This window comes from Nocardia sp. NBC_01327 (assembly GCF_035958815.1).
Classification (GTDB): Bacteria; Actinomycetota; Actinomycetes; order Mycobacteriales; family Mycobacteriaceae; genus Nocardia.
On sequence record NZ_CP108383.1, the window covers coordinates 6,888,741 to 6,944,744 of the forward strand.

General features: G+C 66.2%; 59 protein-coding genes, 2 tRNA genes and 1 pseudogene (2 of these 62 running past the window's edge). 21 read left to right on the plus strand and 41 right to left on the minus strand.

All coding sequences use genetic code 11. The annotated features are described in order from the left end of the window. Window positions 1-262, plus strand: the final stretch of a protein-coding gene (locus OG326_RS31795) for a DUF402 domain-containing protein (RefSeq protein WP_327140818.1). Its footprint begins 263 nt before the window's first position; only the last 262 of its 525 coding nucleotides appear in the window; its start codon lies off the left edge, out of view; its stop codon occupies window positions 260-262. 47 nt (window positions 263-309) lie between these two features. On the opposite strand, the pseudogene coaE reads toward OG326_RS31795, so the two are convergent. Then, window positions 310-1,257, minus strand: a pseudogene (gene coaE, locus OG326_RS31800) (dephospho-CoA kinase); the annotation flags it as partial. Between the two features lie 290 nt (window positions 1,258-1,547). Between coaE and OG326_RS31805 the strand changes: the two are divergent. After that, window positions 1,548-1,766 carry a hypothetical protein gene (locus OG326_RS31805; protein ID WP_327146773.1) on the plus strand — a complete coding sequence of 73 codons (219 nt, stop codon included), beginning with the start codon at window positions 1,548-1,550 and terminating at the stop codon, window positions 1,764-1,766. 81 nt (window positions 1,767-1,847) lie between these two features. Here the strand turns inward: OG326_RS31805 and OG326_RS31810 are convergent, their stop codons facing one another. Next, entirely contained in the window at window positions 1,848-3,377 is a 1,530-nt protein-coding gene (locus OG326_RS31810) for a phospholipase C (RefSeq protein ID WP_327140819.1), read from the minus strand. A 261-nt stretch (window positions 3,378-3,638) separates the two neighbouring features. Between OG326_RS31810 and OG326_RS31815 the strand changes: the two genes are divergently transcribed. Then, window positions 3,639-5,897 (plus strand): MMPL family transporter, encoded by a 2,259-nt coding sequence (locus OG326_RS31815; RefSeq protein ID WP_327140820.1) that lies wholly within the window; start codon window positions 3,639-3,641, stop codon window positions 5,895-5,897. On the opposite strand, the gene OG326_RS31820 is transcribed toward OG326_RS31815, so the two are convergent. Together OG326_RS31820 and rpsA are read right to left on the minus strand one after the other, a co-directional pair. Further along, window positions 5,843-6,472, minus strand: coding sequence for a TetR/AcrR family transcriptional regulator (locus tag OG326_RS31820; protein ID WP_327140821.1), 630 nt, complete (start codon window positions 6,470-6,472; stop codon window positions 5,843-5,845). The two genes, OG326_RS31815 and OG326_RS31820, sit on opposite strands and share 55 nt — an antisense overlap. 82 nt (window positions 6,473-6,554) lie before the next feature. Further along, window positions 6,555-8,039, minus strand: a complete 1,485-nt coding sequence (rpsA, locus tag OG326_RS31825) for a 30S ribosomal protein S1 (RefSeq protein ID WP_327140822.1) — start codon at window positions 8,037-8,039, stop codon at window positions 6,555-6,557. 297 nt (window positions 8,040-8,336) lie between these two features. Here rpsA and OG326_RS31830 point away from each other — a divergent pair, with 297 nt between their 5' ends. Further along, window positions 8,337-9,227 (plus strand): class I SAM-dependent methyltransferase, encoded by an 891-nt coding sequence (locus OG326_RS31830; protein ID WP_327140824.1) that lies wholly within the window; start codon window positions 8,337-8,339, stop codon window positions 9,225-9,227. 37 nt (window positions 9,228-9,264) lie between these two features. Then, window positions 9,265-10,713 carry a serine/threonine-protein kinase gene (locus OG326_RS31835; RefSeq protein WP_327140825.1) on the plus strand — a complete coding sequence of 483 codons (1,449 nt, stop codon included), beginning with the start codon at window positions 9,265-9,267 and terminating at the stop codon, window positions 10,711-10,713. A 54-nt stretch (window positions 10,714-10,767) separates the two neighbouring features. On the opposite strand, the gene OG326_RS31840 is transcribed toward OG326_RS31835, so the two are convergent. From OG326_RS31840 to OG326_RS31850, 3 genes are all read right to left on the minus strand, one after another. After that, complete coding sequence (locus OG326_RS31840; RefSeq protein ID WP_327140826.1) at window positions 10,768-10,938, minus strand: hypothetical protein; 171 nt, start codon at window positions 10,936-10,938, stop codon at window positions 10,768-10,770. Further along, window positions 10,938-11,816, minus strand: a complete 879-nt coding sequence (locus tag OG326_RS31845) for an SPFH domain-containing protein (RefSeq protein ID WP_327140827.1) — start codon at window positions 11,814-11,816, stop codon at window positions 10,938-10,940. The genes OG326_RS31840 and OG326_RS31845 overlap by 1 nt, the downstream gene beginning before the upstream one ends. 130 nt (window positions 11,817-11,946) lie before the next feature. Next, the gene (locus tag OG326_RS31850) at window positions 11,947-13,308 is read right to left on the minus strand and encodes an FAD-binding oxidoreductase (protein WP_327140828.1); all 1,362 of its coding nucleotides are present in this window, start codon (window positions 13,306-13,308) and stop codon (window positions 11,947-11,949) included. A 71-nt stretch (window positions 13,309-13,379) separates the two neighbouring features. Here OG326_RS31850 and OG326_RS31855 point away from each other — a divergent pair, with 71 nt between their 5' ends. The 3 genes from OG326_RS31855 to OG326_RS31865 all read left to right on the plus strand — a co-directional run bounded on the left by OG326_RS31855 (window position 13,380) and on the right by OG326_RS31865 (window position 15,709). Next, window positions 13,380-14,300: a LysR family transcriptional regulator gene (locus OG326_RS31855; RefSeq protein WP_327140829.1), complete on the plus strand. Its 921-nt coding sequence runs from the start codon at window positions 13,380-13,382 to the stop codon at window positions 14,298-14,300. A gap of 102 nt (window positions 14,301-14,402) precedes the next feature. After that, entirely contained in the window at window positions 14,403-14,834 is a 432-nt protein-coding gene (locus OG326_RS31860) for a helix-turn-helix domain-containing protein (protein ID WP_327140830.1), read from the plus strand. Next, entirely contained in the window at window positions 14,831-15,709 is an 879-nt protein-coding gene (locus OG326_RS31865) for an alpha/beta fold hydrolase (protein WP_327140831.1), read from the plus strand. Before OG326_RS31860 ends, OG326_RS31865 begins: the two co-directional genes overlap by 4 nt. Before the next feature lie 57 nt (window positions 15,710-15,766). On the opposite strand, the gene OG326_RS31870 is transcribed toward OG326_RS31865, so the two are convergent. From OG326_RS31870 to OG326_RS31885, 4 genes are all read right to left on the minus strand, one after another. Continuing rightward, on the minus strand, window positions 15,767-16,546 hold the full coding sequence (locus tag OG326_RS31870) for an amino acid ABC transporter ATP-binding protein (RefSeq protein WP_327140832.1): 780 nt from the start codon (window positions 16,544-16,546) through the stop codon (window positions 15,767-15,769). Beyond that, the gene (locus OG326_RS31875; RefSeq protein WP_327140833.1) at window positions 16,543-17,499 is read right to left on the minus strand and encodes an amino acid ABC transporter permease; all 957 of its coding nucleotides are present in this window, start codon (window positions 17,497-17,499) and stop codon (window positions 16,543-16,545) included. The genes OG326_RS31870 and OG326_RS31875 overlap by 4 nt, the downstream gene beginning before the upstream one ends. 9 nt (window positions 17,500-17,508) lie before the next feature. Next, window positions 17,509-18,417, minus strand: a complete 909-nt coding sequence (locus tag OG326_RS31880) for an ABC transporter substrate-binding protein (protein ID WP_327140834.1) — start codon at window positions 18,415-18,417, stop codon at window positions 17,509-17,511. A 152-nt stretch (window positions 18,418-18,569) separates the two neighbouring features. After that, window positions 18,570-19,679: an isocitrate/isopropylmalate dehydrogenase family protein gene (locus OG326_RS31885; RefSeq protein ID WP_327140835.1), complete on the minus strand. Its 1,110-nt coding sequence runs from the start codon at window positions 19,677-19,679 to the stop codon at window positions 18,570-18,572. 130 nt (window positions 19,680-19,809) lie between these two features. On the opposite strand from OG326_RS31885, the gene trxA reads away from it, so the two are divergent. Further along, window positions 19,810-20,193 carry a thioredoxin gene (gene trxA / locus OG326_RS31890; protein WP_327140836.1) on the plus strand — a complete coding sequence of 128 codons (384 nt, stop codon included), beginning with the start codon at window positions 19,810-19,812 and terminating at the stop codon, window positions 20,191-20,193. 83 nt (window positions 20,194-20,276) lie between these two features. On the opposite strand, the gene OG326_RS31895 is transcribed toward trxA, so the two are convergent. Both OG326_RS31895 and OG326_RS31900 read right to left on the minus strand, forming a co-directional pair. Continuing rightward, window positions 20,277-20,699: a 2-keto-3-deoxygluconate kinase gene (locus tag OG326_RS31895; RefSeq protein WP_327140837.1), complete on the minus strand. Its 423-nt coding sequence runs from the start codon at window positions 20,697-20,699 to the stop codon at window positions 20,277-20,279. 97 nt (window positions 20,700-20,796) lie between these two features. Next, the gene (locus OG326_RS31900; protein ID WP_327140838.1) at window positions 20,797-20,928 is read right to left on the minus strand and encodes a hypothetical protein; all 132 of its coding nucleotides are present in this window, start codon (window positions 20,926-20,928) and stop codon (window positions 20,797-20,799) included. Between the two features lie 202 nt (window positions 20,929-21,130). Here OG326_RS31900 and OG326_RS31905 point away from each other — a divergent pair, with 202 nt between their 5' ends. After that, window positions 21,131-21,469 carry a four-helix bundle copper-binding protein gene (locus OG326_RS31905; RefSeq protein ID WP_327140839.1) on the plus strand — a complete coding sequence of 113 codons (339 nt, stop codon included), beginning with the start codon at window positions 21,131-21,133 and terminating at the stop codon, window positions 21,467-21,469. Between the two features lie 602 nt (window positions 21,470-22,071). Here the strand turns inward: OG326_RS31905 and polA are convergent. Beyond that, window positions 22,072-24,825: a DNA polymerase I gene (polA, locus tag OG326_RS31910; RefSeq protein WP_327140840.1), complete on the minus strand. Its 2,754-nt coding sequence runs from the start codon at window positions 24,823-24,825 to the stop codon at window positions 22,072-22,074. Window positions 24,826-25,005: 180 nt separating this feature from the next. Here polA and OG326_RS31915 point away from each other — a divergent pair. After that, a tRNA-Trp gene (locus OG326_RS31915) sits at window positions 25,006-25,078 on the plus strand. A 63-nt stretch (window positions 25,079-25,141) separates the two neighbouring features. Here OG326_RS31915 and OG326_RS31920 read toward each other — a convergent pair. The 6 genes from OG326_RS31920 to OG326_RS31945 all read right to left on the minus strand — a co-directional run bounded on the left by OG326_RS31920 (window position 25,142) and on the right by OG326_RS31945 (window position 31,319). Further along, on the minus strand, window positions 25,142-25,837 hold the full coding sequence (locus tag OG326_RS31920) for an ABC transporter ATP-binding protein (RefSeq protein ID WP_327146638.1): 696 nt from the start codon (window positions 25,835-25,837) through the stop codon (window positions 25,142-25,144). An 83-nt stretch (window positions 25,838-25,920) separates the two neighbouring features. Continuing rightward, window positions 25,921-26,892 (minus strand): ABC transporter ATP-binding protein, encoded by a 972-nt coding sequence (locus tag OG326_RS31925; protein ID WP_327140841.1) that lies wholly within the window; start codon window positions 26,890-26,892, stop codon window positions 25,921-25,923. Then, complete coding sequence (locus OG326_RS31930) at window positions 26,889-28,115, minus strand: branched-chain amino acid ABC transporter permease (protein ID WP_327140842.1); 1,227 nt, start codon at window positions 28,113-28,115, stop codon at window positions 26,889-26,891. The genes OG326_RS31925 and OG326_RS31930 overlap by 4 nt, the downstream gene beginning before the upstream one ends. Then, complete coding sequence (locus OG326_RS31935; protein WP_327140843.1) at window positions 28,112-29,152, minus strand: branched-chain amino acid ABC transporter permease; 1,041 nt, start codon at window positions 29,150-29,152, stop codon at window positions 28,112-28,114. The genes OG326_RS31930 and OG326_RS31935 overlap by 4 nt, the downstream gene beginning before the upstream one ends. Before the next feature lie 74 nt (window positions 29,153-29,226). Continuing rightward, entirely contained in the window at window positions 29,227-30,468 is a 1,242-nt protein-coding gene (locus tag OG326_RS31940; protein WP_327140844.1) for a branched-chain amino acid ABC transporter substrate-binding protein, read from the minus strand. Window positions 30,469-30,695: 227 nt separating this feature from the next. Then, the gene (locus OG326_RS31945) at window positions 30,696-31,319 is read right to left on the minus strand and encodes an ANTAR domain-containing response regulator (RefSeq protein ID WP_297618871.1); all 624 of its coding nucleotides are present in this window, start codon (window positions 31,317-31,319) and stop codon (window positions 30,696-30,698) included. Window positions 31,320-31,551: 232 nt separating this feature from the next. Here OG326_RS31945 and OG326_RS31950 point away from each other — a divergent pair. Next, window positions 31,552-31,638, plus strand: a tRNA-Leu gene (locus OG326_RS31950). Between the two features lie 114 nt (window positions 31,639-31,752). Beyond that, window positions 31,753-32,691, plus strand: a complete 939-nt coding sequence (locus tag OG326_RS31955) for a TRADD-N-associated membrane domain-containing protein (protein ID WP_327140845.1) — start codon at window positions 31,753-31,755, stop codon at window positions 32,689-32,691. Between the two features lie 170 nt (window positions 32,692-32,861). On the opposite strand, the gene OG326_RS31960 is transcribed toward OG326_RS31955, so the two are convergent. Both OG326_RS31960 and OG326_RS31965 read right to left on the minus strand, forming a co-directional pair. Next, window positions 32,862-33,395, minus strand: coding sequence for a hypothetical protein (locus OG326_RS31960; RefSeq protein ID WP_327140846.1), 534 nt, complete (start codon window positions 33,393-33,395; stop codon window positions 32,862-32,864). Window positions 33,396-33,475: 80 nt separating this feature from the next. Then, entirely contained in the window at window positions 33,476-34,063 is a 588-nt protein-coding gene (locus OG326_RS31965) for a hypothetical protein (protein WP_327140847.1), read from the minus strand. 153 nt (window positions 34,064-34,216) lie between these two features. Between OG326_RS31965 and OG326_RS31970 the strand changes: the two genes are divergently transcribed. The 3 genes from OG326_RS31970 (at window position 34,217) to OG326_RS31980 (ending at window position 36,066) form a co-directional block, all read left to right on the plus strand. Then, the gene (locus OG326_RS31970; protein ID WP_327140848.1) at window positions 34,217-34,768 is read left to right on the plus strand and encodes a monooxygenase family protein; all 552 of its coding nucleotides are present in this window, start codon (window positions 34,217-34,219) and stop codon (window positions 34,766-34,768) included. A 51-nt stretch (window positions 34,769-34,819) separates the two neighbouring features. Next, window positions 34,820-35,494 (plus strand): arsenate reductase/protein-tyrosine-phosphatase family protein, encoded by a 675-nt coding sequence (locus OG326_RS31975; protein ID WP_327140849.1) that lies wholly within the window; start codon window positions 34,820-34,822, stop codon window positions 35,492-35,494. Window positions 35,495-35,664: 170 nt separating this feature from the next. Beyond that, window positions 35,665-36,066, plus strand: a complete 402-nt coding sequence (locus OG326_RS31980; RefSeq protein ID WP_297618885.1) for a hypothetical protein — start codon at window positions 35,665-35,667, stop codon at window positions 36,064-36,066. Between the two features lie 73 nt (window positions 36,067-36,139). On the opposite strand, the gene OG326_RS31985 is transcribed toward OG326_RS31980, so the two are convergent. The 11 genes from OG326_RS31985 to OG326_RS32035 form a co-directional block, all read right to left on the minus strand. Next, complete coding sequence (locus OG326_RS31985) at window positions 36,140-37,057, minus strand: acyl-CoA thioesterase (protein WP_442790850.1); 918 nt, start codon at window positions 37,055-37,057, stop codon at window positions 36,140-36,142. Continuing rightward, complete coding sequence (gene pyk, locus OG326_RS31990; protein ID WP_327140850.1) at window positions 37,058-38,479, minus strand: pyruvate kinase; 1,422 nt, start codon at window positions 38,477-38,479, stop codon at window positions 37,058-37,060. A gap of 79 nt (window positions 38,480-38,558) precedes the next feature. After that, a complete protein-coding gene (locus OG326_RS31995; RefSeq protein WP_297618891.1) occupies window positions 38,559-39,227 on the minus strand; it encodes an amino acid ABC transporter permease in 669 nt (222 codons plus the stop codon). 32 nt (window positions 39,228-39,259) lie between these two features. Beyond that, entirely contained in the window at window positions 39,260-40,018 is a 759-nt protein-coding gene (locus tag OG326_RS32000) for an amino acid ABC transporter substrate-binding protein (protein ID WP_327140851.1), read from the minus strand. 111 nt (window positions 40,019-40,129) lie between these two features. Next, on the minus strand, window positions 40,130-40,657 hold the full coding sequence (locus OG326_RS32005; protein ID WP_327140852.1) for a TM2 domain-containing protein: 528 nt from the start codon (window positions 40,655-40,657) through the stop codon (window positions 40,130-40,132). Between the two features lie 74 nt (window positions 40,658-40,731). Next, complete coding sequence (gene lgt / locus OG326_RS32010; protein WP_327140853.1) at window positions 40,732-41,922, minus strand: prolipoprotein diacylglyceryl transferase; 1,191 nt, start codon at window positions 41,920-41,922, stop codon at window positions 40,732-40,734. Between the two features lie 60 nt (window positions 41,923-41,982). Next, window positions 41,983-42,783, minus strand: coding sequence for a tryptophan synthase subunit alpha (gene trpA / locus OG326_RS32015; protein WP_327140854.1), 801 nt, complete (start codon window positions 42,781-42,783; stop codon window positions 41,983-41,985). Further along, a complete protein-coding gene (trpB, locus tag OG326_RS32020; RefSeq protein ID WP_327140855.1) occupies window positions 42,780-44,063 on the minus strand; it encodes a tryptophan synthase subunit beta in 1,284 nt (427 codons plus the stop codon). The genes trpA and trpB overlap by 4 nt, the downstream gene beginning before the upstream one ends. An 8-nt stretch (window positions 44,064-44,071) precedes the next feature. Then, window positions 44,072-44,890, minus strand: a complete 819-nt coding sequence (gene trpC, locus OG326_RS32025) for an indole-3-glycerol phosphate synthase TrpC (protein ID WP_327140856.1) — start codon at window positions 44,888-44,890, stop codon at window positions 44,072-44,074. A 149-nt stretch (window positions 44,891-45,039) separates the two neighbouring features. After that, window positions 45,040-45,819, minus strand: a complete 780-nt coding sequence (locus tag OG326_RS32030; RefSeq protein WP_327140857.1) for a TIGR02234 family membrane protein — start codon at window positions 45,817-45,819, stop codon at window positions 45,040-45,042. Next, a complete protein-coding gene (locus tag OG326_RS32035; RefSeq protein WP_327140858.1) occupies window positions 45,816-47,360 on the minus strand; it encodes an anthranilate synthase component I in 1,545 nt (514 codons plus the stop codon). Before OG326_RS32035 ends, OG326_RS32030 begins: the two co-directional genes overlap by 4 nt. 298 nt (window positions 47,361-47,658) lie before the next feature. Between OG326_RS32035 and OG326_RS32040 the strand changes: the two genes are divergently transcribed. The 4 genes from OG326_RS32040 to OG326_RS32055 all read left to right on the plus strand — a co-directional run bounded on the left by OG326_RS32040 (window position 47,659) and on the right by OG326_RS32055 (window position 49,812). Then, window positions 47,659-47,910: a hypothetical protein gene (locus OG326_RS32040; RefSeq protein ID WP_327140859.1), complete on the plus strand. Its 252-nt coding sequence runs from the start codon at window positions 47,659-47,661 to the stop codon at window positions 47,908-47,910. Between the two features lie 107 nt (window positions 47,911-48,017). Next, a complete protein-coding gene (locus OG326_RS32045) occupies window positions 48,018-48,476 on the plus strand; it encodes a peroxiredoxin (RefSeq protein WP_327140860.1) in 459 nt (152 codons plus the stop codon). A 72-nt stretch (window positions 48,477-48,548) separates the two neighbouring features. Next, complete coding sequence (locus tag OG326_RS32050; protein WP_327140861.1) at window positions 48,549-49,160, plus strand: permease; 612 nt, start codon at window positions 48,549-48,551, stop codon at window positions 49,158-49,160. Window positions 49,161-49,344: 184 nt separating this feature from the next. Continuing rightward, window positions 49,345-49,812 carry a MarR family winged helix-turn-helix transcriptional regulator gene (locus OG326_RS32055; protein ID WP_327146640.1) on the plus strand — a complete coding sequence of 156 codons (468 nt, stop codon included), beginning with the start codon at window positions 49,345-49,347 and terminating at the stop codon, window positions 49,810-49,812. 27 nt (window positions 49,813-49,839) lie between these two features. Here OG326_RS32055 and hisI read toward each other — a convergent pair whose 3' ends face one another. The 4 genes from hisI to priA are packed head-to-tail and all read right to left on the minus strand — an operon-like array spanning window position 49,840 to window position 52,518. Then, the gene (gene hisI / locus OG326_RS32060) at window positions 49,840-50,196 is read right to left on the minus strand and encodes a phosphoribosyl-AMP cyclohydrolase (protein WP_327140862.1); all 357 of its coding nucleotides are present in this window, start codon (window positions 50,194-50,196) and stop codon (window positions 49,840-49,842) included. Then, window positions 50,193-50,966: an imidazole glycerol phosphate synthase subunit HisF gene (gene hisF, locus OG326_RS32065; protein WP_327140863.1), complete on the minus strand. Its 774-nt coding sequence runs from the start codon at window positions 50,964-50,966 to the stop codon at window positions 50,193-50,195. Before hisF ends, hisI begins: the two co-directional genes overlap by 4 nt. Then, window positions 50,963-51,781 carry an inositol monophosphatase family protein gene (locus tag OG326_RS32070; RefSeq protein WP_327140864.1) on the minus strand — a complete coding sequence of 273 codons (819 nt, stop codon included), beginning with the start codon at window positions 51,779-51,781 and terminating at the stop codon, window positions 50,963-50,965. Before OG326_RS32070 ends, hisF begins: the two co-directional genes overlap by 4 nt. A gap of 5 nt (window positions 51,782-51,786) precedes the next feature. Next, window positions 51,787-52,518, minus strand: a complete 732-nt coding sequence (gene priA, locus OG326_RS32075; RefSeq protein WP_327140865.1) for a bifunctional 1-(5-phosphoribosyl)-5-((5-phosphoribosylamino)methylideneamino)imidazole-4-carboxamide isomerase/phosphoribosylanthranilate isomerase PriA — start codon at window positions 52,516-52,518, stop codon at window positions 51,787-51,789. 139 nt (window positions 52,519-52,657) lie between these two features. Between priA and OG326_RS32080 the strand changes: the two genes are divergently transcribed. Continuing rightward, window positions 52,658-53,317: an LppP/LprE family lipoprotein gene (locus OG326_RS32080; RefSeq protein ID WP_327140866.1), complete on the plus strand. Its 660-nt coding sequence runs from the start codon at window positions 52,658-52,660 to the stop codon at window positions 53,315-53,317. A 76-nt stretch (window positions 53,318-53,393) separates the two neighbouring features. Here OG326_RS32080 and OG326_RS32085 read toward each other — a convergent pair whose 3' ends face one another. The 4 genes from OG326_RS32085 to OG326_RS32100 all read right to left on the minus strand — a co-directional run. Further along, the gene (locus OG326_RS32085) at window positions 53,394-53,840 is read right to left on the minus strand and encodes a MarR family winged helix-turn-helix transcriptional regulator (protein ID WP_327140867.1); all 447 of its coding nucleotides are present in this window, start codon (window positions 53,838-53,840) and stop codon (window positions 53,394-53,396) included. A gap of 81 nt (window positions 53,841-53,921) precedes the next feature. Beyond that, on the minus strand, window positions 53,922-54,554 hold the full coding sequence (gene hisH, locus OG326_RS32090) for an imidazole glycerol phosphate synthase subunit HisH (RefSeq protein WP_327140868.1): 633 nt from the start codon (window positions 54,552-54,554) through the stop codon (window positions 53,922-53,924). Beyond that, the gene (gene hisB, locus OG326_RS32095) at window positions 54,551-55,165 is read right to left on the minus strand and encodes an imidazoleglycerol-phosphate dehydratase HisB (protein WP_327140869.1); all 615 of its coding nucleotides are present in this window, start codon (window positions 55,163-55,165) and stop codon (window positions 54,551-54,553) included. Before hisB ends, hisH begins: the two co-directional genes overlap by 4 nt. 14 nt (window positions 55,166-55,179) lie before the next feature. Beyond that, window positions 55,180-56,004: the 3' portion of a histidinol-phosphate transaminase gene (locus OG326_RS32100; RefSeq protein ID WP_327140870.1), read on the minus strand. The gene runs 306 nt beyond the window's last position; the window shows 825 of its 1,131 coding nt (coding positions 307-1,131); its start codon lies beyond the right edge, outside the window; its stop codon occupies window positions 55,180-55,182.

The following is a 56,004-nucleotide window of genomic DNA, read 5'->3' on the forward strand; positions in this document are numbered from 1 at the left end:
TATCGGCGAATACGCGCAGGTCGGTCCGAAGCGCTGGAAGTCGGTGGACCACTACCTGGATCTGGTGGTGCGCAGCAATCGCGAGGTCGAACTGCTCGATGTGGACGAACTGCTCGCCGCACACGCGGCCGGCTATCTGGACCTGTCCGAGTCCCAGCAGGCCATCGAGACCGCCACCACCGTCATCGACGGAATCGCCGCGCACGGCCATAATTTCGAGTCCTGGCTGCAGGCCCGGGACATCACCCTGACCTGGATGTAATCACCGCGGGCCCCGGCGCAGGCCGGGGCCGACGGCCGAATTCACGCCTCGGCGGCGACGATCACATTCGCGGGACGGCCCGGATCCGCCGTAGCGTGCCGGAGCTCCGCACCGGTTGCCGCAGCGCCGTCGGCACGCGGAAAACCGATCTCCGCCAAGCGATCCCGCAGCCCCTCGGCCACGCCCGCATCGGCGACCGCGATGCGAATATCGAGCACATCCTCCGCGGGCTTGCCCGCCACCGCGGTCGGCCCGACATGGTCGATGCTCCGCGCATCGGCCCCGCAGGCGACCGCGAGCCGGGCGATAATCCGCCGCGCCGCCGCCGGCCACTCCGGATTCGCCTCCACCACGGGCGATTCGGCGGGCCGTGGCGCGGGGGTGCGGGTGCGCAGATTGTGTTCGAAGGGAATCAGCCGCTCCTCCCACAGCCGGTGCACCGCGGCGTCGATCGCGCCGCCGGCGCCATTGTTGTCGAGCAGCACATCGGCGACGGCACGACGCTGAGCATCGGTGGCCTGGGCCGCGATTCGCGCGCGGGCATCGGCCTCGTCGATACCGCGGAACTCCACCAGGCGGTGCAGGCGGGTTTCCTCGGCGGCGTCGACGACCACCACCAGATTCATGAACGGCGCCAGACCGTTCTCGACCAGGAGCGGAATGTCCTGTACGACAATGCCGTCGGCGGGTGCGGAGCCGATGAGCTCGGCGGTGCGCTTGCCCACCAGTGGATGCACGATGCCATTGAGGATTGCGCGAGCCCCGTCGCTGGCGAATGCCTTGGCCGCCAGCGCCGGTCGATCCAGGCTGCCGTCGGCCGCGAGAATTCCGTCCCCGAAGGCATCGACCAGGGCCGTCAGCCCGTCGGTACCGGGGGCGACCACTTCGCGCGCGATGACATCACTGTCCACCAGCACCGCACCACGTTCGACGAGAATGCGGGCGACGGTGGATTTACCCGCTCCCATGCCTCCGGTGAGACCGATTCGCAACATTTCCCCAGTCTCGCATTTCCCTCCCCCGCCGCGCGCACTACCCCTCACCAGCCGAAAGGTTGGATTACCCACTCGCCTGGGCAATTCCACCGGCACGCCGACAGTTTTCCCATTCCGTGATATTTACGAGACCGATTCGCAACTTTTTCGCCCAATCCCGACCATTAGTCGGCAACATTCCGACACGCCGGGGAGAAAGTCGTGCAAAATCCGGTGTCGCACACTTTCGTTCGGCTAAGGTTTCGCCGCAGGCGATCCATGGCCGGAAACACGTAGGAGAAGGAACACCATTGGGCACCAAAAACAACCAGACGGGTCGGCACCGTCTGGGACTGCCGGGCACGATGCACTGCATCGAGATTCCCGCGGTCGCGGCAGCGCTGGCCGAGCATCGTCGCGCGTGGTTCAGCGCACTGCTCAGTCCCGCACGGCACAGTTTGGCCGCCATGCGAAAACGCTCTCGCTCCACCTCGGCCACCGTCCGCTGGGTTCCGGCCACCGCCATGTGACTGCGAATACGACTGTGGCCCAGCCCCGATCGGGACTGGGCCACTCTCGTGTGCACTCCGGACGGCAGTAGTCCAGCGACCTCAGACGGTGCCGCTGGGCTTACGACGGCTACCCGGCTCCTGGGTCGGCATGGAGTTCGGCGGCACCGGATACGGGATACCGGCATTCGCATAACCGAGCGCGACATTCGGACCGCACTGCGCCAGTGCGGCATTCACCTTCCGGTCCGCGGGCCCGAAGGCGGGCTTCACCGCGTCACGACCCGAGGCGAAATCGAAGGCCGAGGTCATATCGCCGGTGACGCTGCGCCGCCACGGGGTCAGGTTCGGCACGTCCACACCGAAGCGACGCTCCAGCAAACGCAATTGCGAGGTGTGGTCGAAGGTCTCCGAGGCGACCAATCCGCCTCGGCTGTAGGGGGAGATCACGAAGCACGGCACGCGGTAGCCCAGCCCGATCGGGCCCGCGATGCCTTCCGACTTCTCGGCCTTCTCCAGCGGCACGGTGACGTACTCCCCCGGCGTGCCGGGCGGCGCGGTCGGCGGTGTGACGTGATCGAAGAAGCCACCGTTCTCGTCATAGCTGACAATGAGCGCGGTCTTCTCCCACACCGCCGGATTCGAGGTGAGGATATCGAGCACCTGCATAATGCCGACCGCACCCAAAGCCGGTGGCAGCGCCGGATGTTCGCAGTTGAGCAGCGACGGGATCACCCAGGAGACGGCGGGCAGCTGGTTGGCGGCCACATCGGCGGCGAAATCGCTGGGGTAGGCCGGGACCTTGCCGCGGCGCGCCAACTCTGAAGCCGGATCGGCGGCCTGCTTGAAGCAGCCCAGCATGCCGTCGAGAATCACCGAGGACAGCGGGCCGACATCCCGATTGTTGTAGATCTTCCAGCTCACACCGGCATCGGAGAGGTTCTCCGGCATGGTCCGCCAGCTGTAGGCGTTCTGCGGGATGAGCGTGGGGGTCTGCAGCAGCGGACCGCCGTTGAGCCCGTCCGGATCGATGGTTCCCGACATCCAGTACAGCCGATTCGGATCGGTGGGACCCAGCACCGAGCAGTGGTAGCCGTCGGCAATGGTGAAGGCGTCCGCGAGATCGTGGTGCACCGGAATATCGGCGCGGGTGTAGTAACCCATGGCGGCAGGGCCGTTTCCGGCGCCGACCGAGGCGATGGACATCGGCATCCAGCCGTCGTTCTTCCCGTTGTTCCACGCCTTGTGCATGCCCGCCCAGGTGTGGTCCGGGTCGTTGATGCATTCGCCGTCGAGGCTCGCGCCGCTCTCGGTGTCCAGGCGGAACGGGTTGATGAAGCCGTCCGGGGTCGGGCCGACGCCTGGCGAATAGCCGTACTGGTTCCAGGCCGGTGAGGGGTCGTCGAATCCTCGCACGCCCGAAAGGGTTCCGAAGTAGTGGTCGAACGAGCGGTTCTCCTGCATGAGCAGGACGAAGTGCTCGATATCGCCGAGCCCGCCCATTCCCGCCGGATCCGCGGCGTAGGCCCGCTCGATAATCGGACCGGCCAGCGATGCCATCGAGGCCGCACCGCCCGCAGCCATGGCCTTCGCCAGAAAATCCCGTCGATTGATACCGGCGAACAAGCCCATACTCCGACAACGCCTTCCGTTAGAGGTGAATCTGAACGCGCCGAATCATTCCAGTTGGGCGCTTGACCTACATCCAACCTTCGGATGATGTCCGGACAGCAAACCACCGGTATCCGGCCGGTTTCCGGCGCCGCGCCGCGCCGAGGCGGAGATCACACTACAACGAATTTCCGGCAGCGCCTTGCCGGTATGTCGAGTGTCCGCCTAGGCTGACGCACTACCTGAAAGTGACTTTCAGGTATCTGGCGTTCAGGGGGAACGATGACTCGATCCGCGACATCCGCCCGGCGGGATCCCGTCCACTCCGGCGATCGGATCGGCGTCGCCGGGCGGATCGGCATCCTCATGGCCGGGCATCGCCGTGCGGTGCTGGGCGCCTGGCTGCTGCTGATCGTGGTGTGCGCCGCCGCGTATCCGGCCCTGCACCACCGCCTCGGCGCACCCGACTACGGCGTCCCGGGATCGGAATCGGCCACCGCGGAACGCCTTGCGGCCGATCATTTCTCCCAGCTGGGCGCCGAACAGGATCTGATCGTCTTCCACTCCGGCCGCTACACCGCCGACAGCCCCGAATTCCGTGCCGCCGTCGATCACGCGCTGACCGCCGCCCGCGCGACCGCGGGTGTGGCCGGCGCCGTCGGGCCGTTCGAAGGCAATGCCGCCCTGCAGATCTCGGCCGATCGGCATACCGCCTTCGGCATTGCCGGCATCGACGGTGATATGTCGGCGCGGGTCGATGTGGTCTCCCGGCTGCAATCGGCGCTGACCCCCGTCGCGGACTCCGGCGTGCAGGCCATGGTCACCGGCTACGCCGCGGTCGAAGGCGAACAGATGCGGACCGAAACCGGCGATATGGAACGCGCGGAGAGCATCGGATTGCCGGTCGCCGCACTGGTACTGGTGCTCGCACTGGGCGCGCTGGCCGCCGCCGCGCTTCCCATCACCGTCACCGCCGCCGGGATCGCCCTGGCCGTGGGCCTGCTGTTCGGATTGACCAGCTTCCTCGTCTTCGATTCGCTGGTGCTGTCGGTCGCCACCATGATCGGCACCGGCACCGCCATCGACTACACCATGTTCATCGTGAGCCGGTTCAACGAGGAACTCACCCGGCGCCGGGTGCGAGACCGGAAGGCGCGCACCGAGATTCTCGCCGCCGTCGGCGCCGCGCTGGATACCACCGGCCGCACCGTGCTGGCCTCCGGGCTGATCGTGATGATCTCGCTGTGCGCCCTGACGGTGGTCGGACTGCCGATGCTCAACGGTATCGCGATCGGGGTGGTCACGGCGGTGCTCGCCACCCTCGGCGCGGCATTCACCCTGCTGCCCGCGGCGCTGGCCACCCTCGGCCCGGCGATCAATCGCGGTGCGCTGCCGCCGCGACTGCGCCCCGCCGAAACCCGGGCGCACACCACCTCCAGCGCCTGGGCCTGCTGGGCGCGCACCGTCATGGCCCGGCCGGTGCTCTTCGGCGCGGCCGGGGTCGCGGTGCTGCTGCTCGCGGCCGCACCCCTCACCGGCATGAAGTACGGCATCGATATGGGTTTGAACTCGCTGGGCGACAGCCCCACCGGACAGGCGACCCGGTTGGTGCAGAACACTTTCGGGCCCGGTCTGCTCTCCCCGATCCAGGTGGTGGTGACCGGCCCGTCCGATACCGCCCTGTCCGGTAGCGGGGTCGTGGACGCCAACCGCTTCGTGGCCGAGCTGAATCGCGATCCGCGCATCGCCTCGGTGGTGCCGCAGCAGGCCGACGGGCGCATGCTCGCCCTGGTCGTACCGAAGGATTCCTTCGACTCCACCGCCGTGGCCGATCTGACCTCGGAGATCCGCACTCGCGCACGCACTGTCGAGTCCGCGCAGATCGTGGTCGGTGGCGTCCCCGCGACCTTCGCCGATGTCTCCAGCCTCATCACCAGCCGCTTTCCCTGGGTCATCGCGCTGGTGCTGACCGTCTCGATGGCATTCCTGGTCTTCGCGTTCCGCAGTATCGTGCTGGCGCTCAAGGCCATTGCGCTCAATCTGCTGGCCACCGGTGCGGCACTGGGCATTACGGTCGCGGTGTTCCAGCACGGCCTCGGCGAATCCCTGCTCGGCTTCCACAGCACCGGATTCCTGCAGGTGTATCTGCCGCTGCTGGTATTCGCCGTATTGTTCGGGTTGTCCATGGACTACGAGGTTTTCCTGGTGCGGCGCATGAAGGAAGCCTGGGATCGTGATCCGGACAATGCGGCCGCGGTCGCGGAGGGGCTGCAGCACACCGCCCGTCCGATCACCGCCGCGGCGGCCATCATGGTGGCGGTCTTCGCGAGCTTCGTGACCGCGAATGTGCTGGAGCTCAAGCAGATCGGCTTCGCGCTGGCGGTCGCGGTCACCATCGACGCGGTGCTCGTGCGCCTGATTCTGGTGCCGGCCTTCATGCAGCTGTTCGGCCGCTGGAACTGGTGGCTGCCGGCGCTGCGCCGGACTCAGCCGAGTACCGCCTCCACCGCCGACAGGATCGACTCCAGCGCCGCGGTGTAAACGGCCTGCATGGGCTCGGCGAAATCCGTTCCGGCCCAATGGTCCAGCGCTCCCGCACACCCCCAGACAATGGCGGCGACGGCGATCCGCAGGGGCAGATCATTGGGGTCGCGGCCGCTGCGCTCCGCGATCAGCACCCGGAACTGGTCCTCCAGTTCGCGCATCTGCCGGATCTGCCGGTCGCGCACCTCGGGAATGGTGAGCACATGCTGCATGCGCAGACGGGTGCGGCGCTCGACCTCGGGCGTGATGATCGTGGCGATGAGGATCGGCGCCAGGGCCCGGGCCATAACAAGCAATTCGGCGGGCGTGGCCGTTTCCCCGCCGCCCGCGGTCCGCAGCACCTCGAGAATCTGCGGATCGGCCTCGTCGTAGAGGACCAGCATCTCCTTGGTCCCGAAGTACCGGTAGATCGAGCTCGGCGACACCCCGGCGGCGGCCGCGACCCGCTCGACCGTCACATCGCGATATCCGTGCTCGTCGAACAGATCCAGCGCGACCCGCTGGATACGGCTCATCGCCTCGACTTTGCGGCGCTCCCACAGCGACACCGACTGCATGGCGGACTGGAACATATGTGTCGAGAATAGCGAAAAGCCCCGGGTCCATTGCGGACCCGGGGCTCTTCTAGCTATCGCTTATCGCGAGAGCAGCGAATCAGGCGTTGCCCGACAGCTTCTCACGCAGTGCGGCCAGCTGCGCATCGCTCGCCAGCGAGCCACCGGCGGGCTCGGCAGAGGACGAGGACGACGACGTAGCGGCGGCCGGAGCGGCAGCGCCGGTCTCGGAGGAGTAGTTCGAGGAACCGCCGTTGGCGGCCTCGGCGGCCGCGTCAGCGGCCATCTTCTCCATCTGAGCGGTGTGCATCTTGTGGCGACGCTCGGCCTCGGCGTACCGGCCTTCCCACTCTTCCCGGACCTTGTCCGAACCCTCGAGCCATTCGTTGGTCTCGGGATCGAAGCCCTCGGGGAAGATGTAGTTGCCCTGGTCGTCGTAGCTGTCGGCCATGCCGTACTTCGACGGGTCGAACTCGGCGTTGTAGTCCTCGTTCGCCTGCTTCAGCGAGAGCGAGATACGACGACGCTCCAGGTCGATGTCGATGACCTTGACCATGGCGTCGTCGCCGACTGCCACAACCTGGTCCGGGACCTCGACGTGGCGCTCGGCCAGCTCGGAGATGTGCACCAGGCCCTCGATGCCCTCTTCGACGCGCACGAAGGCGCCGAACGGGACCAGCTTGGTGACCTTGCCCGGGACGATCTGTCCGATCGCGTGGGTCCGGGCGAACTGACGCCACGGGTCTTCCTGAGTTGCCTTGAGCGACAGGGAGACACGCTCGCGGTCCAGGTCGACGTCGAGAACCTCGACGGTGACCTCGTTGCCGACCTCGACAACCTCGGACGGGTGGTCGATGTGCTTCCAGGACAGCTCGGAGACGTGCACCAGGCCGTCGACGCCACCCAGGTCCACGAAGGCACCGAAGTTGACGATAGAGGACACGACGCCCTTGCGGACCTGGCCCTTCTGCAGCTGGTGCAGGAACTCGGAGCGGACCTCGGACTGGGTCTGCTCGAGCCACGCACGGCGGGAAAGAACCACGTTGTTGCGGTTCTTGTCCAGCTCGATGATCTTGGCCTCGATCTCCTTGCCGACGTACGGCTGCAGATCGCGGACACGGCGCATCTCGACCAGCGAAGCCGGAAGGAAGCCACGAAGACCGATGTCGAGGATCAGGCCGCCCTTGACGACCTCGATGACGGTGCCCTTGACGGCCTCGTCCTTCTCCTTGAGCTCCTCGATCGTGCCCCAAGCCCGCTCGTACTGCGCGCGCTTCTTCGACAGGATCAGGCGGCCTTCCTTGTCCTCCTTGGTGAGAACGAGGGCCTCGACCTCATCGCCCACGGAAACGACCTCATTCGGGTCGACATCGTGCTTGATGGACAGTTCGCGGGAGGGGATGACGCCTTCGGTCTTGTAACCGATGTCGAGAAGGACCTCGTCACGGTCGACCTTGACGATGGTGCCTTCGACGATATCGCCGTCGTTGAAGTACTTGATCGTCTTGTCGATGGCGGCGAGGAAGTCCTCGGCGGAGCCAATATCGTTAATGGCTACCTGCGGCGAGGTCACAGTAGTGGGCATGTGTTGGGAGGCTCCGGACGGATTGTGGTCGGTAGTGGACATGTGGGCTTTCGGTATTGCTGCGAACACACAGCGATGGAACTACGTTGGGTCATGCAACAGCACCTCGCTGTGGCGGAGCACAACGCTGCACTCATAGCACGGGTGACTCACAGCACGATCATCTGCTCTGCCCGGACCAACTCGAACCATCCGAGCCGATCCGAGTACAGAAGACACTCGCGGAAAACAGCGTACGCGACGTCTGTTGTACCAAGCAAACACGGGTACTCGGTCGCGAGTCGATAGGGTTGGGCAATGCCGGAAGATCAGCCCGCCCTCCCCGACGACGACCGCCACGCCGAGGCGAACTCCCTGCTCGGGACGGTGGGAGTGGCTCGCGCCAAGATTGACTCGGACGCCAGCCAGCGTGCCAGTCGCCGGTGGTGGGATGCGGACGCGGCGGCCTATCACGAGACCCATGCCGATTTCCTGGGCGTGGATTCGGCCGCGGGCGAGTTCGTCTGGTGCCCGGAGGGGCTGCACGAGGGCGACTGGCGGTTCCTCGGAGACATCGTCGGCAAGCGCGTTCTGGAGATCGGCTGCGGCAGCGCGCCCTGCTCGCGCTGGCTCGCGGCGCACGGCGCGCATCCGGTCGGGCTCGATATCTCGCGCCGGATGCTGGACCGCGGTCTGGCCGCCATGGCGGCGGGCGGGCCGCGCGTGCCGCTGGTGCAGGCGGGTGCGGAGGAACTGCCCTTCGCCGACGCCAGTTTCGATCTCGCCTGCTCGGCGTTCGGTGGCGTGCCGTTCGTCGCGGACTCCGCCAAGGTGATGGCGGAGGTCGCCCGGGTGCTGCGCCCCGGGGGTCGCTGGGTCTTCTCCGTGAACCACCCGATGCGCTGGATCTTCCCGGACGATCCGGGGCCCGAGGGCCTGCGCGCGGCCATCCCGTATTTCGACCGCACGCCCTACGTGGAACTCGACGCCGACGGCGAACCCACCTACGTGGAGCACCACCGCACCGTCGGTGACCGCGTCCGCGAAATCGTCGCGGCCGGGCTGAACCTGGTCGACCTGGTCGAACCCGAATGGCCCGAATGGCTGGAACGCGAATGGGGCCAGTGGAGTCCCCTGCGTGGTGAAATCTTCCCTGGCACAGCCATCTTCATTACCGAGAAGCCCAGCATTACCGAGAAGCCCAGCTGATCCTGCCGGTCGGGCCCGGATGTGGTAGGCGTACCGGGTGGAGGAAAGTCCGTTCGGCCGCTATCGACTTCTCGGGCTGCTCGGCGAAGGGGGAATGGGGCGGGTCTACCGCGCCTTCGATACCGATACCGAGCGGATCGTGGCGCTCAAGGTCCTGCCGCCGCAGTTCGCGCATGATCCGGTGTACCGCACCCGGTTCCGGCGGGAGGCGCAGGCGGCGGCGCGGCTGACCGAACCGCACATCATTCCGATTCACGGGTACGGGGAGATCGACGGCCGCCTGTTCCTGGATATGCGGTTGGTGGAGGGAACCGATCTGGGTTCGGTGCTGGCCGACGCGGGACGGCTGCCCGCCGTGCGTGCGGTGGACTTCCTCGCGCAGATCGCCGCGGCCCTCGACGCCGCGCACCGTGCGGGTTTGGTGCATCGGGACGTCAAGCCGTCGAATATCCTCACCACGGCAGACGGATTCGCCTATCTCATCGATTTCGGCATCGCCCGCGGTGACGGCGACAGCGACCTGACCACCGTCGGCGCGGCGATCGGCACCTTCGCGTACATGGCGCCCGAGCGGCTCGCTCACGACGACTACGACGGCCGCGCCGATGTATACGCGCTCGCCTGCGTCCTCTACGAATGCCTCACCGGGACAAGGCCGTTCCCCGGCAACAGCGTCGAACGGCAGATCGCCGCACACCTGTCGCTGCCGCCGCCCCGGCCGTCGGCCGCGGGCGGTGTCCCGGTGGCATTCGACGAGGTGATCGCGCTCGGTATGGCCAAGAATCCGGCGGGCCGCTATCCCACCGCCGGAGCGTTGACCGATGCGGCACGTACCGCGCTGCACAGCGGGCTCCGTGGTCCGGGGCAGCTGTTCCCGAGTAACGCTGTCACCCAGATCAATCCGCTGCCGGCACCGAATGCGGCCCCACCCCTGGGGTTCGGTGCGACAGCCGATACGCAGCTCGTCCGGCCACCCGCACCGAATCCGGCGAAACGATCCCTGAGCGCGTTGGCTTGGGCGGCCGCCACCGCGATGGCGCTGCTCATCGTGGCGGGTGTGGTGCTGGTACCGCTGACCCGGGGCGGCGACAGCGGGTCTCGCCCCGGCCCGGCGTCCTCGTCCGTGGACGCAACACCCCCGTCGAGCCCGGCGGCCACCGCGACCCCCACCTCGGTCGGGAGCAGGGCGGCCGATTTCCTGCGGACGTACTACCAACTGCTGCCGGGCGATACGGCGACGGCGTGGACTCGATTGACCCCGCGATACCAGAACTCTCTCGGCGGCTACAGCGCATACCAATCCTCCTGGGGCACAGTCGCTTCCGTCGTTCCGTGGGACATCACCGTGGATACCGGTCGACTCACGGTCACCTACGGGCTGCACCTGACCTACACCGACGGGAGGACCGGCGCCGAGCAGCGGCAGGCGCAGTTGGTGCGCAACGGCGACACCTTCGCGATCGACAGCGCGAACCTCTTCCCGTGACACCCGGCCCAACGGCGGTACGCCCCCTCCCGTGCGCGGGAGGGGGCGTACCGATCAGGAGGATTTATGTTCTCGCCCTGCCTGTTTGAGGGCCAGCCGGAGGGCGTACTCGATCTGAGCGTTGATGCTCCGGAGATCGTCTGCGGCCCATTTGGCGATCGCGTCGTGGATGGCCGGGTCCAGCCGGAGCAGGACTCGCTTCGGTTCGCGTTTGGCCGCCGACATCAGGAGTAGAGGGTTCCGGCATTGACGATGGGCTGTGCGGCGCGGTCACCACACAGGACAACCAGCAGGTTGGAAACCATTGCCGCCTTACGCTCCTCATCGAGTTCGACCATGCCCTGTTCCGCGAGGCTGTCCAGGGCCATACCGACCATACCGACCGCGCCGGCCACAATGCGGCTGCGGGCGGCGACCACCTGATCGGCCTGCTGGCGAACGAGCATGGCCTGGGCGATCTCCGGCGCATAGGCGAGGTGGGTGATGCGGGCCTCGATAATGTCGATACCGGCCAGTTCGGTGCGGGCACGCAGTTCGGCGGTGAGCTCACCGGCGATCTCGGTGCCATTGCGCAGACTGGTGCCGTCCACGTCATCGGTCTGATAGGGGTGGGTGGTGGCCAGGTGCCGGACCGCGGTCTCGGACTGGGTGCGGACGAAGTCCACATAGTCGTCGACGGCGAAGGCCGATTTGAAGCTGTCGACCACGCGGTAGACGACCACCGCGGCGATCTCCACCGGATTACCGGCCGAATCGTTGACCTTCAGCTTCTGGGTCTCGAAATTCCGCACCCGCAGCGAGATATTGCGGCGGCTGCTGAGCGGGGTGACCCAGTGGAATCCCGACTCCTCGACGGAGCCGATATAGCGGCCGAAGAACTGAATCACCTTGGCCTGGTTGGGATTCACGACCACGAACCCGCTCAGCACCAGCACCGCCGCGAGGATCGTGACCGCGAGCAGTATGCCCAGCGCGGTCGAGGAACTCCCCGAATCGCCATCGCCCTTGAGCCCGTTGATCTCCACGGCGATCGCGATGATCAGCAGTATCAGGACCCCCAGCATCAGGAACCCGTTCACCCGGAACGTCCGACGCATCTCCATGACACTCTCCTAGTATCGAAGTGATATCACGACGATAGCGCTTCGCGAGGTCGCTGCCAAGGGTCGATATCCCCCGGAGAACGCGTCGCGCCCGCCATCGGAGCAAGGGCGGGCGCGCTGCGGCAGCGGATCAGCGCGGCAGGATATTGCGGTTGAAGCGGAAGAGGTTCCGCGCGTCGTACTTCGACTTGAGCGCCGCCAGGCGGTCGTAGCCGGAATCGGAGTAGCCCGCGCGGGTCTGCGCCTCGTCCGCGTCGGCCCCGCCGCCGTAGAGGAAGTTCAGATTGTGGCCGATGGTCCAGGGCTGCAACGTCTTCCGGATCCGCGCCAGTCCGTCGGCGATCGCGGCATCGTCCGGCCCCGGCATGGCGATGGCGCGGGCCACGTACTCGGCCTCGCGGTGCTCCATCGCGGACGGTCCGGGACGGCCCAGAGCACCGCCCAGGTGCCGGAAACCCGCGACGACCGGGAGCGGAGACTGCGGGCCCGTCGCCTCCAGGAAGGCATCGGTGGCATCGGCAGGCAGTTCCGACAGCAGCGCGTTGGTGGCCGTGTACGGGTGCGGGTTCGGCGGATCGTTGTAGATGGTGTGGCTGTCGGCGTAGGGCATGACCCGCAGATTGTCGGAGAACAGCTCGCCCACCGCCCGCAGCGGAGCGACCAGGCGCTCCCCCTCGGCCTCCGCACCGGTGTAGACGATGTTCACCGTCGCCAGATACCGGCCGCGCAGGCGCTCCGGGAACTGCGGGATATTCGGCATGGTCATCATGGTGATGGCGGAGGAGAGCTGTTCGGGGACATCGGCGGTCCACAGTCGCCAGGCCTCCAGGGCCTGCGGCACGAGCGCGGCGTCGAATTGCAGCTGACCGCCGTACACCGTTGTGACCGGCACCAATTCGAGCTCCAGCGCGGTGACGACACCGAAATTGCCTCCGGTGCCCAGCACCGCCCCGAAGAGTTCGTCACCGGGCGCCAGGCGGCGCAGCCGCCCATCCGCGGTGACGATCTCGACGGCGCGCACATGGTCTGCGGCATAACCGAATTCGCGGGCCATCAGGCCGATGCCGCCACCCAGGGTGTAGCCGACCACGCCGACGGAATCGGAGGAGCCGTTCAGCGGCGCGAGCCCGTGCGCGGCTGCCGCCTCGATGAGATGTCCGGCCTGAACACCGGCCCCGACCCGGGCGGTGCGGGCGGCGGCATCGATGCGGATATCGGTCAGACGACGGGTATTGATGAGCACACCGCCATCCGCAGGAACCGACAGGCCGTGCCCGGTGGCCTGCACGGCGACCGGAAGTCCGTGCCGCGCCGCGTATTCCACGGCGGCGCGCACATCTTCCGCATGTGCGGCGGCGACAACAATGGCGGGGCGGTGCGTGTAAGCGGTTTGGAATCCCGAGATCTCGGCGTCGTAACCGGTGTCGCCCGGCCGCAGGACCGGACCGGTGGTGGCGGGCAATTCGGTGCTCGAAGGCGTTGTCTTGGTCATGTCAACAACTCTGCCCGGGTCTGATTGATAACTCCAACAGCTAGTTTTTCTAGTAGTTATAATCAGAAGTTATGGAACTGCGTCAGCTGCGCTACTTCGTCACTGTCGCGGAGGAGGCCAACTTCACCCGGGCAGCCGCGCGCCTGCACCTGACCCAGCCCGGGCTGAGTTCGCAGATCCGCCAGCTGGAACGTGAACTGGGACAACCACTCCTGGATCGTTCGACCCGCACGGTCGGCCTCACTCCGATCGGCGCGGCGGTGCTACCGCACGCCCGGGCGGCACTGGCGGCCACCGAGCAGATCACGCATACGGTCGACGAATTCACCGGACTGCTGCGCGGGCGGGTACGGGTGGGGTTGATCTCCGGCGCTGCCAATGACGAGATCGATATCGCGCGGGTGCTGGCCGACTACCACCGCGACCATCCGCAGATCGCCATCTCGCTCACCGAGGACACCTCCGAGCGGATGATCGCGGCGCTGCGGCACGGCGAGCTCGATATCGCGCTCCTCAGCATTGCGAGCACGGACCTCGGGCCCGCTGTCGCGACCGAGATCGTCTTCGATTCCACCATTGTCGCGGCGGTCGCCCTCGATGCCGATTTCGGCGACCGCATCGGACTGGCCGAGCTGTGCGAACATCCGCTCATCTGCCTGCCACCCGGCTCCGGCATTCGGGCCGTCCTCGAAACAGCGTGTGCGGCAGCCGGTCTGACACCCGATGTGGCATTCGAGGCGGCCGCGCCACCGCTGCTCATCCGATTGGCCCGGCACGGTCTGGGCGTCGCCATCGTGCCCCCGCTCGCCGGCGCCGATGCCACCGAACTCGGGGTGCGCATGCTCGATATCGATCCGCCGATGACGGGCCGGCTGGTCCTCGGCTGGAACAACGAGCGGCCATTGAGCCCGGCCGCCAAGGTTCTGCTCGGCCAGCTCCGCATCGCCGTCGGCGGGTGGAAGGATCCGGCCACAATGTTCCGCCACCCCTGAACCGCGACCAGGACCGGAAGCGACAGACCTCCGCCATACGTATCTAAACTTCCCTAAACATCCCTATTGCGCTATTTGATAGGGATGTTTAGAGTAGTTCAAGTGAATGAACGCCTGCACTCGGTGGACGAAGTGGCCGAACGCCTCGGACTGCACGTCCGGACGGTTCGCAGCTATGTGCGGGACGGGAAACTGCCTGCTGTGCGCATCGGCAAGCAGTACCGGATCGCGCACGCGGATCTGGAGGCTTTCACCGGCCGGCCTGTGCCCGAGGCGCTGCGCGAGTCCGCGGCCCGGGAGCGGCACAGCGAGGTGTCCAGCATCGTCGAGGTGGACGCCGTGGATCAGGCCACCGCACACCGGGTGTCGACGCTGCTGACCGGCGCGACGGGCAATCGGCAGTCGGGGGACGAACCGCTGCGGTTCCAGACCTTCTACGACGCCGAGCGCGCGCGATTGAAGATCATCATCGTGGGCGGCCTGGGCGAGACGGCCCGGCTGCTCGAATACATGGAAGGGGTGCTCACCTCATGAGCACGACTGTGCCGAAGACTCTCGCACCGATCTACAAGTCCGAGGCCGGCGCGGAGGCCATCTCGCGCCGCTACCGAGAAGTGCTGGGCGACTGGCCCATTCCCGCCGAGCAGCTGCGCATACCGACTCGCGAGGGCGAGACCTTCGTCCTCGCCTCCGGACCGCAGGATGCGCCGCCGCTGGTGCTGCTGCACGGCTCCGGGGCCAATTCCTCGACCTGGCGCGGGGATATCGCCGCGTGGTCGAAGGATTTCCGCACCTATGCCGTCGACCTCGTCGGCGAACCCGGCGGCAGCGCACCGTCCCGCCCGAAGCTGGACTCCGATGCGGTTGCCCTGTGGCTCGATGATGTTCTTGCGGGCCTGGGCATATCGAGCACGGCCGTGGTGGGCATGTCGCTCGGCGGCTGGACCGCGCTGGATTACGCCGTCCGCCGCCCGGAGCGCATTACGCGCCTGGCCCTGCTGTGCCCCGGCGGCGTCGGCAAGCAGCGTTACGGCTGGATTCTCAAGGAGATGCTCCCCCGGCTGGTCGGCCGCCACGACATCCGCCGCTCGGCCGAGACCGTAACCGGTTTGGACGCAGCACATCTGGGACCCGTCCTGGACGATATCGCCCTGACCTTCACCCACTTCAATCCCCGCACCGAACGCCTCCCCCGCGTCACCGATGCTCAGCTCGCCGCCCTCCCCATGCCGGTCCTGACCATCGTCGGCGATCGCGACGTAATGCTCGACTCCGCCGAAACCGCCCGGCGCATAAGCACATTCGTCCCGCACGCCACGGTCGACATCCTCCCCGGCGTCGGCCACGCCATCCTCGGCCAATCCGACACGGTGCTCAATTTCCTCCGCACCCCCGCCACCGGCCACTGAACCAGCCCGGCCCCGCTCCGAGTCGTGGAGCGGGGCCGGGCGAGAGCTCTTGTCTCGCTACAGGATGCGAGACAGGAAGGCCTTGGTGCGGTCGTGCTGGGGGTTGGCCAGGATCTCGCGTGGATCACCGGCCTCCACTACCACTCCGGCGTCCATGAACACCAGCTGATCGGCAACCTCACGGGCGAAACCCATTTCGTGGGTCACGACCACCATGGTCATACCGTCGGCCGCCAATTCGCGCATGACGCCGAGGACTTCGCCGACGAGTTCCGGGTCCAGCGCCGAGGTGGGCTCGTCGAAGAGCATCAGCTTGGGATCCATGGCCAGCGCCCGCGCGATGGCGACCCGCTGCTGCTGACCGCCGGACAGCTGTGCCGGATAGGAGTAGGCCTTGTCCGCCAAGCCGACTCGGTCCAGCAGCTCGCGGGCGCGGGCGACGGCGACGGTCTTCTTCAGCTTCTTCACCTGGGTGGGCGCCTCGATGACGTTCTCGAGGACCGTCCGGTGCGGGAAGAGGTTGAAATGCTGGAACACCATGCCGATATCGCGGCGCTGCTTGGACGCGTCGCGCGGATGGAGTTCGTACAGCTTGCCGCCCTTCTCGCGATAGCCGACGAGCACGCCGTCCACGTAGAGCCGTCCGGCGTTCACATCCTCGAGATGGTTGATGCAGCGCAGGAAGGTGGACTTGCCGGACCCCGACGGGCCGATGAGGCACATCACCTCACCGCGCTTGACCTCCAGCGAAATCCCTTTGAGCACATTGAGTGCGCCGAAATTCTTGTACACCTGTTCGGCGCGCACCATCGGCGCCGAGGCATCTTCGAGACTCATTTGCGCCCATCCCCTCCGACGGCCTGCGCGGCGACCAGGGCGCGCTCCTGCCGTCCGGTCAGCTTCCGCGAGGTACCCCGCGAGTAGTAGCGCTCCAGGTAGAACTGGCCCACCATCAGCACACTCGTAATGAGCAGGTACCAGGTCGCCGCGACCAGCAGCAGCGGAATCGGCTGGAAGTTCACACCGTAGATATCCCGCGCCCGGCCGTACAGGTCGGTGGTGAGCGGGATGGCCGTCACCAGCGAGGTGGTCTTGAGCATGGAGATGAGCTCATTGCCGGTCGGCGGGATGATCACCCGCATGGCCTGCGGCAGCACCGTGCGGGTCATGGTCTGCGACCACGACATGCCCAGCGCCACCGACGCCTCGCGCTGCCCGTCATCGACGGAATTGATTCCGGCGCGGACGATTTCGGCCATATAGGCGGCTTCGTTCAGCCCCAGGCCGACCACCGCGAAGAAGAACGGCGCCGACCAGTGCTGCACATCGAAATTCGCGAACGACGGCCCGAAGGGCACGCCCACGGTGACCGTCTTGTACAGCGAGGGGAACAGACCCCAGAACACCAACTGCACGTACACCGGCGTCCCGCGGAAGATCCACAGGTACGCCCACGCCACCGAGCGCAGCACCGGATTCGGCGACAGCCGCATGACCGCCAGCAGCACCCCGAGTAGCACGCCGATGAACATGGCCAGCACGGTCAGCTCCAGCGTGACCGCGGCGCCCTTGGCAATGTTGATGTCGCGCAGGTACTTCCAGTACGTGTCCCAGTGATACGCCGGGTTCGTCTTGGCACCGTAGAGGAACAGCCCCACCAGCGTCAGCAGCACCACGGCGGCGATCCACCGGCCCGGCCGTCGCAGCGGAATCGCTTTGATCGGCTGCGGGTCGGTGGAATTCGCGACCGTCACGGCCGAGGCTGCGGAATTAGTCTCGTCCTGTGACATCGAGCGTTATCAGCTCTGCGCGCCGTTGATGACCGACTTGGTGATCACGCCGTCCTGAACGCCCCAGTTCTCGGCGATCTGCTTGTACTGACCGCTGTCGATCAGGTGCTGCAGGGCCTCCTGCAGGACCGGCGCCAGGGTGGAGCCCTTCTTGACCGGCCAGCCGTACGGCGCCGAATCGAACATCGCGCCGGCGGCCTCGATGGTGCCCTGGTTCTGCTTGATGGCGTACGCGGTCACCGGGGAGTCGGCGGACATGGCGTCGACCTGGCCGTTCACCAGTGCGGTGGCTGCGGCGCTCTGCTCGTCGTAGGCGACCTTGGTGATCTCCGGCTTGCCCGCGGCGGTGCACTTGGCGCTCTTGGCCGGGATCTCGTCGGTGTCCTGAACGGTGGTGCGCTGCACCGCGACTCGCTTGCCGCAGGCATTGTTCGGGTCGACCGGCTTACCCTTCTGCTGGGCCCACTGGCTGCCCGCGTTGAAGTAGTCGACGAAGTCCGCGGTGGCCTCGCGCTCCTTGTTGTCGGTGAACGACGACATGCCGATGTTGTAGGTGCCGGCCTCGATGGCCGGGATGATCTTCTCGAAGTCCGACTCCTGGTAGTCGGCCGACACGCCGAGCACCTTGGCGACGGCGTCCACCAGGTCGACGTCGAATCCGACGATCTTGCCGGTGCCCGGATCCTTGTACTCGTTGGGCGAGTAGGGGACGTTCACGCCGACAACGATCTTGCCGCTGCTCTTGATGTCCGCGGGCAGCTTGGCGGCGATGGTGTCGACCTTGGACACATCCACCTTGGAAACCGCAGGCGCATTGGAGTCGGAATTACTCGTACACGCGGTCAGCGCCAGGGCGCCGCCCGCTAGTACGCAGACGGCCCGCAGGGCACGCCCGCGGAAATCTTTACGAACAGACACAGCAGTCCTCCACAGTTCGGTCACGCGACAACCGGGCGTCGCCCGCCGATTGAAATGTAAGCGAGTCGAACATTCCATGCGGGTCGGTAACCGAACATTAATCGGCGACACGCCGATGCATGGCCGATACACGCCCGGTTCCGGAAGTGCGCTCACCAGCGGTGCAGCCGGGCCCGCACCTGCTCGGTGAATTCGGTGGTAGATGCTAACCCACCCAAATCGGATGTGGCGACTCCGGACCGCAACGTCTCGGCAACCGCATGTTCGATCCGCTCGGCCACCCGCCGCAGCGCGCTGTAGGAATCGCGTTCCGCGAGCCAGTGCAGCAGCATGGCGGACGAGGCCAGCAGCGCAACCGGATTGGCCCGATTGTGCCCGGCCAGTCGCGGTGCGGCGCCGTGCACGGCCTGCGCCATCGCCTGGTGCTGTGAACAATTCAGCGACGGGGCCATCCCCAGTGAGCCACTCAGTTCACCGGCCAGATCCGACAGGATGTCGCCGAAGAGATTCTCGGTCACGATGACATCGAAATCGGCGGGCGTGCGCACCAGCAGCGCCGCCACCGCATCCGCGTGCTCATCGTTCACCGCGACGTCCGGATAGGCGGCGGCGACCTCGTAGCACACGTCCCGGAACATGCCCATGGTCATCGGCAGCACATTCGCCTTGTGCACGATGGTGAGCCGCCTACTCCGGGTCTGCGCGATTCCGAAGGCCAAGTGCGCAATTCGCTCAGTCGCCGCGCGCGTCACCACCCCGACCGACAGCGCCACATCCGCGGTGGGCTGGAACTCCCCCGAGCCCGCGAACATATTCCGGTCCGCGTAGAGCCCCTCGCTGTTCTCCCGGACGATCACCAGATCCATGTCCGGGGTGGTCGCGCGGACGCCGTCCAGGGTCCGCGCCGGGCGGATATTTCCGTACAGGCCGAATCGTTTGCGGATCGCGCCGCCCGGCGGCAGGCCGGTGCGGTGGTCGGCGGGATAGGAGGCATTGTCGTGCGGGCCCATGATCCAGGCGTCCAGACCCTCGAGCGCCCGCAGCGTCGGTTCCGGCATCGGATCGCCGAATTCCTCGATGGCGGCGTGTCCGATGAGCAGCGGCACCCATTCGATGGGCGGCAGACCCACCACTTCGACGGCGTCGTCGACCACGGCACGGGTGGCCCGCACGATCTCCGGGCCGATGCCGTCGCCCTCGATGAGGCCCAGCCGGAGCCGAATATCACTGTCGCCCGGTAGCCGAGTCTCGCTGTCGCTCATGACAGTCATCCTCGCGCAATCGGCCGAACGGCCGGGCGGCGGCACGCGGTTGGCGGCTACCGTAGTGGGTAAAGGGAAGAGAACAGCAGGGACCGGTGTTGGACCGGGAAACCCGACACGAGAGGACGTCATGGCCACCCAGACACTGACCGAGCAGAACTTCGACGAGACCGTCACCGGGAGTGATGTCGTTCTCGTCGATTTCTGGGCCGCTTGGTGCGGTCCGTGCCGCCAGTTCGCCCCGACCTTCGAAGCGTCCTCGGAGAATCACCCCGACGTCGTCTTCGGCAAGGTGGATACCGAGGCCGAGCAGGGACTCGCCGCTGCTGCCAATATCCGTTCCATCCCCACCCTGATGGCCTTCCGCGAAGGCGTGCTGGTCTTCGCGCAGCCCGGTGCACTGCCGCCGGCCGCGCTGGAGGACCTCATCGGGCAGGTGAAGGCGCTCGATATGGAAGAGGTCCGCAAGCAGCTCGCGGAGCAGCAGGGCGCCGAACAGGGTGCTGAGCAGTAAGGGAAACCCCCTCGCGCAGTACACAATTCACACGATCGAATGCGCCGCACCCCGGAAAGGGTTGCGGCGCATTCGTTTATGCGTCAGGCGAAGGTGTTGATACCGGCGATCATGGCGCGGACGGTGGATTCCGCACTGTCGTCGGCCAGGGCGGCGCCCCACCCGCGACGGCCGTTGAACTCGCACAGCACGAAGGTGGCGGTGCCGATTTCGGTGCGGCGCTGATGGAACTGCAGGATCTCGATGGGATAGCCCTCGTCGTAGAGCGCCGAGGTGAGTGCGGCGACCGGGCTGCCGGTCGCGGTGACGGTGCGCAGCCGGCCGGCGAACTCCAGGGTCGCGGTGAAATTCGCGGCGCGGAGGTGAGTCCATTCGCTCAGTTTGAGCGCGCCCGCATCACGGCAGTAGCGATCGTAGAACTGAGCGGGGCTCAGGCCGGCGCTCTCGGCCCGCAGACTCGCGGGGGCAGCGGCGATGAACATGTGGGTATCGATGGTCAGTGTCATTGGACTAGGTCTTCCCGACTTCTTCGCAGAATTTGGCAGAGGGGACCAGCACAAGAAAAAGATTCACACGGCCCGCAGCGGGGGGGCCGGTCCGAAATCAGACCCCGCTGCGGCGGAGAACTACGAGTACGCGCGCCACAGCCACCATCGCGGTGAGCGGAACAAGCGCGGCGCGGTCGCGGTCGGCGACATTCTGCGCTGCGCTGCGGCTGTTGGCGGGATTCGGCACGGCACCGAGCATAAGGGCTGATACAGGCATTGGCAACCATATTCGTCTTCGACTCACGGGTAACTTTGCCGCAGGTCATCCGCCTGTGGCGCGCGCCATAGCAACCTCCGTCACCAGCTATAGCAACCTCGGATGCCACAATGGGCAAACCCTGTCGGACTGTCGTTCGAACCCTCCGTGAACTCCGAGGAGCACCTCCGCGATGACCGATCCGAAAATCATGCAGACGATCAACCATCTGTTCGGCTGCCACCGCACCTGCGTCCGCCAGACCGGCGAATCCCTGGACATCGGCGGCGACCACGCCGCCCGCGCCCACATCGCCCAGCTCATGGACTGCGCCGCGCTCTGCCGCCTCACCGCCGACATCCTCGACCGCCGCTCCCCCTGGGCCCTGGAACTGTGCGAACTCACCGCCAAGGTCTGCACCGCCACCGCCGAAAGCTGCGAACGCCTCGACGAACCCATCGCCGCCCGCACCTGCCGCGAAACCGCCGAGGTAGTCAACCTCCTCGCCACCCAACTCACCGCGGCCCCGTAAAACCACCCCCATTAGCCCGCTGCCGCCCGAAATGACCGTCCCCTAGGACGAATTCAAGGCGTGTCACCCATCCCCGCCTAGCCGCCCAATCGACGCCGCATGGAATCGCGCCGCCATCCCGCCGACCCAGGGCACGCACCACCAGGGACACCGCCAATTCGGCGCGCCCGGCGACCCAGGGCACGCACCACCAGGGACACCGCCAATTCGGCGCGCCCGGTGGACGGACCGGACCGGACCGCCGATCCGCACACTGCGGACCCTGGGCAATCTGCTCGACACCGCGGGCACGCGAACTCACCTCGTCATCCCGGCATGGTTTTGGCCGGGATCCACCCCGGCAGCGCTGCAACAGGTTTCGGCAGATCCCGGCCCAAAGCGCGCCGGGATGACGAGGCAATCGCCACATCAGCCGGGCTGGCTCCCTCGCTCGGCTCCTGCGGGAAGGCTCCTCCCTCGCCACACGCGAGGCTCGCTGAGGCACTGGCTGGGCTTCCCTGACATCGCGGCCAATTCGATGTGCGCCGGCCGCGAATCTCCCTCTTACACACTGCAGCCCGTGCTCGTCAGAGCACGGGCTGCGAGATCCAGAGGTACCGAACTCAGTGGGCGGCGGCGTCCCAGCTGCGGCCGACGCCTACGGAGACCTCGAGGGGGACCGAGAGTTCGATGGCGTTCGACATGTGTTCGCGGGCAAGGGCTTCGAGTTGGTCGCGTTCACCGGGGACCACCTCGAAGATGAGTTCGTCGTGGACCTGCAGGAGCATGCGGGATTTGAGGCCGGCGGCGCGGATGGCGCGCTGGACGTCGATCATGGCCACCTTGATGATGTCGGCGGCCGTGCCCTGGATGGGGGCGTTGAGGGCCATGCGCTCGGCGGCCTCGCGGCGCTGGCGGTTACTGGAGTCGAGGTCCGGCAGGTAGCGGCGGCGGCCGAAGAGGGTTTCGGTGTAGCCGGTCTTGCGGGCCTCGTCGACGGCATCGCGCAGATAGTCGCGAATGGCGCCGAAGCGTTCGAAGTACACGTCCATCTGCGCCTTGGCCTCTTCGGCGCTGATCTTCAGCTGCTGCGACAGACCGTAGGCCGACAGACCGTACGCCAGGCCGTAGGACATGGCCTTGATACGACGGCGCAATTCCGCGTCGACCGCGGTGATCGGAATGTCGAACGCCTTGGACGCGACAAAATTGTGCAGATCCTCGCCCGAGTTGAAGGCTTCGATAAGCCCCTCGTCCTTGGACAGGTGCGCCATGATCCGCATTTCGATCTGGCTGTAATCGGCGGTCATGAGCGATTCGAATCCCGGACCCACCACAAAGGTGTCGCGAATACGACGCCCGGTATCGGTGCGGATCGGAATGTTCTGCAGATTCGGCTCGGTCGAGGACAGCCGGCCCGTCGCGGCCACCGTCTGATTGAAGGTGGTGTGAATGCGCCCGTCGTCGGCGACCGATTTGAGCAGGCCGTCGACGGTCACCTTGAGGCGCGTGGCATCGCGGTGCTCGAGCATGTGCTGCAGGAACGGATGCTGGGTCTTCTCGTAAAGACTCTCCAGCGCATCGGCATCGGTGGTGTAGCCGGTCTTGGTGCGCTTGGTCTTCGGCATATCGAGCTCGTCGAAGAGCACCACCTGCAACTGCTTGGGCGAGCCCAGATTGATCTGCTTGCCGATCACGTCGTACGCCGCATTGGCGGCCTCGCCGACCCGGTTCGCGAATTCCTGCTGCAACTCCTCGAGCTGATCGGAATCCACCGCGATGCCCGCGGCTTCCAGATCGGCGAGCACGGTCAGCAGCGGCAGTTCCATATCGCCCAGCAGCGCGGTGGACTCGATGCGCTCGAGCTCAGCGTCGAAGGCGTCGGCGAGGTCGTACACCGCACGCGCACGCAGCATTTCGGCCTGGGCGACCTCGGCGTCGGCCTGATCCTCGTCATCGAGCAGGGAGAGCTGGGTTTCCCCGCCGTCGTCCACGCGCAGTTCCCGGCTCAGGTAGCGCAGCGACAGATCGTCCAGATTGAACGAGCGCTGGCCCGGACGCACCAGATACGCCGCGAGCGCGGTATCGGTGCTGAGCCCGCCCAGCGTCCACTCCCGTCCGCGCAGCGCGTGCATGGCGGATTTGGCCTCGTGCACGGCCTTGAAGGTGTCCGGGTCGGCGAGCCAAGCGCCCAGTGCCGCTTCGTCTTCCGGAGTCAGGGTGTGGACGTCGAGGTATCCGCCCTCACCGTCGGCGGCGGCCAGCGCGAGCGCCTTCACATCGCCGTGCACCGGCGTGCCCACGCCCACCACCGAAAGTCCGTGCCGCACACCGGCCTTCGCATGTTCGGCGAGCCAGTCGCCGACGGTGCCGGGAGGCAGTGCCGCGCCGCTGATCTCGAAACCGGACTCGGCCTCGGGCTCCACGGGTGCGAGCGTGTCGAACAGCCGATCGCGCAGCACCCGGAATTCGAGCTCGTCGAACAGGCGGTGGATCTTGTCCCGATCCCACGGCTGCATGCCGAGCTGATCGGGCGTGTACGCCAGAGGCACATCCTTCACCATTTCGGTGAGCTGCCGATTCAGCACGACGCTGGACAGATTGGCGCGCAGCGCGTCTCCGACCTTGCCCTTCACCGTGTCGACCTTGTCGACCAGGTTCTCCAGATCCCCGTATTCGTTGATCCACTTGGTGGCGGTCTTCTCCCCCACGCCCGGAATGCCCGGCAGGTTATCGCTCGGGTCGCCGCGCAGCGCCGCGAAATCCGGATACTGCGCCGGCGTGAGCCCGTACTTCGCCTCCACCGCGGCCGGGGTGAACCGGGTCAGCTCGGAAACACCCTTCTTCGGGTAGAGCACGGTGACATTGTCATTGACCAGCTGCAGCGCATCGCGATCCCCGGTCACGATCAGCACCCGGAATCCCTCCGGCACCGCCTGCGTGACCAGCGTCGCGATCACATCGTCGGCTTCGAACCCCTCGATGGCCATGACCGGAATGCCCATCGCCCCCAGCACTTCCTGGGTGGTCTCCACCTGCCCCCGGAACTCGTCCGGCGTGGTGGCCCGGTTCGCCTTGTACTCCGGGAACTTCTCCGTCCGGAAGGTCTTGCGACTCACATCGAACGCGGCGGCCACATGCGTGGGCTTCTCGTCCCGCAGCAGGTTGATCAGCATGGCGGTGAACCCGTACACCGCATTGGTGGTCTGCCCGCTCGCCGTCTTGAAGTTCTCCGCGGGCAGCGCGTAGAAGGCGCGATAAGCCAGCGAATGTCCATCCAGCAGCAGCAGCGTCGGCTGCTCGGTGGAGTCGGCGGACACGGCAGCGCCAGATGCGGACGCGGCACTCGGCCGCTGATCGGTAGAGGCAGGGGTCACGGCACAGAGTCTAGGGACGTGCACCGACACGTGCGGGAACCGGGCGCATTCGCCACGCCCAAGCGGACGAACCGGACGACCGGCGCTCGGTCGGCCGGGGTTTTTGCTGGATAGTGGCCTCGCCGGGAAATGGATTTTCACCGGAGGACGCGGGCTGATATTGTAGCCACGCGAGAACCAAGGGGCGTAGCTCAATTGGCAGAGCAGCCGTCTCCAAAGCGGCAGGTTGCAGGTTCGATTCCTGTCGCCCCTGCATAAGATCGGGCCGGTCACCTTCACAGGTGACCGGCCCGAATGCTTTCCGGGGCAGGCGGATTCAGCCGACGCCGAGGTAGGCGGATTTGACCGCCGGATCGTGCAGCAGGTCGCGGCCGTTGCCGGTTTTGGTGACCTCGCCGGTTTCCAGAATGTAGGCGCGGTCGCTGCGGGTCAGGGCCTGCTGGGCGTTCTGCTCGACCAGCAGGACCGTGGTGCCCTGGGCATTGATATCGGCGATGATGCGGAAGATCTGCTGGATGATCATGGGGGCCAGCCCCATCGACGGCTCATCGAGCAGCAGCAGCTTCGGGCGCGCCATCAGGGAGCGGGCAATGGCGACCATCTGCTGCTCACCGCCCGAGAGCGTGCCGCCCACCTGCTTCTGCCGCTCCTTGACGCGCGGGAAGAGCGAGAAGACCCACTCCAGCGTCTGGTTGTAATCGGCCTTGCTCTTGAAAGGCCTGGAGTAGCAACCCATATCGAGGTTTTCCTGGACCGTCATACCCGGGAAGACACCGCGCCCCTCGGGCGCCTGGATCAGGCCCAATCCGACGCGATCGTGCGCCTTCACCCGGGTGATATCGCGGCCGTCGAACAGCACCCGGCCACGCCCCAGCGGGAGCAGCCCGGACAGCGCGCGCATGGTGGTGGTCTTGCCCGCACCGTTCGCACCCAGCAGGGTGACCAGTTCACCCGGCGCCACGGACAGCGAAATGCCGTGCAGCGCTTGGATTCTCCCGTAGCTGACCACCATATCGTCGACCTGCAGCAGCGCATTGGGGTCGGCGGGCGGCAGGGCCGCTTTCGCGTACGGCGTTTTGGCGGGGTTCGGCGATGTCACAGGGCTTCACCCATCTCTTCGTCGGGCACGCCCAGATAGGCGGCGATCACCTTGGGATCCTCCCGGATCTCGGCCGGCAACCCATCAGCGATCTTGCGGCCGAATTCGAGCACCACCACCCGATCGGTGACGCCCATGACCAGGCGCATGTCGTGTTCGATCAGCAGCACCGTGAAACCGTCGTCGCGGATCTTGCGGATCAGATCCATGAGCGCGGACTTCTCGCGCGGATTGAATCCGGCCGCGGGCTCGTCCAGGCACAGCAGTTTCGGTTCGGTGGCGAGGGCGCGCGCGATCTCCAGGCGACGCTGATCACCGTAGGAGAGATTGCGCGCCTTCTCCACGGCATGCGGGGCGATGCCGACGAATTCCAGTAGCGCCATACCTCTTTCGACCGCGTCGTGTTCCTCGCGGCGATGGCGCGCCGTCCGGAAGACCGCACCCGGCACCGAGGTCTTGTGCCGTGCGTCGGTGCCCACGACCACATTCTCCAGAGCCGTCATCTCCGAGAAGAGCCGGATGTTCTGGAAGGTGCGCGCGATGCCCAGGCGGGTGATCTCATTGCGCTTGGTCTTGGTGAGCGGTTTGCCGTCGAAGTACACCGTGCCGCCGGACGGGCGGTACACGCCGGTGATGGCATTGAAGCAGGTGGTCTTGCCCGCACCGTTCGGCCCGATGAGCCCGAGGATCTCCCCGCGGCGAATATCGAAGGTGACATTCTCCAGCGCGGTGAGGCCGCCGAACTTCACGGTGAGCCCGTCGGTGCGCAGCAGCGGCTCGCCGATCTGGGTCTCGATCTCACGGTGCGGCGCAACAACTTCCGCGACCGCCTCGGGATCCTTGTATACGGGCAGTACCGCGGTCACATCCAGTGTCCCCGCGCTCGGTTCGAAGTCCGGAGACTGCGCGTAGCCCGCCGCGACATCCTCGTTGTCGAACATCGCGTCGCCCGGACCCGGCCCGGTCATCGGTTCGCTCCTGACGTAGCTTCGGCCGTCTCACCGGGACGCCGCACGGCACGCGTGATCTGCCTGCCGTAGGCGAGCAGCTTCTGCCGCACGGGGAACAGCCCCTGCGGCCGGAAAATCATCACGACCACCAGCGTGACACCGTAGAAGAGGTACTTGTAGTCACCGAGCGACTGCCCGCCGATATTCACCGACATGAACCGGTTCGGCAGATAGACGATCAGGAACGCGCCGACGATCACGCCCAGCTTGTTGCCCTGGCCGCCGATCACCACCGCGCACAGGAACAGCATCGAGTTGATGATGTTGAACCCGGTCGGATTGATGAACTGCACCTGCCCGGCGTACAGCGCGCCCGACATACCGCCGATGCCCGCGCCGATCATGAACGCCCACAGTTTGAACTTGAAGGTGGGCACGCCCATCATCTCGGCGGCGTCCTCGTCCTCGCGAATGGCCACCCAGGAGCGGCCCACGCGGCTGCGCTCCAGATTGCCGACGAACAGCAGGATGAGGACCACGAACAGCATGCCCAGCCAGAACCACCAGGCGCCGGAGTTGGCCCGGTCCAGCGGATTCCAGCTGTGCGGCTGCCCCAGATTGCCGGAGGAGAAGTAGCCCTCCGGATGGGAGTCGGAGACCCCGACCCGGGGGTACGCGATCCGGGACAGGCCGAGGCTGCCATTGGTGATGTCGCCCAGATTGTCGGCGAGCAGTCGCACGATCTCGCCGAAGCCGAGGGTCACGATGGCGAGGTAGTCACCGCGCAGCCGCAGGGTCGGCGTGCCCAGAATCAGCCCGGAGACCGCGGTGACGGCAATGGCCAGCGGTACACACACGATCCAGGCCCAGCCCGGTTTCAACCAGCCGTCCGTTTGATTCCACGGACTGTTCGGACTGGTGAGCAGGCCGACGGTGTACGCGCCGACCGCGTAGAAGCCGACGTAGCCGAGGTCGAGCAGACCCGCCTGGCCGACAACGACATTCAGGCCGACGGCAATGAGCGCCGTCATGGCGAACTGCGCCATCACCCCGGAGAAACTGGTGCCCGGAGTATCGAGCAGCGGCACCTTGAACAGCGGCAGCAGGGCGAGCACGGCGATCGCGGGCACACCCACGCTCCACTGCGCCGGGCGCGACAATCCGTTCCACCACGTGCGGATCGCATCGCCGACACCCCTTCCGGCAGAAGGTTTTTCATTCGGTAGTACGGCGTGTGTCATACTCGCGCCCTTCCCAGGCTCTCACCGAGAATGCCGGTCGGACGGAACATGAGCACGGCCACCAGCACCACGAAGGCGACCACGTCACGCCACTGGGTGCCGAACAGAATCTGCCCGTAGTTCTCGGCCAGGCCGAGCAGCAGACCGCCCAGCAGCGCACCGCGCAGATTGCCGATGCCACCGAGCACCGCGGCGCTGAATGCCTTGATGCCCAGGATGAATCCGCCGGAGTAGATGATGCCGTTCGGAATCTTCAGCGTGTACAGCAGCGCGGCGGCGCCGGCAAGCAGTCCGCCGAGCAGGAAGGTCAGCATGATGATCCGCTCCCGCGAGACGCCCATCAGGGTCGCGGTATCGGGATCCTGCGCCACGGCACGGATGCCACGGCCGAATTTGGTTCTGTTGATGAGGATTTCGGTGGTGGCGGCCAGGATCACCGCGGCCACGATGATCACCAGGGTCACATTGGTGACGGACGCGCCGAAGATCTTGAACTGCTCGGTGGGCTGCACCAGCATGATCGGCTGCTGTGCGTTGGTGCCGCCGATGTTCTTGTTGGTGAGCTTGGGCAGGACGTAGTGCACGGTCTCCTGCAGCACGAACGACATGCCGATCGCGGTGATCAGGAAGATCAGCGGTTTGGCGCCGCGCTTACGCAGCGGGCGATAGGCGACGCGTTCCAGGCCGACCGCGGTCAGGCCGGACACCAGCATGCCGATGACCATGGCCACCAACAGATATACGACGGTGAGAACGACGCCTTCGGAATAGACATTGCCGCTGGGGCTGAATCCGACCACCATCAGGCCGACATACTGACCGAACATGCCCACCATGAATATTTCCGAATGGGCGAAATTGATCAGCCGGAGCACACCGTAAACGAGGGTGTAACCGACCGCCACCAAGGCGTAGATCGAACCATATGCCAAGCCGTCCACGGTAAGTCGCCAGAACTGGTCGACCACGCCCGAGACGTTGAATTCGATGGACCCGTTGGCAAGCAGAGCCGCATCGGCCAATAGGGATGAAGACATTCAATACTCTCGCCGTAGAGGAAGCGGCGTGCGCCGGGATCGCCGGCACACGCCGCTCCAGAATCGGGGGGTGGCTACTTGACCTGGTACATCCAGATCAGCGCGTTGGACAATTCGCCCTGCGCATTCCACTTGTATTCACGGGCCAGACCCTGGCCGTCGTAGTTCTTCACATAATCGACCAGGTCGGGGCGGGTCACCTTACCGGCGGCAATGCCCTTCAGGACGATGGTGGTGAGGTCGTAGCCCTCGGTCGAGTAGGTGCCGGCGTCATAACCGCTGGAGGCCTTGTAATCGGTGGCGAACTTGTCCGGAGCCGGACCACACGGGCACGAGAGCAGCGCGTCCTTCGAGGAGTTGCCGGCCTGCTTCACGAACTCGACGTCCTTGGTGCCGTCATCGGAGATGAAGGTGGACGTCACACCGCCCGAACGCAACTGCTGCACGAACGGCGAGGCTTCGGCGTAGTAACCCGCGTAGAAGATGCCGTCCGGCTTGGCGGAGGCCATCTTGGAGACGACTGCGGAGAAGTCCTTGTCACCAGCCTTGACCTGGGCGGCGCAGCTGGAATCGGCGATCGGGCCGAGGCCGGCGGTGAGCGTCTTGGCCAGGCCGGTGCCGTAGTCCGAATCGTCCTGCACGACGCAGATCTTCTTGTACTTGCCGGTGCCCGCCAGATACGCGGCGACCGACGGACCTTGCACACCATCGTTGCCGAGGCCGCGGAAGAAGGTCTTCCAGCCGTTGGTGGTGAGGGAGACATTGGTGGCGGACGGCGTCAGCGACAGCAGCCCGGCATCGCTGATGATCTGACCGGTGGCCTTGGTCTCGCCCGAGAAGGTCGGGCCGATCAGGGCATTGATGGACGGATCGCTGATGATCGTCGGAATGACCTGGGTGGCCTTCTGCGGATCACCCTCGGTGTCGAACTTCTTGACCGACACCTGGCAGTTCGGATTGGCCTTGTTGTGCTGGTCCAGCGCCAGTTGTACGCCGCGCACGATATTGAGGCCGAGGTTGGCGTTCGGCCCGGTCAGCGGGCCCGCCATGGCGATCGTCTGCGGCGCGCACTTGTCATTGCCGTCGCTGGCCGGATTCGCCGCCGCGGAGTTGTCGGAAGCCGGCACTTCCTTACCGTTGGCGTCGATCTGGACCAGGGGCTGGATCGTCAGATTGCTCGCACCGGCGGCACCGGTGCTGGAATTGTCGGTGGACTTGCTACTACAGCCGGCAGCGCTGAGCGCGAGTACTGCTGCAGCTCCGACGACCACCACCCGGGCCATGCGGCTGTGCCGCAGCGCCGACGTGCGCGTCATTGAACCAAGCACGATTCACCTCTATGTTCTCTACTCCCCGGCTCGCCGAGGAGGGCCGCCCCATCGATCGGCCCGGACAGAACATATCCCCGCTACGTTAGGTCCGCATCACAAACGGATCATCCATGTGACATCGCAACAAACGAAAGAGCCCCTCGTGTTGCCGGAATGTAAATCGCTTCAGCGCATTCACGGCAACAGAGGGGCAAAGTTCGAGCAAAACGGTCTTACTTGGGTGCCAAATTCTCCAGCACTACCTCGGCGACCGCCTTCATCGTGGTGCGACGGTCCATTGCCGTGCGCTGAATCCACTTGAACGCCTGCGGTTCCGAGAGGCCCTGGGTCTGCATGAGCACACCCTTGGCACGCTCCACGAGCTTGCGGGTTTCGAGCCGATCGGCGAGATTCGCGACTTCGCCTTCGAGCGCGGTGATCTCATGGAATCGGCTGACCGCCAATTCGATGGCGGGCACCAGATCCGATTTCGTGAACGGCTTCACCAGGTATGCCATCGCACCCGCGTCCCGAGCCCGCTCGACCAGGTCGCGCTGACTGAACGCGGTCAGAATCACCACCGGCGCAAGACGTTTCGACGCGATCTCACCGGCTGCGTCGATGCCGTCCCGCCGCGGCATCTTCACATCCATGATCACCAGATCAGGACGCAACTCCTCAGCGAGATCCACGGCCACCTGGCCGTCACCCGCCTCTCCCACCACCTGATAGCCCTCCTCCGAGAGCATCTCCACCAGGTCCATCCGGATGAGCGCCTCGTCCTCGGCAACCACCACCCGCTTGGGGGCCGATGCCGCGGCATCCTTCTTCGAACCGCCCCCTGCTGTCGTTCCCATAGATGAACCCCTGTCGCTCCGATACCAACACCCGATGGCACACCGGTCCGAAGCCACCCTCAACGGATCGGCACGTACCCGAGTTAACCAAAGAGTACCGTCCACCGCCCGCTACAACCCACGTACCCAGCGCAAACCGACCAGTATCACAACGATGTACTTCTCACCCCCGCCCCGCCGAGCCCCGGTTAGGCCAACCCCCCTCCCACCCGCTATGCTCTTCCAGCGGTGCGCCGAGTTGGCGGAATAGGCAGACGCGACGGTCTCAAAAACCGTTGTCCGAAAGGACGTGTGGGTTCGATTCCCACACTCGGCACCAAGGTTCACTGGCGTTTCCGGTGGGAATACGGGCGCCTTCCGCCAATTGGCAACTCACATAGCCGCTTTCGGGCTGAGCGATTGACGATTCATCGCTCGGGACGCAGGATGCATCATGAGCTTCGAGACGGTCGTCTCCGCAACTGTTTTCAGCGTGGCCGTCGTGTCGACGGCGGCCGGGCTCATCGGAGTGACCCTGTCCCGGGCAACTCGTCAGCAGGCGGCTCTCGAGCACGCCAGGCAGATGGCGCAGGTGATCGTTGACGCGGGCGAGCCTGATGCCGACTCGGTAGCGGCTCGACCGCCGTGGCTGGACGGCGATGCCGCGAGGAACTTCGCGGGGCGAGCCGGATCTGCGCGAGGCTATGACCACCAGGCTCAGGGATACGGGCCACTGCCCCAGCAGCCGGAATATGGAGCACAGCCCGAACCTTCGGTATGGGGAGAACAGCCCGGGCCTCCGGTATACGGAGAACCGCCCCAAGCCGGACAACCCAACGGGCAGAGCATTGTTCGGGATCCCGGAGGCGACGCGTTCACCTTTCCCCGGGCCCTTCGAGCGCGCAGACCGGCGGGCAGGCAACTCGATCCGAATCGGCGATCACCGTCGAACGTCGACAACCTGCAGATCCACCAGTACTTCGACCACATCGACAGTGCCAGAAGCCAAAGCGCGATCTATTTCTGGACCTACCTGCTGTCGGGGCTCCTCGGTATCTGCGTACTTCTCACCGCCGCGGCGATCGCGATCTTCGGCAGCCGCGACGTCGCGATCTTCACGACTATCTGCGGCGCGCTCCCCACCGCGATATCGGCGATGTTCTACAAGCGCGCCGACGACCTCGACAAGGTCGTACAGGACAACCTCGCACGACTGGACAAGGCCGTGGAGACCTCCAAACGAATGAAGGCGGCAAAAGACGCCGCCGCGAAAATGCCCGCAGGCCCGGAACGCGAGCGAATGCTGAGCCTGATCGCCATCCGGCAGATGTTCCCCGACGCAACCCCAGCCGACATCGCAACCCTCCTCCCGCAGATCCGTCGCGAGGTGTAACCCTCGAACGTCCCAGCGGAACGAAAAGCGCGCGGCCGCAAGGATTCGACGGCCCGGTCACCATCGCCACATCACACGAGGCCGACGCTGCGGTCCGGCTCAACTCGATAGGCGGCGTGAATTCTCTTGCGGTGCAGGATCATTCACGCGCGCTGTGGTTGGTCGCTGCCTCAGGAGTAGTCCTCGAAGGAGGGTGGGGTGTCGACTATTCCGCAGCTGCGGAGATCCGAGGCGGTGAAGGTGTCGTCGGCGCGGGCGCCCAGGAGGATGCGGAGGAGGTCTTCGAGGAGGTCTAGGTGGGCTTCCTTGGAGAGGTTCAGGAGTTTGTCGATGCGGGTGGAGGCCAGGACTACGCGTTTGCCGGGATCGCCTGCGGCTTCCAGGGAGCGCAGGAGCAGGCCCGCTTCGGGGTGGCCGGGGGTGCGGAGGGCCAGGCAGGACAGGACTGTGCTTTTGAAGTGCATGAACAGCACTGTGCCGCGCGGGATTTCGACCATGCGCTTCATGTTCAGCTCCAGGCCGAACAGCTCCTCCAGGGCGCCGAGGAGGCGTTCGCGGTGGATGCGGAGGGCGGCGTTGTAGGCGGAGTTGTCCTGGTGGTAACCGCCGATCGGGTCGGACCAATTCGCTTGCGCGAGAACGTAGGCCTCGGCGAAATCTCGCAGGCTGTATGTGCGCGGGGTGGCGGCGGTAGCGGAGCTCACGTACCGGAGGGTAGCCAGCCTACGGGCCCCGCCGCATGCCAATGGCGCGACTGTCGGCCGAACCGGGCGAACCGGAACGGTTATGCGAGGTCGTTGTCCTGCAGGAAGCGGAACCAGCCGGCCGGATCGGTCAGGTCGGCGGCGCTGACGAATTCGCCGTAGCGCGGGCCGATCATGCACTCGTCGAAGAAGGTCAGCAGATCCGGCGCGACGATGCGGGTGGTGTCCACTTCGCCGGGGCGCGAGAACTGATGGTCGGCGAACATGACCTCGCCGGTGATGAGCGAGACCAGGAATTTGTCGTCGGCGACCGATCCGACCGCGAGCCAATGCTCGTCATCGCGATGCGCCCAGCCGTGCGGATCCATGATCTCGCCCTTGTCGAAGGTCTGGAACAGGCTGATACGCCCCGACTTCGGATGTGCGGTGATCCGGTACAGCTCCACCATGGCGCGCGGCAGCGTCAGCTCGCCGAGCCCGGCCCGCGCCTCGGACGGGAGATGCCCGGAGGCGAAGTAGTACTCCATCGTCCGGTGATAACCCGCGAGCTGTTCGGCATCGTCCAGTTCGACGCCGGGCGGGAATTCGGCCCGCAGGTAGCGGCCACGCGACAGCACGGACCGCAGCCGGTCCACCTTCTCGGAAACCTCTACGAAGAGCGCACTCACCGGCACGACACTACGGACCGGCCGGCAGCCGGTGCGGAGGGCCGTCACGAGCGGTCGTATACACCGCGAAAATAGCCGTCGAACCGGATAAGCGGGATAATTCGTATAACCGCACAGGCCGAGTTCACGGCCGCGGCGATGTGGAGGTCCCGCATGCGGGTCAACAGGGTGACGGCGGATCTGTCCGAGTATCCGGATCTGGTCGTCATACTGCTCGGGATGCGGGTGCATCGACCGCGCGGAATCCTCCGGCTGATCGGGGTGGGCCCGAAGCTGTACCGCTCGCACGCGGACCGGCCCGACGGTTTGCTCTCCCACGAGGATGTGGTGTGGTCGCTGTTCCCACCGCACTGGGGCGCCCGGCAGTACTGGCGCGATCTGGAGAGCCTCGAACGCTGGACCCGCTCCGATCCGCACCGGATCTGGTGGCAGGAGTTCCTGAAGAACTCCGGCGGCACCGGTTTCTGGCACGAGGCGTATTTCGCGCGCGGCGGGATCGATTCGGTCTACGACGATATGTCTCCGGTAGCCGGACTGACCCGATTCGCACCGACGGTGCCGGCGCGCGGGCGATTGTTCTCCACGCGCCAGCGAGTGCGCGGAGCAGCGCCGGAGGTGCCCTCGGTGGTCGCGGAGGGCTCGTATTACGAACAGCAGGCGACCGACACTCAGCGGCCGGATGAACTTCCCGGTCGAACCGTGTGATAAACGCTTCCAGGCATTTTCGTAACCGAATCGTGAGCATAGGTTGAGCGAATGCATGTGCTCTTCGTGTGCAGCGGAAACGTTTGCCGTTCTGTCATTGCCGAGCGCCTGACGCTGGCGGTGGCCGCCGAACACGGGCTACAGGAGCTAACCGCCGAAAGCGCGGGCGTGCGGGCACTGGTCGGCTTCCCGGCGGAACCGCTTGCCGCGCAAACGATTGCCGGACTCGGCGGCGACGCCGGCGGTTTCAAGGCCCGCCGGCTGAAACCGGAAATGGTGCATCGCGCCGATCTGGTGCTCACCATGACCGAGAAGATTCGCGATCAGGTGCGGGAACAGACGCCCGAGGCCCTCGCGCGCACCTTCACACTGCTGGAGGCGTACCGGATCGCGAAGGTCAGCGGTGCGCGCACCGTGGTCGGACTGCACGCGGCACGCGACGATCTCGCCTATGTGGGGCGCGAGAACATCTCGGACCCGGTCGGTCTCAAGGCGCAGCAGTTCTGCGAGGTCGGCGATCGCATTGCCGAGGCGCTGGTGCCGCTGCTGCTGGCCCTGCACGCGCATCAGCATCCGGAGGCCACCATCCGGCCCCGCGCCGGCGCCACCACCACCGGCGCGACGCGCCCGGCGCTACTCGTCTTGCCCGGCGGACGCGTCGATACGGGCGAATTGCCCAAGCGGTCAGTCGAACCCGTCCACCATGCGGCGGAATCCGCCGGGTAGGAGCATATTCCGCGATCTCGGGACCCCTTACCTATTCCACTTCGGCGTAACCAGCATTACGCTGGACCCAGCGTGTCAATACACCTGTCTGCCCGCTAAGTCCGGTAAGGGATTACACTTCCGCGCGGAACACCACCGCCGGTGGTTCGACACAGGAACAGGACTCAGACATGCCGAAGCGAATTTCGGATGTTTCGCTCCATGTTTACGTGACACCGCAGACCCTCCACCGCGTCACCGAAACGGTGTGCCGCGTCGTGGATGAGTACGTGGACGATCGCGACATCTTCGCCTGGCGCTTCACCCTTCCGGTGGAGTGCGACGATCCCACCCATACGGTTCTCGAAACCCAGTGGCGCCTGGACAATCCCGACGCCGATCCGGGTGAGCGCCGTACCTACGAGATAGCACTCAGCCTGGTCGGTGATTCACGCCAGCTCACCAAGGCGGGTATCGCACGGCTGGAGCAGCGGCTCGTCCTCGGCCTGTCCGCCGATGAGCCGATCCCCTATATCGTGCACGCACTCCAGCGCGAGAACTTCGAGCTGGAAGAGAACCGCGAACTCATCTGATTCGCGCGGATCCGCACACAGGTCAGGCCGCACCCCCGTGGGTACGGCCTGATTTTCGTGTGCTCGCGCTCAGCTAGCCACGCGCCGGGAAGTGGCGAATCACGCCCTCCTGCACCGTGGTCGCGAGCAGTTCGCCGCCGCGCGCGTAGAAGTGCCCGCGGGCCAGGCCGCGCGATCCGGCGGCCACCGGCGATTCGGTGGCGTACAGCGCCCAGTCGTCGAACCGGAACGGCCGATGGAACCAGATGGAGTGATTGACCGTAGCCGCGATGATGCGGTCCAGCCCCCAGGACAACCCGTGCGTGGTGATGATCGAATCGAGCACCGTGGTGTCCGACGAGTACGCCAGCGCCGCAACGTGGATCAGCGGATCGTCGGGCAGCCGCCCGTCGGCGCGCATCCACACCCGATTGTGATTGAGCTTCTCCCCCGTGCCCTTGAGGATCCAGGCCGGATCGTTCGTGTACCGCATATCGATGGGATGCGGTGCCTTCACGAACATTTCGAGCTTGTCCTCCAGCCCGGCGAAGGACTCCTCCACGCGCGGAAGGGTTTCCGGATCGGCGACATCGGGCAGCGGGGTGCCGTGCTCGAGCCCCTTGCCCGAGTCCTGGAAGGCCGCCAGCATGACGAACAGTTCCTGTTCGTCCTGCACGGCCGTCACCGTGCGATTGGCGAACGAGCGCCCGTCGCGGTGCCGGTCGACGTGGTATTCGATCGGCTTCTTGGGGTCGCCGCCGCGCACGAAGTGCGCATTGACGGCATGCACCGGGCGCCCGGGTCCGACCGTGCGCCCGGCGGCGATGATCGCCTGCGAAACCAGCTGACCGCCGAACGTCCGGCTCCACACCTTCGCGGGGTGCTGACCGAGGAAGATGTCCGGCCCGTGCTCCTCGAGATCGAGCAGTTCGAGCAGTACTTGCAGATCAGCCGACGGGCCGGCGACGGAGTCGCCCGGGCCCGAAACAGCTTCGCCTAGCGATGCACTCACCTAGTGGTCCTCCTCGCCGATACGGTGGACGTGAATCATATTGGTGGAGCCCACGGTACCCGGCGGGGACCCGGCCACGATGACGACCAGATCGCCCTTCTTGTAGCGGCCGATCGACAGCAGGGCGGAATCGACCTGGTGGATCATCTCGTCGGTGGTACCCACCGGCGGCACGATGAAGGTTTCGGTACCCCAGGTCAGGGCCAGCTGATTGCGGATCACCGGGTTCGGGGTGAAGGCCAGCAGCGGCAGCGGGGTGTGCAGGCGGGCCAGGCGGCGCACGGTATCGCCGGACTGTGTAAAGGCCACCAGCGCTTTGGCATTGAGCCGCTCGCCGATATCGCGGGCGGCGTAGGAGATGACGCCCCGCTTGGTGCGCGGCACATGGGTCAGCGGCGGCACCCGGGTGGAGGATTCGGACTCCACCGCGTGCACGATGCGGGCCATGGTGCGCACGGTCTCGATCGGGTAGTCGCCGACCGAGGTCTCACCCGAGAGCATGACCGCGTCCGCGCCGTCGAGCACCGCATTGGCGACATCGGAGGCCTCGGCGCGGGTGGGCCGCGAGTTGGTGATCATGGACTCCAGCATCTGGGTCGCCACGATCACCGGCTTGGCGTTCTCCCGGGCCATCTGGATGGCCCGCTTCTGCACCAGCGGCACCTGCTCGAGCGGCAGCTCCACACCGAGGTCGCCACGCGCCACCATGATGGCGTCGAAGGCCAGCACGATGGCCTCCAAATTATCGATGGCCTCAGGCTTTTCGAGCTTGCCGATGATCGGCACCCGGCGGCCGACCCGATCCATGATCTCGTGGACCAGCTCCACATCGGACGGGGAGCGCACGAAGGACAGCGCGATGAAGTCGACGCCGAGGTTCAGCGCGAATTCCAGGTCCTCGATGTCCTTTTCGGACAGCGCCGGTACGGAGACGTCCATACCGGGCAGCGAGACGCCCTTGTTGTTGGAGACCGGGCCGCCCTCGGTGACCCGGCAGACCACATCGTTGCCGTCGACGCGTTCGACGGTCAGCCCGATCTTGCCGTCGTCGACGAGCAGGCGGTCACCGGCCTTGGCGTCGTTGGCGAGCTCCCGGTAGGTGGTGGAGACACGATCGTGGGTTCCCACGATGTCGTCGACGGTGATTCGAATTTCCTCACCGGTCGCCCAGACGGTCTTGTTCTCGATGAATCGGCCCAGACGAATCTTCGGTCCCTGCAGATCGGCGAGAATGCCGACCGTGCGGCCGAGTAGATCGCTTGCTTGGCGTACCTTTTTGTAATTCTCGGCGTGGTCGGAGTGTTCGCCATGGCTGAAATTCAGCCGCGCCACATCCATACCACTCTCGACGAGTTCACGAATTCGGTCCTCCGACGACACCGCCGGGCCCATTGTGCACACAATCTTCGTTCGTCGCATCACATCATCAACCCTAGACCTGCGCTCATCGTCCCGCTGAGCGGGCACGCGAAGTTTGCCGAACGTTCCAGCTAACTGCCGGTCAGCGGGCTACGTGGCGAGCCAGACGGGTCTCGAGGCGGGTTTGCCCGAAGCCCAGGAACAGGCATATTACCCAGTAGTAGAGTGCCGCAACGCCGTAGAGGGCGAAGAAGTCGAACGTGGGCGCGGCGGCCAGCTGCGCGGTGCGCAACAACTCGGTGACCAGAATCGTGGACGCCAGCGAGGTGTCCTTCACCAACGAGATCAAGGTGTTCGACAGCGGTGGCACCGCAATACGCGAGGCCTGCGGAAGGATGATCAATCGCAACGCCTGCGAATAGGTCATACCAACCGCATAGGACGCCTCCCACTGCCCGTGCGCCACCGAAAGAATGGCGGCGCGAATGATCTCCGCCGCATACCCGCCGACATTGAGGCTGAAGGCGATGACGGCCGCCGGGAACGGGTCGATCAGGATATGGAACTGCGGCAGCGCGTAGAAGATGATGAACAGCTGGACAAGCAGCGGCGTACCGCGAATGACCGAAATGTAGAAGCGGGCCGCCGCCGACAGCAGCCGCATCTTCGACATGCGTGCCAGCGCCACGAACAGCGCCAGCACCAGACCGATCACGAAGCTGACCGCGGTCAGCGGCAGCGTCTGTTTGAGCGTGGCCTCCAGCATCGGCCAGAGGTTCTGCCGGATCAGCGCCCAGGTGGCAGGATCCATCGTCGAGTCGCCCTCGAATCTCGCTGTGGCCCTTACTTACTGACGTCGGTGCCGAAGTACTTCTCGGAGATCTTGGTGAGGGTGCCGTCCGAGCGCAGCTGATCCAGCGCGGTATTGATCTGATCGATCAACTGCTGCGAATCCTTGCGCGCGGCGAAGGCCTGCTGACTGGTCTCACCGGTCTTGCCGGCCACGTGCACGCCGGTGTCGCCGGTCTTCTTGCTGTATTCGCCGACGGCCAGGGTGTCGTTGACGGTGGCATCGACGCGGCCGTTCTTGAGCAGCTGAATGGCCTGCACGAAGCCCTCCACACCCTCGACCTTGCAGCCGGCGCCGGAGGCGACCTTGCTCCAATTGCTGGTGGAGGACTGGGCGCAGGTCTTGCCGTTCAGATCCGCCAGCGCGTGAATGCCCGCGTTATCGGTCTTGGTGACGATGACGCCCTCGGAGGTGGTGTACGGCTGCGAGAGCGAATACTTCTGTGCGCGATCGGGATTGACGGTCACCTGATTGGCGACGAGATCGAAGCGCTTGGACTCGAGGCCCGCGAAGATGGCGTCCCACGGCGTCTGCACGAATTCGACCTTGCGGCCCATCTTGTCGCCGACGGCCTTGATGACCTCCACGTCGTAACCGGTGAGAGTGCCGCCGTCCTGATAGCTGAACGGCGAGTAGGTGCCCTCGGTGCCGACCTTCAACACGTTGGGGTCGTTGCTGCTACTGCTACACGCGGTGAGCCCCGCGGTGGCGGCGACAATGGCGAGCACGGCGGCGAACAGCTTACGGCGCACGGGCGACTACCTCTCCTCGAGCGTGGCGCAACCACGCGGCAGACAACCGACAAAGGGTACGCCAGAAACCGACCGGACAGCACTTCCAGTCGATTGTCGCCGCGCGAAAAGTCAGTCCTTGAGGGGGCGGCCCTGCAGGTCCGGCACCTTGCCGGTGAGGATCATGATGCCGTCGATGAGGGCCCAGATGCCGCAGCCGCCGCACGTAAGCAGCTGCAGCACACCGATGGTGGTGTAGCCGAGGTAGAAGCGGCCGATGCCGAAACCGCCGCACAGCAGCTGCAGCAGGCCCGCGGTCAGCTTGCTCTTGTCCGAGAACGGCACGCCGTAGACGTCACGGCCGTACGGCGCCTCCGCATCCGCGCCGTACGGCATGGGCTGGCCGAATCCCGGCTGCGGCTGGCCGTACGCGGGCTGCTGACCGTACGGCTGCTGGCCGTAGCCGGGCTGCTGCGGCTGCCCGTATCCCGGCTGCTGGCCGTAACCGGGCTGCTGCTGGTCGAATCCGGGCTGGCCGTATCCCGGCTGCTGCGGCTGCCCGTACTGCTGCGGCGGCTGCTGTCCGTACTGCGGGCCGGTGCCGGGCGCGCCGTACTGCGGGCCGCCCTGCTCCGGTTGCTTGTTGAATGGGTCCGTCACTCGAGTCCTCCTGAATCGCGGGCCGCACGGCCCCCATGTGCTGAACCCGCCGTGCGAATCTCGATACGCGGCGGTCAGGAGTCATTCTTGCCGGAAGAGACCGGTTTCGTCGCCTCGAATTCGACCGCCGGCTCGGAATCGCCGGATTCGGAAGTGTTATCGCCGTTCGTCTCGGATTCGTTGCCGGTCGAAGGAGATTCAGACTCGGACGAATCGGACTTTCCCAGTTCTACGGACTGGGCTTCGGTCTCGGCGTCCGTTCCGGCCTCCGCCTCGGAGGTGCGGGCCTCGGCGGCCGCCGACTCCGCCGTCGCGCCGGTGCGCTCGGCGCCGTAGGCGCGCAGTGCGCCGAACTGCCATGGCAGCGGCCGGTACACGCCCGCCTGCACCTGCTCGGGCGTCTCGCGGCCCTTGGTCGCGAAGATGAAATACGCGACGGCACAGACGAACACGATGGCCGAGGTGAAGGTGTTCACGCGCAGACCCAGAATGTGGGTGGCCTCGTCATCACGCAGCAGCTCCACGAAGAAGCGGCCGAAGCAGTAGACGGCCACATACAGCGCGAAGAGCCGCCCGTGCCCGATGCGGAATTTGCGATCGAGCAGGATCAGCGCGGCGACGCCCAGCAGATTCCACACCAGCTCGTAGAGGAAGGTCGGCTGCACGATCTTCTCGGCAGCGCCGCTGGCGATGCCGTTCATCATGTCCAGCCCGCCGTTCTTGTCGAAGCGCTGGTAGATCTCCAGACCCCACGGCACGGTGGTCTCGCGGCCGTACAGTTCCTGATTGAAGTAATTACCGAGGCGGCCGATGGCCTGCGCCAGCAGAATGCCGGGTGCGATGGCATCGCCGAAGGCGGGCAAGGGAATTCGGTAGATGCGGCAGCCGATCCAGGCCCCGATGCCGCCCAGTAGCACCGCACCCCAGATGCCCAGGCCGCCCTGCCAGATCTTGAGCGCGTCGAGCGGGTGACCGCCCTCGCCGAAGTACTTCTGGTAGTCGGTGGCCACATGGTAGAGCCGCCCGCCGATCAGGCCGAACGGCACCGCGAACATGGCGACGTCGAGCACCATGCCCGCCTGCCCGCCACGCTGCTGCCACCGCTTCTCGCCCCACCAGATGGCGGCAATGATGCCGATGATGATGCAGATGGCGTAGGCGCGCAACGGGAACGGGCCGATGTCCCATACGCCGCGAGGCGGACTGGGAATGTAGGCCAGCACGTCGGAGGCCGAAACATTGTCGGCCAGGGCTCGTATGGTCACGCGCCCACCGTAGCGGAATTACCTGAGTGCACAGTTCGCCCGGGTAGCGCGCCGCTCGAGTCAGGAAGTCACTGCCGCCGAACGCACGCCCTGCGCGAGCTCCGCGGTCAAGGTCCGCACCGCGTCCAGGCCCTGCGCGGCGGCACTCACCAGTGCCGAGCCGACAATGACACCGTCTGCGTAGGAAGCGATTTCGGCCGCCTGCGCACCGCTGCGCACACCGAGGCCGACGCCGATCGGAATATCGGAGTGCGCGCGAATGCGCGCGCACAGCGCCGGAGCCATGGAGGACACCGCATCACGCGCACCGGTGACACCCATGGTGGAGGCGGCGTACACGAACCCGCGCGAGGCCTCCAGCGTCTTCACCAGGCGCTCCTCCGTGGAGGACGGAGCCACCAGGAAGATGCGGTCCAGGTTGTAGGTGGACGAGGCGACGAACCAGTCGTCGGCCTCCTCCGGAATCAGGTTGGGCGTGATCAGGCCGAGGCCGCCCGCCGCCGCCAGATCGCGGGAGAAGGTGTCGACGCCGTACTGCAGCACCGGATTCCAGTAGGCCATGACCACGGCCTTGCCACCGGCCTTGCTGATGGCCTCCACGACCTTGAACACATCGCGCACCCGCACCCCGCCGCGCAGCGCCTGCTCGGCGGCGGCCTGGATGGTCGGGCCGTCCATCACCGGATCGGAGTAGGCGACACCGACTTCGATGACGTCGCAACCGGATTCGACCATGGCGACGCAGACGTCGATGCTGCCCTGCACATCCGGGTATCCGGCGGGCAGATAGCCGATCAGCGCGGCGCGATTGTCCTCGCGGCAGGCGGCAAAGGTATTGGCGAGACGGGACTGCTGGCTCACTGCTGCTCCTCCGGCTTGTCGAACAGCCCGAACCACTTGGCCGCGGTGTCCATATCCTTGTCACCGCGACCGGACAGATTCACCAGAATGATTGCGCCCTCGCCCAATTCCTGGCCGAGCTTCAATGCGCCCGCGACCGCGTGCGCCGATTCGATGGCCGGAATGATGCCCTCGGCGCGGGACAGCAGCAGCAGCGCGTCCATCGCCTCGGTATCGGTGATGGGACGGTACTCGGCCCGGCCGATGTCCTTGAGCAGAGCGTGCTCCGGGCCGACGCCCGGATAATCCAGACCCGCGGAGATGGAATGCGAATCGATGGTCTGACCATCCTCGTCCTGCAGCAGGTACGAGTAGGCGCCCTGGAAGGCGCCCGGACGACCACCGGCGAAAGTGGCTGCGTGGCGGCCGGTTTCGACACCGTCACCCGCGGCCTCGTAGCCGATGAGCCGCACGCCGGCATCATCGATGAAGGAGTGGAAGATGCCGATGGCATTGGAACCGCCACCGACACAGGCGACCACGGCGTCGGGAAGCCGTCCGGTGTGGGCCTGCACCTGCACCCGCGCCTCCATGCCGATAATGCGCTGGAAATCGCGCACCATCAGCGGGAAGGGGTGCGGTCCGGCCGCGGTGCCGAAGCAGTAGTAGGTCTCGTCGGCATTGGTGACCCAGTCGCGCAGCGCCTCGTTGATGGCGTCCTTGAGCGTCTGCGAACCCGTTGTCACACTGATGACTTCGGCGCCGAGCAGCCGCATGCGGGCCACGTTCAAGGCCTGCCGGGCGGTGTCGACCGCGCCCATGTAGATGACGCATTCCAGGCCGAGCAGCGCGCACGCGGTGGCGGTCGCGACGCCGTGCTGGCCCGCGCCCGTCTCCGCGATGACGCGGGTCTTGCCCATGCGCTTGGCGAGCAGCGCCTGCCCGAGCACATTGTTGATTTTGTGAGAACCGGTGTGGTTCAGGTCTTCTCGCTTGAGCAGGATGCGAGCGCCGCCCGCGTGCTTGGCGAGATTGACGCATTCGAACACCGGCGACGGGCGGCCGGTGTAATCGCGCTGCAACCGGTCCAGCTCGTGCAGGAAGTTCGGATCGACGCGCACCTTGTCGTATTCGGCGGTGACCTCTTCGATCACGGCCATGAGCGCCTCGGGCACGTGCCGGCCGCCGTAGACGCCGAAGTGGCCCCCGGCATCCGGCTCGTGCAGGCTCTTGTGCGATACGCCTTCACTGGCCTGCGGGAGGCCGGCGTTCTTGCCGAGAATGTCGTTCGTCTGTGTCATCGGCTCTCTCACCGGCCCCGGCGAACCGGCTTCGGGCAGGACGGATGGGTTCCGGCGGTCACCAGCTCAGCCACCGCGGCCCGCGGATCGCCACTGGTCACCAGGCCCTCACCGACGAGCACGGCATCCGCGCCCGCACCAGCGTAGGCCAGCAGATCGGCGGTGCCGCGAATACCGGATTCGGCAATGCGGATCACATCGCTGGGCAGACCGGGGGCGATGCGCGCGAACACATCCCGATCCACCTCGAGGGTCTTGAGGTTGCGGGCGTTCACACCGATCACGGTGGCGCCGGCCTCGAGGGCCCGGTCCGCCTCCTCCTCGGTGTGCACCTCGACGAGCGCGGTCATCCCGAGCGATTCGGTGCGGTCGATGAGCGAGGACAGCACGTCCTGCGGCAGCGCCGCCACGATCAGCAGAATGACATCCGCGCCGTGCGCGCGGGCCTCGTGGATCTGGTACGGGCCGACGATGAAGTCCTTGCGCAGAACCGGAATGTCGACCACGGCACGCACCGCGTCGAGGTCCGCGAGCGAACCGCCGAAGCGGCGCTGCTCGGTCAGCACGCTGATGATGCGCGCGCCGCCGTCCTCGTACGCGCGGGCCAGTACCGACGGGTCCGGAATGTCGGCCAGGGCGCCCTTGGAAGGACTGGAACGCTTCACTTCGGCGATCACGCCGATACCCTCTTCGTGCAGCGCCGCCTTGGCGTCACGAGGAGAGACAGCCGCGGCGGCGGCCTTCTTGACAGCCTGGAAATCCAGGAGGGCTTCCCGTGCGGCGACATCCGCACGGACCCCGTCGAGAATCGAGTCGAGTACCGTCATCTGGCTCGAATCCTTTCTGGGGAGACGGACTTGCTGCCTGAGAATCCCCCCAGGCGCTGTCTCACCGATGCTGATAAAGAGTAAATGGCTATCTTCGCGCCGCTGACGGCGGGGGCGGTACCGGGAGCGACGCTGCTCCCCCGCCCAGTTCAAGCGGGCTTGTGGCCCGCGGCGCCGCTACCTGGATCATCGTGTGCGGCAGCGGTATCGGTTACCTCGTCGGTCGGATCTGCGCCCGCGTCGAGGGCATCCCACAGCACCCGGCCCGACAGTGGTTCCTTCGGCGCATCCTGTGACCCGGATTCCGTGGCACGCTGCACTGCGTGATGTTCGGCAACCTGTTCGGCCGCCTCCGACTTACGGAAGACCGGATTGTCGTATTTGCCCGACATGCGCGCGCTCTCGGAGGGCATGCGTGTCAGCAGCACACCCGCCAGGAAGGCGGCAACCGCACCGACCATGGTCAGTACGGCGGGCAGGGTCGAAGTCTGCGCCGTACCCACATGCTCCCAGGTGCGTAATTCGGCCAAACGCCCGGCCCGCTCGGCGGTCTTGCCCTGCCCCTGCAGCAGCGCGTACGCGGGCACCGCCGCCACCGCCGCCAGCACGGCCACCACCACGCCGATGATCCGGCGCGGCCAGCCACGCGTGGCGAAGACCGCGGCAATGGTCGCGATCAGCACCAATGCCAGCGGAGTCAGGGCGCCGAACCAGGTCGCGCCGGACAGATGCACGGTCTTGGGCGGCCCGAGCTCGCTGATGACCTCCACGCTCACCCAGGTCATCCGCGATGCGACCCACAGCAGCGCGGCGGCGACGGCCAGCAGGGCCACCGCGCCAACCGGCTTGGGCTTCTTCGCTTCTGCCGGTTCGCCGGTCGGTTTCGGTTGTGCCGCCGAGGTTTCCGGGTCGGTCTCCGAATCGCTCATAGCGCGGTCCCGTTCGGGCGGTAGGCGCGCACGGTGCCCGCGGCGGCAATGGCCTTGAGCACCGCCATCGCCTTGTTGCGGGATTCGACGTCCTCGTACTCCGGATTCGAATCGGCGACCACGCCCGCGCCCGCCTGGACGTAGGCGGTGCCGTTCTTGATCAATGCCGTACGGATGCAGATGGCGGTATCGGCGTCACCGGCGAAATCGAGATAGCCGACCACGCCGCCGTAGATGCCGCGGCGGGTGGGCTCGAGCTCCTCGATGAGCTCCATGGCCCGCACCTTCGGGGCGCCGGAGAGGGTGCCCGCCGGGAAGCACGCCTGCACGGCGTCGAAGGCGACCTTGCCGGCGGCCAGCCGGCCCGAGACCGTCGAAACCAGGTGCATGACATGGCTGTAGCGCTCGATATGCCGGTATTCGGTGACGCGCACGGTGCCCGGCTCACACACCCGGCCCAGATCGTTGCGGCCGAGGTCGACGAGCATGAGGTGCTCGGCGTTCTCCTTCTCGTCGGCGAGCAGATCCTTCTCGAGGAGCAGATCGTCCTCCTCGGTGCTGCCGCGCCAGCGGGTGCCCGCGATCGGATGTGTGGTCGCCACACCGTCCTTCACCGTGACCAGCGATTCGGGGCTGGATCCGACGATGGAGAACGCGGTGCCGCCGAAACCGTCCGGAATGTGCATGAGGTACATGTACGGGCTCGGATTGGACGCGCGCAGCATGCGGTACAGATCCAGCGGCGTACCGCCGTACTCCATTTCGAAGCGCTGCGAGAGCACCACCTGGAAGGCCTCGCCGGCCTCGATCTCCTTGACCAGCCGGCGCACGCCCGCGCCGAATTCCTCGGAGGTGCGCTGGCGGCGGAAGTCCGGTTCGGGCTGTTCGAAGACCGAGACGGTGGAGTCGGCGGGTGCGGCGAGGGCCTCGGTCATGCGATCGAGGCGGGCCACCGCATCGTCGTAGGCCTCGTCCACCCGCTCGTCGGTGCCGTTCCAGTTGACGGCATTGGCAATGAGCGTGATCGCACCCTCGTGGTGATCGAAGGCGGCCAGATCGGTGGCCAGCAGCAGCACCATCTCCGGCAGTTCGAGATCGTCGGCGGCGAGGACGGGCAGCCGCTCCATGCGGCGCACCGCGTCATAGCCGAGGTAGCCGACCATGCCGCCGGTCAGCGGCGGCAGTCCGGGCAGCCGCTCGGTCTGCAGCAATTGCAGCGTTTCGCGCAGGGCGCGCAGCGGGTCGCCACCGGACGGCGCATCGGCCGGACTCTGCCCCAACCAGGCCGCTTCCCCATCCACCACGCTCAATGCAGTAGGACTGCCCGCGCCGATGAACGACCATCGCGACCACGATCGCCCGTTCTCGGCGGACTCCAGCAGGAAGGTCCCGGCCCGGTCCGCGGCCAGTTTGCGGTAGGCCGAGAGTGGAGTCTCCGAGTCCGCCAACACCTTTCGAACCACGGGGACAACCCGATGGTCGGCCGCCAGGAGCCGGAACTGTTCGCGGGAGGTGGTGGAGGTGTGAGAGGCACCGAGCATTCACCCATCATTCCAGGCCCACATCAGGGATCGTGGCCCGGCTCGGTCTGGACTGACGGAGCGGGGGAGCGCAGCGGAGGAGTGGAGGAGGGAAGGCCGAGCTTGCAGGGCCGCGACCCGCCGGAGCGCAGCGTAGGCAAATTAAACAGAGCCGGGAGGGCTGCGGTGGCGAATACACGGTGCGGTCAATCATGGAGAGGTCGCCACGCGGTATCCCAATCGAGAGGAGTTCAACAAGATGTACCCCTCGCAACCGGTCGCACCGGAGGGTCCACGGCACGCAGCTCCGCAGGTAGGCATGGGTTCGATGCCCGGTCAGCCGCCGCGGATGATGGGCATGAATCAACAGGGCGGCGGCAAGTACAGCGCTATCGCCTCGTTCGTCACGTACGTCAAGGCGCTGGAATCGCTCGATCCCCGCTCCTTCCCGGACGAGTACGCCGAGCACACCGATCGCATTCGGGAGCTCAAGCCCTTCCTGCGGGCACACGGCATCCTCGACGTCATGAACATCAAGAACCCGGAGGTCGCGGCGCTCATCGGTGCATAACCGTGAGCCGGGACCCCGCTCGTCGAGCAGCCCGCGCACGGACCGAGGCAGACCGGTCCGTCCGCGGGCTGATTCGTATCCGGCGCGGATCCCGTAATCTCCTGCGTATGAAGCCAGGCCAGCTCGCCCCGCAGTTCGAGCTTCCGGACCAGTCCGGCACTCCCCGATCCCTCGATTCGCTGCTTGCGGACGGACCGGTCGTGCTCTTCTTCTACCCCGCCGCCAATACCCCCGTATGCACCGCCGAGGCGTGCCACTTCCGGGATCTGGCAGGCGAATTCAAGGCCCTGGGCGCCTCGTGCGTGGGCATCAGCGCCGACGCCGTCGACGTGCAGTCCGGTTTCGCGGAGAAGCAGTCGCTGAACTACCCCGTGCTGTCGGATGTGGGCGCAAAGGTCGCCGCCGAGTACGGCGTGAAGCGTGGCCTGCTGGGCGCGCTGATTCCGGTCAAGCGCACCACCTTCATCATCGATCCCGACCGCACCGTCGCCAAGGTGATCAATAGCGAACTGCGGGCGAATGTCCATGCGGACGAGGCGTTGCAGTTCCTGCGCGATCGCGCGTGAATTAGGTCGGATGCCCGATTGGTCCGGAGTGGCGCGACCGACGCGCCGCCCGGTCCGGCATACGCTGGACCAATGACTACGCCCAGCCCGGATGTGCCCGAGCACAAGCGATCATCATTCGTCACGTGGCGCAATCGCATCATCGCGCTGGTCGTGGCGGCGGTAGTGCTGTGGGTGTCGTATCTGATTCTGGCGGCCTTCATTCCGCGGTGGTGGGCGCAGCGCATCGCCGAAAACGTGCACGGGAGTTTCGCCAAGGGCATCTGGTCGGGCCTGGCGATCGGCGTGGTGTGCACGGCCCTCCCGCTTTTCCTGTTTCTGCTCGCGGGAATGACCTGGCGGAAACGGGGCGGTCCGTTTATTGCGGGCGCTTCGGCCGTTTTGGCAGTTGTCACCGCCATCCCCAATTTGATGACGCTGACCATCGTGCTCGGCGACTCCAATGCCGCACATGCCGGAGAACGCATTCTCGACGTCGACGCGCCGGGTTATCGCGGCGCCGTCCTGGTGGGCGCGATTGTCGCCGCAGTATTGTTCCTGCTGGTGGCATTTCTCTTGGTGCGCAGGCGAATCCGCAAGCATCGCGCCGTGAAGCAGCGGCCGGATCAGGAAAAGCCGCGCATATCGGCGGAGAATCCCCCGAATACCCCTAATCCCGCAGCACCGGGCACCCACGAATTCTGATCCGCGACACGCGTGATGGATGTCACGTCATTCAGCAACGCCGTGACTGATGAGCGAAATCGTGGCAAACTTTGATTTGCGGGTGACTCGCTGTTGCTGCTCCACCGTCCGCCGGACCGACCAGCACACCGTGTCACTTGGCTGCTACGAGAGGGCTGGCACGGTGACGAAGTGGTTGAATCCCATGGAACAGCGAGCTTGGCGTGCCGTCATCGCTCTGACGACCCGACTCCCCGCGGCCCTGGATACCCAGCTTCAACGTGAGTCCGGGATTACCCATTTCGAATACTTCGTGATGACTCTGCTCTCCGAAGAACCAGGCCACCGGTTGCAACTGAGTGAGCTTGCGCAAAAGGCAAACGCATCGCTATCGCGCCTTTCCCATGTGATTTCCAAGCTCGAGCGATTGGGCTGGGCCGAGCGTGTCAGCATCTCCGGCCGACGCGGCGCGCAGGCCGTGCTCACCGATGTCGGCTACCGCAAGATCACCGACGCCGCGCCCGGATATCTGGAGTGCGTGCGCGGCTTGGTCTTCGACGGGCTCGACAAGGAGGAGACCAGACAGCTCTTGGAAATCAGCGAGGCCCTGGTCGCGCAATTGGACAAGAGCAGAGCGGGCGGTGCGGGCCGATCAGGGCGCGACAACCGCTAGTACGCGGTCACAACCGCTAGTACGCGGTCACAGCAGCTTATCGCCGCGCGCCAGCAGCACATCGGTATCGAAGCAGGTGTGCGTGCCGGTGTGGCAGGCCGCACCCTCCTGATCGACGATGAGCAGGACGGTATCGCCGTCGCAGTCCAGGCGCACCTCGTGCACGTACTGGGTGTGACCCGAGGTCTCCCCCTTCACCCAATACTGTTGCCGCGAACGCGAATAGTAGGTGCCCTTACGGGTTTCCAGGGTGCGCGCGAGAGCCTCGTCGTCCATCCAGGCCATCATGAGCACATCCCCGGTCGCGCGCTCCTGCGCGACGGCGGCGAACAGGCCGTCCTCATTGCGCTTGAGGCGGGCGGCGATTGCGGGATCCAAACTCACCGGACCACGATACCTTCGGTGCGCATGGCGTCCTTGACCTGGCCGATGGTGAGATCGCCGAAGTGGAAGACGCTGGCGGCCAGCACCGCGTCCGCACCGGCCTGTACGGCGGGGGCGAAATCATCGACCTTGCCCGCACCGCCGGAGGCGATCACGGGAACGGAGACCGCGGCGCGGACGGCGCGGATCATGGTGAGGTCGAAGCCGGCCTTGGTGCCGTCGGCATCCATGGAATTGAGCAGGATCTCGCCGACGCCGAGTTCGGCGCCGCGCACGGCCCATTCGACGGCGTCGATTCCGGTGCCGCGCTTACCGCCGTGGGTGGTGACCTCCCAGCCCGAGGGGGTCGCGGGCTGTCCGGCGGGCACGGTGCGGGCATCGACCGAGAGCACGATGCACTGGGAGCCGAAACGCTCCGACATCTCGCGCAGCACTTCGGGTCTGGCGATGGCGGCGGTGTTCACCGAGACCTTGTCCGCGCCCGCGCGCAGCAGGCGGTTCACATCCTCCACGGTGCGGACGCCGCCGCCGACCGTGAGCGGGATGAAGATCTGCTCGGCGGTGCGGGTGACCACATCGATCATGGTGCCGCGGTCGCCGGTGGAGGCGGTGACATCGAGGAAGGTGAGCTCGTCCGCGCCCTGGGCGTCATAGGTGGCGGCCAGTTCGACGGGATCGCCCGCATCCCTCAGGTTTTCGAAGTTCACGCCCTTGACCACGCGGCCCGCGTCCACATCCAGGCACGGAATCACGCGTACTGCCAATGTCATTGCTCAACCTCTCCTCGGGCACGATCGGCTGTCGCATTGATCATGTCCAGTAATTCCTCGTGCACGCCGGGTGCGGCCGCCAGCACCGAACCGGATTCGATATTCCAGTCCCGGCCCAGCAGATCGGTGACCACGCCGCCCGCGGCGCGCACCAGCGCCACGCCCGCGGCATTGTCCCAGGGGTGATGGCCGAAGACCACGGCGCCGCCCAGCACGCCGGATGCGGTGTACGCCAGGTCGATTCCCGTCGAACCGTGCATGCGCACCCGGCCGGACAGGCGGCTCAGCGCGCCCAGCAGATTGAAGCGGAAGATGCCCGGAATGCGGCCCGCGCCATCGATATTGAAGGCGCCGAAGCCGATCATGGCGGAGGACAGCGTCTTCCGCTCCAAGCTCGGCAGGGGTGCGCCGTTCAGGAATACCGGTCCGCCGATCGCGGCGGCATAGCGCTGGCCGAGTCCGGGCAGCCAGGTGAGGCCCAGGACCGGCTCGCCCTCCCGCACCAGCGCCAGCAGCATGCCCGAAAGCGGGTGGCCCGCAGAGTAATTGAAGGTGCCGTCGATGGGGTCCAGGACCCAGGCGGTGCCGGAGGTCAGCTCGGGGCCGCCGAATTCCTCACCGTGCACCGGGAATCCGGTGCGCTCGGTCAACTGCTTGGAGAGGGTGCGCTCCAGCTCCAGATCGAGTTCGGTCGCGAAATCACCGCGCCCCTTGTCGACAGCGCTGGGTGCGCCCACACCCTCCACGAAACGCGGTGCGGCGGCGTCGAGTACATCACTGGCAATGGTGAGCAGCTCGGCGAGTTCGGCGGCCATCGGGCTCAGCGCACCGCTACAAGGGCTTCGGGCAGGGTGAAGCGGCCCGCGTACAGGGCCTTGCCGACGATCGCGCCCTCCACACCGTCGTCGACCAGGGTTGCGATGGCGCGCAGATCGTCGAGGGTGGAGACGCCGCCGGAGGCGATCACCGGTGCGTCGGTGGCATTGGCCACATGCTGCAGCAGATCGAGATTGGGGCCGGTCAGGGTGCCGTCCTTGCTGACGTCGGTGACCACGTAGCGCGAGCAGCCGTCCCGCTCCAGGCGCTCGAGCACCTCCCACAGATCGCCGCCGTCGGTGACCCAGCCGCGGCCGCGCAGCCGGTACTCACCGTCGATGAGCTTGACGTCCATGCCGACCGCGATCTTGTCGCCGTATTCGCCGATGGCGCGGGCGCACCACTCGGGATCCTCGATGGCGGCGGTGCCGAGATTGACCCGCGCGCAACCGGTCGCCAGGGCCAGCTTCAGCGACTCGTCATCGCGAATGCCGCCGGACAGCTCCACTTTCACGTCGAGCTCGCCGATCACCTGCGCCAGCAGCTCCCGATTCGAACCCTTGCCGAACGCCGCATCCAGGTCGACCAGATGCACCCATTCGGCCCCATCGTGCTGCCAGGCGAGGGCGGCATCGCGCGGCGAACCATAGCTGGTTTCACTGCCCGCCTCCCCCTGAACCAGGCGCACGGCCTCACCATTGGCGACATCGACGGCAGGTAGCAGCACAAGACTCACGCAAGCATCCTAGTGGTTACCGCGGGGCGCTCCGTCGTCGGCCTGGGCAAATAACGCAATTCGTAAACGCTGCGGGCTACCGTCCTGATAAAGCAGGTGAACGTCCGTTCGGCGATTACGTCTCAGGGAGGAACGGCATATGTTCCGTCAACTCATCTTCGGCACCGCGGCCCTCGCGCTGACCGGACTGCTCGCCGCCTGCCAATCGGATCCGCCGGTCCCGCCCTCGGCGCCCGTGGCCCTGTCCTCGATCCCACCCGCAACGCTCTCCGGCGCACCGGCGGCCGGCGCCCCCGCAACAGTTGCCGCGCCCTCAACAGCCGCCGCACTCTCGGCCACCTCCCCCGCCTCGAACTGCGGCCGGAACCTCTCCGCCCCCGCGGTCAGCAATGCCATAGCCGCACAGTCACCGGTGCAGAACGACTCCGGCGCCCCGTGGAACTGGGCCCCCACCCCCATCGACGGCAACTTCGATCCCTGCCGCACCCTCTCCGCCGCCCTCATCATCATCGAAAGCGGCACCGCCAGTTCACCGATGCAGGTCCTGCTCTTCCACCAGGGCAGCTACCTCGGCACCGGCACCTTGAAATGGCGCTCCTTCATCGGCATGGACCCCACCCGCACCACCGACGACACCGTAGCCGTCAAATACCACCTCCCCGGCACCTGCGACGCCTGCAGCGACGGCACCGACTACTGCGTCCAATACCACTGGACCGGCACCAAAGTCGACATGATCGGCACACCCCCCGACGAATCCGCCACCGGCACCGAAATCCCCGGCTCCACCCGCTGCTGACCTCCGAGCCCACGAAACACCCTGTCTCACTGTCGAAAAGCGCCGACCTGCGTTCGGAGGATGGGCGGCGCGGGAGTCAGGCGTGGGACTCCAGGATTCGGGTGAGGGTCAGGACGAAGTTGGCGCGTTCAGCGGCGGTGAAGCCGGGGAGGAGCTCGGATTGGGCGACTTCCAGGCGGGTGTCGAGGTCTGCCAGGTGGTCTGCGCCGGCGGCGGTGAGGGTCAGGACATTGCGGCGGCGGTCGGCCGGATCCGGGGTTCGGTGTACAAAACCGCGATCGGCGAGCTCGTTCACCGCGGCGACGACATCGCTGCGATCGATCCCCGTACGACGCCCGACCTCGGCCTGGCTTCCGGGTCCGAGCTCATCGAGCGTCGCCAGCAGCGCGTAGTGATACCGGCGCGACCCCGTCGCCTCGAGCGCTCGCTCGGTAGCCCGATTGGCCAGAATGGCCACCTGACCCACCAGTCGCGTAGGCAGTGCCCGCAATCGCCCGGACCCTCCCCCCACCGCTTTCTCCATACCCGCAATCTAGCCGGATCAGACTTCCGGCAGCCCCTCTCCCCACCCCACAGCCCACGGACGAACTGTGCGGTTCAGGGGTCAGAGGGAGCCGACCCAGTTGCGCAGGAGGTGGGCTCCGGCGTCGCCGGACTTTTCGGGGTGGAACTGGGTGGCGCTGAGGGGGCCGTTTTCGACGGCGGCCAGGAAGGGGGCGCCGTGTTCGGACCAGGTGAGTTTGGCGGGGGCCAGGGTGCCGTGGTCTTCGAGGGACCAGGATTGGGCGGCGTAGGAGTGGACGAAGTAGAAGCGGGTGTCTTCGTCCATACCGGCGAACAGGACGCTGTCTTCGGGGGCCTTGACGGTGTTCCAGCCCATGTGCGGGAGGACAGGGGCGTCCAAACGCTCTACGGTGCCGGGCCATTCGCCGCAGCCTTCGGTTTCCACGCCGAATTCGACGCCGCGCTCGAAGAGGATCTGCATGCCCACGCAGATGCCCAGGACGGGGCGGCCGCCGGCCAGGCGCGTGCCGATGATGCGGTCGCCGCGGACCTCGAGCAGGCCGGACATGCAGGCGGCATAGGCGCCGACGCCGGGGACCACGAGACCGTCTGCGTTCAAGGCGATTTCGGGGTCGGCGGTGACGGTGACCTGCGCGCCGGCCCGCACCAGGGCGCGCTCGGCGGAGTGCAGGTTGCCGGAGCCGTAGTCCAGGAGAGCCAGCTTCTTGGTCATAGCGTTCCCTTGGTGGAGGGAACACCGGTGACCCGCGGGTCGAGTTCGACGGCGGCGCGCAAAGCCCGTGCCACAGCCTTGAATTCGGCCTCGGTGATGTGGTGCTGGTCGCGACCGTAGAGCACCCGCACGTGCAGGGCGATGCGCGCGTTCAGCGCGATCGACTCGAACACATGGCGATTCAGGACGGTCGAGTAGGACGCGCCGGGCCCCGCAGAGGGAATCACGGTGTGCAGCAGGTGTTCCGGCTCACCGGTGTGCACGCAGTACGGGCGGCCGGAGACATCCACGATGGCCTGGGCCAGGGTCTCGTCCATGGGAATGAAGGAGTCGCCGAAACGGCGGATGCCCTTCTTGTCGCCGAGGGCCTGCGCGAGCGCCTGGCCGAGGACGATGGCGGTGTCCTCCACCGTGTGGTGCGCCTCGATCTCGATATCGCCCTTGGCGGCCACGGTCAGATCGAAGCTGCCGTGCTGGCCGAACGCGGTGAGCATGTGGTCGTAGAACGGGACGCCGGTGGAGATATCGGTCTTGCCCGTGCCGTCGAGGTTCAGTTCGACCACGATGCTGGATTCACGAGTGGTGCGTTCCACCCGGGCGATTCGGTTCATGCTCGCTTCCGTACTCACAGGGCAACCACCTCGGTCGCCACCAATTTCTCACTGACACGCAGGAATTCGTCGTTCTCGGCGGCGAGGCCGATGGTGGTGCGCAGATAGCCGGGAATGCCGACATCGCGAATGAGCACACCCTCGTCGAGGTAGTGCTGCCAGGCGCGCGGGGCATCGGCGAAGCGGCCGAAGAGCACAAAATTGGCGTTCGACGGCACGACGTCGTAACCCAGCGCCCGCAGCGCCGCCATCACCCGATCACGCTGCGCCGCCAATTCGTGGACACTGCCGAGGGTTTCGCCGGCATGCCGCAGCGCCGCCCGCGCCGCGGCCTGGGTGACCACGGACAGGTGGTACGGCAGCCGCACCAGCAGCATGGCATCGATGACGGCGGGCGCGGCCGCGAGATATCCGAGCCGGCCGCCCGCGAAGGCGAAGGCCTTCGACATGGTGCGGCTGACAACAAGTTTCGCGGGGAACCGGTCGATCAGCGATACCGCGCTGGCCACATCGGAGAACTCCGCATACGCCTCGTCCACCACCACGATGCCGGGCGCGGCCTCGAGGATGCGCTCCAGGTCGGCAATCGGAATGCTGTGCCCCGTCGGATTATTGGGGCTGGTCACGAACACCACATCGGGGTGGCGATCGCCGATCACCATGACGGCGTAGTCGATATCGAGGGAGAAGTCGCCATTGCGCTTGGCTTCGATCCATTCGGTGTCGATGCCCTCGGAGATGATCGGGTGCATCGAGTACGACGGCACGAAACCGAGCGCCGTGCGGCCGGGCCCGCCGAACGCCTGCAGCAGCTGCTGCAGGATTTCATTGGAACCGTT

Coding starts and splice junctions, on each gene's coding strand:
- OG326_RS31810 (WP_327140819.1), bottom strand. CDS start 3,377: ATGGGCTTGTTCGCCGGTATCAATCGACGGGATTTTCTGGCGAAGGCC.
- OG326_RS31815 (WP_327140820.1), top strand. CDS start 3,639: ATGACTCGATCCGCGACATCCGCCCGGCGGGATCCCGTCCACTCCGGC.
- OG326_RS31820 (WP_327140821.1), bottom strand. CDS start 6,472: ATGTTCCAGTCCGCCATGCAGTCGGTGTCGCTGTGGGAGCGCCGCAAA.
- rpsA (WP_327140822.1), bottom strand. CDS start 8,039: ATGCCCACTACTGTGACCTCGCCGCAGGTAGCCATTAACGATATTGGC.
- OG326_RS31830 (WP_327140824.1), top strand. CDS start 8,337: ATGCCGGAAGATCAGCCCGCCCTCCCCGACGACGACCGCCACGCCGAG.
- OG326_RS31840 (WP_327140826.1), bottom strand. CDS start 10,938: ATGTCGGCGGCCAAACGCGAACCGAAGCGAGTCCTGCTCCGGCTGGAC.
- OG326_RS31845 (WP_327140827.1), bottom strand. CDS start 11,816: ATGGAGATGCGTCGGACGTTCCGGGTGAACGGGTTCCTGATGCTGGGG.
- OG326_RS31850 (WP_327140828.1), bottom strand. CDS start 13,308: ATGACCAAGACAACGCCTTCGAGCACCGAATTGCCCGCCACCACCGGT.
- OG326_RS31855 (WP_327140829.1), top strand. CDS start 13,380: ATGGAACTGCGTCAGCTGCGCTACTTCGTCACTGTCGCGGAGGAGGCC.
- OG326_RS31865 (WP_327140831.1), top strand. CDS start 14,831: ATGAGCACGACTGTGCCGAAGACTCTCGCACCGATCTACAAGTCCGAG.
- OG326_RS31870 (WP_327140832.1), bottom strand. CDS start 16,546: ATGAGTCTCGAAGATGCCTCGGCGCCGATGGTGCGCGCCGAACAGGTG.
- OG326_RS31875 (WP_327140833.1), bottom strand. CDS start 17,499: ATGTCACAGGACGAGACTAATTCCGCAGCCTCGGCCGTGACGGTCGCG.
- OG326_RS31885 (WP_327140835.1), bottom strand. CDS start 19,679: ATGAGCGACAGCGAGACTCGGCTACCGGGCGACAGTGATATTCGGCTC.
- trxA (WP_327140836.1), top strand. CDS start 19,810: ATGGCCACCCAGACACTGACCGAGCAGAACTTCGACGAGACCGTCACC.
- OG326_RS31895 (WP_327140837.1), bottom strand. CDS start 20,699: ATGACACTGACCATCGATACCCACATGTTCATCGCCGCTGCCCCCGCG.
- OG326_RS31905 (WP_327140839.1), top strand. CDS start 21,131: ATGACCGATCCGAAAATCATGCAGACGATCAACCATCTGTTCGGCTGC.
- OG326_RS31920 (WP_327146638.1), bottom strand. CDS start 25,837: ATGGTGGTCAGCTACGGGAGAATCCAAGCGCTGCACGGCATTTCGCTG.
- OG326_RS31925 (WP_327140841.1), bottom strand. CDS start 26,892: ATGACCGGGCCGGGTCCGGGCGACGCGATGTTCGACAACGAGGATGTC.
- OG326_RS31930 (WP_327140842.1), bottom strand. CDS start 28,115: ATGACACACGCCGTACTACCGAATGAAAAACCTTCTGCCGGAAGGGGT.
- OG326_RS31935 (WP_327140843.1), bottom strand. CDS start 29,152: ATGTCTTCATCCCTATTGGCCGATGCGGCTCTGCTTGCCAACGGGTCC.
- OG326_RS31940 (WP_327140844.1), bottom strand. CDS start 30,468: ATGACGCGCACGTCGGCGCTGCGGCACAGCCGCATGGCCCGGGTGGTG.
- OG326_RS31945 (WP_297618871.1), bottom strand. CDS start 31,319: ATGGGAACGACAGCAGGGGGCGGTTCGAAGAAGGATGCCGCGGCATCG.
- OG326_RS31955 (WP_327140845.1), top strand. CDS start 31,753: ATGAGCTTCGAGACGGTCGTCTCCGCAACTGTTTTCAGCGTGGCCGTC.
- OG326_RS31970 (WP_327140848.1), top strand. CDS start 34,217: ATGCGGGTCAACAGGGTGACGGCGGATCTGTCCGAGTATCCGGATCTG.
- OG326_RS31975 (WP_327140849.1), top strand. CDS start 34,820: ATGCATGTGCTCTTCGTGTGCAGCGGAAACGTTTGCCGTTCTGTCATT.
- OG326_RS31980 (WP_297618885.1), top strand. CDS start 35,665: ATGCCGAAGCGAATTTCGGATGTTTCGCTCCATGTTTACGTGACACCG.
- OG326_RS31995 (WP_297618891.1), bottom strand. CDS start 39,227: ATGGATCCTGCCACCTGGGCGCTGATCCGGCAGAACCTCTGGCCGATG.
- trpB (WP_327140855.1), bottom strand. CDS start 44,063: ATGACACAGACGAACGACATTCTCGGCAAGAACGCCGGCCTCCCGCAG.
- trpC (WP_327140856.1), bottom strand. CDS start 44,890: ATGACGGTACTCGACTCGATTCTCGACGGGGTCCGTGCGGATGTCGCC.
- OG326_RS32030 (WP_327140857.1), bottom strand. CDS start 45,819: ATGAGCGATTCGGAGACCGACCCGGAAACCTCGGCGGCACAACCGAAA.
- OG326_RS32035 (WP_327140858.1), bottom strand. CDS start 47,360: ATGCTCGGTGCCTCTCACACCTCCACCACCTCCCGCGAACAGTTCCGG.
- OG326_RS32040 (WP_327140859.1), top strand. CDS start 47,659: ATGGGTTCGATGCCCGGTCAGCCGCCGCGGATGATGGGCATGAATCAA.
- OG326_RS32045 (WP_327140860.1), top strand. CDS start 48,018: ATGAAGCCAGGCCAGCTCGCCCCGCAGTTCGAGCTTCCGGACCAGTCC.
- OG326_RS32050 (WP_327140861.1), top strand. CDS start 48,549: ATGACTACGCCCAGCCCGGATGTGCCCGAGCACAAGCGATCATCATTC.
- OG326_RS32055 (WP_327146640.1), top strand. CDS start 49,345: ATGGAACAGCGAGCTTGGCGTGCCGTCATCGCTCTGACGACCCGACTC.
- hisF (WP_327140863.1), bottom strand. CDS start 50,966: ATGACATTGGCAGTACGCGTGATTCCGTGCCTGGATGTGGACGCGGGC.
- OG326_RS32070 (WP_327140864.1), bottom strand. CDS start 51,781: ATGGCCGCCGAACTCGCCGAGCTGCTCACCATTGCCAGTGATGTACTC.
- OG326_RS32080 (WP_327140866.1), top strand. CDS start 52,658: ATGTTCCGTCAACTCATCTTCGGCACCGCGGCCCTCGCGCTGACCGGA.
- OG326_RS32085 (WP_327140867.1), bottom strand. CDS start 53,840: ATGGAGAAAGCGGTGGGGGGAGGGTCCGGGCGATTGCGGGCACTGCCT.
- hisH (WP_327140868.1), bottom strand. CDS start 54,554: ATGACCAAGAAGCTGGCTCTCCTGGACTACGGCTCCGGCAACCTGCAC.
- hisB (WP_327140869.1), bottom strand. CDS start 55,165: ATGAACCGAATCGCCCGGGTGGAACGCACCACTCGTGAATCCAGCATC.